Below are 56278 nucleotides of genomic sequence, written 5' to 3' on the forward strand. Positions count from 1 at the left end.
ATTGAGAAGGAAGACCTGGCGCCCGTCCCCAGGAACAAAACCAGACACCGGCGGGGGGAAGCAATGTTGCGTCCCCCACCCCGCCCGGTGCCCTTCCGCACGGTGGCTCCCCGGTCCGGGGAGGCGGTGGCCGACCGGGCGGCGCTCACCTCACGCGCGCGGGCCCGGTACGGGCCGGTGTCACCAACCGCGGGCGCGCCACTGCGGCAGCTGCGGACGCTCGTCGCCGAGCGTGGTGTCGTGGCCGTGGCCCGGGTAGACCCACGTCTCGTCGGGCAGCTGGTCGAAGAGCTTGGTCTCCACGTCGTGGAGCAGGCTCGCGAAGGCCTCGGGGTCCTTGTGCGTGTTGCCGACCCCGCCGGGGAAGAGGCAGTCCCCGGTGAACAGGTGCGGGGCACCGTGCGGGTCGTCGTAGACCAGCGCGATGGAGCCCGGGGTGTGACCGACGAGGTGACGGGCGGTCAGGGAGACCTCGCCCACCCGGACCGTGCCGCCGTCGTCGACGAGGACGTCGGTCGGGACCGGGATGCCCTCGGCGTCGTACCGCCCGGCGTAGGTGCGCGCTCCGGTGGCCGCCACCACCTCGGCCAGCGCCTGCCAGTGGTCGCCGTGCCGGTGGGTGGTGACGACGGACGCGATGCCGTCGTCACCGATCAGCCGCAGCAGCGTCCCGGCCTCGGCGGCCGCGTCGATCAGGAGCTGCTCGCCGGTGGCCCGGCAGCGCAGCAGATACGCGTTGTTGTTCATCGGGCCGACGGCGACCTTGGAGATCATCAGATCCGTCAGCTCGTGCACATCCGCGCGCCCGCCGACCTTGACCGCTCCGCTGTACGTCATGCGTCTCAGCCTATAGCGGGGGCAGTACGGGAAGCGGGCCGCCTTCGACGGTCAGCGCCGCCCCGTCGCGGCGCCCGCAGAGCCAGCCGAGGAGGTCGGGGGCCGCGCCGCGGACCGTGACGGGGCCGCCCTCCGCGCCGCCGCCGGTCGTTCTGATCGGTCCCCGGCCGTCGGCCAGCCTCGTGGACACGACATCGGGGTGCCCGTCGAACCGCTCGGCGAGGAACTCGATCTCCCGGGAGACGAACTCCTCCGGCAGGTCCTCCAGCTCGTAGCCGATCCCCAGGTCGACATGGTGCAGCTCGACCTCGACGCGGCGGCGGAAGGGGATCCGGGAGGCGGAGTCCGTCACGCCGTTGCGCAGGGTGACCGTGCGGGACCAGTCGGCCGGGGCGGAGGCGGCGGCCACGAAGCGGTCCGCGCTCCCGGTCAGGTCGGCCAGCTGCTCCGCCTGCGGCCGGGGGGCGTCGCGCTCGATGTCGCGGTCGCGGGTTTCGCTGTCTGCGTACATGGGCCGGCCCTGGAGAACATTTACGAGCGCGTCGGCGTTACGAGAGAGGTGCGCAAGGACATGGCCGCGGCTCCAGCCCGGCAGCCGCGACGGCTCGGCGAGTGCGGGGGCGTCCAATTTTCCGGTGGCGCTGAGCAGTCGGTCGGTTGCTTCACGTACGGCGTCCCGGTCGCGCGCATGATCAATCATGAGGCTGAGCCTAGCCTCGCCACTCATTCGGGTGAAGGAGTCCATGGCCGTCCGTAAATCGAATGTGCGTGCTATACGCTCGGAGTCGAAAGCTTCGTACATCGCTGTGGCGCCCCCCATACCCTGGGACAGGGGCTCAGTTCCCCCACTTCTCTCCAGAAAGGTGCGGACCGGCGTGGCCGACCGTCTCATCGTCCGTGGCGCTCGCGAGCACAACCTCAAGAACGTCTCGCTCGACCTCCCTCGCGACTCCCTGATCGTCTTCACCGGGCTCTCCGGGTCGGGCAAGTCGTCCCTTGCGTTCGACACAATTTTCGCCGAGGGCCAGCGGCGCTACGTGGAGTCCCTCTCCTCGTACGCCCGCCAGTTCCTCGGCCAGATGGACAAGCCGGACGTCGACTTCATCGAGGGACTCTCGCCCGCCGTCTCCATCGACCAGAAGTCGACCTCGCGCAACCCGCGCTCGACGGTCGGCACGATCACCGAGGTCTACGACTACCTCCGGCTGCTCTTCGCCCGGATCGGCAAGCCGCACTGCCCGGAGTGCCGCCGGCCCATCTCGCGCCAGTCGCCGCAGGCGATCGTCGACAAGGTGCTCGGCCTGCCCGAGGGCAGCCGTTTCCAGGTGCTCTCGCCGCTGGTGCGCGAGCGCAAGGGCGAGTTCGTCGACCTCTTCGCCGATCTGCAGACCAAGGGCTACAGCAGGGCCCGGGTCGACGGCGAGACCATCCAGCTCTCCGAGCCGCCCAAGCTGAAGAAGCAGGAGAAGCACACCATCGAGGTGGTCATCGACCGTCTCACGGTGAAGGACAGCGCCAAGCGCCGGCTGACCGACTCGGTCGAGACCGCGCTCGGGCTCTCCGGAGGCATGGTCGTGCTCGACTTCGTCGACCTCCCCGAGGACGACCCCGAGCGTGAGCGGATGTACTCCGAGCACCTCTACTGCCCGTACGACGACCTCTCCTTCGAGGAGCTCGAACCGCGCTCCTTCTCCTTCAACTCGCCCTTCGGCGCCTGCCCCGACTGCACGGGTATCGGTACGCGGATGGAGGTCGACCCGGAGCTGATCGTCCCCGACGAGGAGAAGTCGCTCGACGAGGGCGCGATCCACCCCTGGTCGCACGGCCACACCAAGGAGTACTTCGGCCGGCAGATCAACGCGCTCGCCGACGCCCTCGGATTCCGTACGGACATCCCCTGGGCCGGTCTGCCGCAGCGGGCCAAGAAGGCGCTGCTCCACGGCCACAAGATCCAGACCGAGGTCCGCTACCGCAACCGCTACGGGCGGGAGCGCGCGTACACCACCCCCGCCTTCGAGGGCGCGGTGCAGTTCGTCAAGCGGCGGCACTCCGACGCCGAGAGCGACTCCAGCCGGGAGCGTTTCGAGGGCTACATGCGCGAGGTGCCCTGCCCGACCTGTGAGGGCACCCGGCTCAAGCCGATCGTCCTCGCGGTGACGGTGATGGAGAAGTCCATCGCCCAGGTCGCCGCGATGTCGATCAGCGAGTGCGCCGAGTTCCTCGGCCGGATGAAGCTCAACGCCCGCGACAAGAAGATCGCCGAGCGGGTGCTGAAGGAGGTCAACGAGCGGCTGAAGTTCCTGGTCGACGTCGGCCTCGACTACCTCTCGCTCAACCGCGCGGCCGGCACCCTGTCCGGCGGCGAGGCCCAGCGCATCCGGCTCGCCACCCAGATCGGCTCCGGCCTGGTCGGTGTGCTGTACGTGCTGGACGAGCCGTCCATCGGCCTGCACCAGCGGGACAACCACCGGCTGATCGAGACCCTGGTCCGGCTCCGTGACATGGGCAACACGCTCATCGTCGTCGAGCACGACGAGGACACCATCAAGGTCGCCGACTGGGTCGTCGACATCGGCCCCGGCGCCGGTGAGCACGGCGGCAAGGTGGTCCACTCCGGATCGCTAAAGGAGCTGCTGGCCAACGGCGAGTCGATCACCGGCCAGTATCTGACCGGCGCGAAGTCGATCCCGATGCCCGACGTCCGGCGCCCCGGCGACCCGCAGCGCATGCTCACGGTGCACGGCGCCCGGGAGAACAACCTCCAGGACATCGACGTCTCCTTCCCGCTCGGCCTGCTCACGGCCGTCACGGGCGTCTCGGGTTCGGGGAAGTCGACGCTGGTCAACGACATCCTCTACACCCACCTGGCACGCGAGCTGAACGGCGCCAAGTCGGTCCCCGGCCGGCACACCCGGGTCGACGGCGACGATCTGGTCGACAAGGTGGTGCACGTCGACCAGTCGCCCATCGGCCGCACGCCTCGGTCCAACCCGGCGACGTACACCGGCGTCTTCGACCATGTCCGCAAGCTGTTCGCGGAGACGATGGAGGCGAAGGTGCGCGGCTATCTGCCGGGCCGCTTCTCCTTCAACGTCAAGGGCGGCCGCTGCGAGAACTGCTCCGGCGACGGCACCATCAAGATCGAGATGAACTTCCTGCCGGATGTGTACGTCCCGTGCGAGGTCTGCCACGGAGCGCGCTACAACCGGGAGACCCTGGAGGTCCACTACAAGGGCAAGTCCATCGCCGAGGTGCTGGACATGCCGATCGAGGAGGGCCTGGAGTTCTTCGAGGCCGTTCCGACGATCGCCCGCCACCTCCGTACGCTCAACGAGGTGGGCCTCGGATATGTGCGGCTCGGCCAGTCCGCGCCGACGCTCTCCGGCGGTGAGGCGCAGCGCGTGAAGCTCGCCAGCGAGCTGCAGAAGCGCTCCACCGGCCGCACGGTCTACGTCCTGGACGAGCCGACCACGGGTCTGCACTTCGAGGACATCAGCAAGCTCATCAAGGTGCTCTCCGGGCTGGTCGACAAGGGCAACTCGGTGATCGTCATCGAGCACAACCTCGATGTGATCAAGACCGCGGACTGGGTCATCGACATGGGCCCCGAAGGCGGCAGCGGCGGCGGTCTGGTCATCGCCGAGGGGACTCCGGAGGAGGTCGCCGGGGTTCCGGCCAGCCACACCGGCAAGTTCCTCCAGGGCATCCTGGACCCGGACCGGGTGAGCGAGGCCGCGGTGCCCGCGGCCCGCAAGCCGGTGCGGAAGGCGGCCGCGAAGAAGGCGGTCGCCGCGAAGTCCGCCCCGGCGAGGAAGACGGCCACGGCCAGGACAGGCGCGGGCAGGACCGCGAAGTCCACCACGGCCGAGACCGCCAGGACGGCCGCGGCGAAGAAGCCCGCGGCGAAGAAGCCCGCGGCGAAGAAGCCCGCGGCGAAGAAGGCGACCCGCGCGCGCAAGGCCTGACCTCCCTGCGTCGCGGCGGCGGCTCCCGGACCTCCGGGGGCCGCCGCTCGCGTTCTGCCGCCGCTGAGCCGCTGAGCCGCTGACCAGGAACAACCGGTCTCGGGTGGCCCGGCCGCAGGGCCGTCGGTCTCCGCCGGTATCGTCGGTTCTGTCACCGATGGCTCTGATGGCTCCGATGCCCGCGGTACTCCTGGTACTCGCGGCGCCCCGGTCGCGCCCGGTGCCCATCCGCCCCTCCGACCAGTGGAGACCGCATGTCCGGCCAGCCCGCCGCCCGCCGTACCGTGCTGAAGGGTGCCGCTCTCGCCGGTGCCGCCGGGCTGGGAGTGGCCGCCTGCTCGACCGAATCGAAGCTCGGCCACGCCGAGACGCCGACGCCGACCGCTCCCGTCGAGCTCGGTGCGCCGGACGAGATTCCGGTCGGCGGTTCCAAGCTCTACCGCAACGAGCGGGTCATCGTGAACTGCCCGGCCAAGGGCCAGTACAAGGCGTTCAGCGCCCAGTGCACCCACGCGGGCTGCCTGCTGGACAAGGTCGAGGACAACGTGGGGAAGTGCCCCTGCCACGGCAGCCACTTCGACACCACGACCGGCAAGGCCATGCGCGGCCCGGCGACCGCGCCGCTGCCCTCGGTCCCGGTCAGGGTCGAGGGCGGAAAGCTGATCGCGGGCCCCGACGCCTGACACCGGTCGCGGACCGGTCCACTCCCGGTCCCGGTCGAATTCACTCCCAGTCCCAGTCGATGCCGACCAGACCGGGCCGTACCCCCTGCTCCACCAGGTGAACGGTCCGGTGTCGGCCGGTCAGCGTGAGATCCCTACGGGCGCCGCGCGACGCCCCCGCCGAGACCTGTGCGAAGCGCCGGCACCGTACCGGCAGCGCGGCCTCGTCGAAGGCCACCTGCAGCACGTACTGCCCGCCGCCGAAGCTGAACCCCCGCACGTACTCGCCGCACGGACCTCCCGTGCCGTCGTCGAAGCCGTAGCCGAAGAGGTACGTGTCGCCCGCCCTCAACCGGGTGTCGAAGAGCAGCTCGGCGACGAGCACCCCCGTCCCGCGGTCCCAGCGGACCCGCCCCGTCCGGCAGTTCTCCCGTGCCGTCACTGTCACCCGCGCCGGATCGCAGCCCGGATCGCCCCGGTGGACGGCGAGGTAGCGGTCGATGTCGTCCCGGTGGGCACGCACCACATGCTGCGACTCGCGCTGCCGCAGCTCCCGGCCGGGACCGATCCGTACCCGCTCGTGATGCCCCACCGTGTGCAGTCCGCCGTCCACCGGTGACCCCATGGCCGCCAGCAGCCGCTCCACGGCGCCGGACGACTCCATCAGGGAACGGTACGAACGCGCGGCCGGACGGTCGGCTTCCGGTCGTGCGCTCCCGGTTCCCAGCAACCGGAGGAGCGAGTTCCCCGGCAGCTCCAGCACCTCCTCCAGCGCCTTCACGGCCCGCAGGGACTCGGCGCGCTGCGGGCGCCTGGCCCCCTGCTGCCAGTAACTCAGGCTCGTCACCCCGACCTTGACCCCGCGGTGCGCGAGATGGTGCTGCACCCGCTGGAGCGGCAGCCCCCGCACCGACAGCGCGGTGCGCAGTGCCAGATGGAACGGGCCGGTGTGCAGCACCTGCGCCAGTTCGGCCTCGGTGTGCTGCATGAGGTCCTCCAGGTGAACGTTCACGACGCGGCGTGGGAGACCGCGGTGGTGGGGGCGGTGCCGCAGGTGGCCGGGGGAGTGCCGTTCACGTATCCGCCACGCCGTTCACACCGCGATGTTCCCCCGCATTGAAGCGTGTTGACCCGTCCCCGACAACGGTTGATGCTCCTCGGACAGCGTCCGGACGCGCTCCTCCGATCCCACAGCCCCCGCCCCGGGAGGAACGTCATGCGTAACCGAAGAATCCGAACGGGACTGCTCCCGGCCATGGCCGCCCTGGCCGCCGCACTCCTCGCCGTACCGACGGCGACCGCCACGGCGGCGCAGCACCCCACCCCCGCCGCCGCGGCGCGAAGCGCCACCGCCGGCAGCTCCGTCGCCGCCACCCAGCGTCTGAACATCACCATGCAGGCCCAGGAGAAGACCAACTGGTGCTGGGCGGCCTCCGGCAACACCGTCGCCACCTGGTTCGGCCGGAACTACTCGCAGAACCAGTTCTGCAACGCCGCCTTCGGCCGAGCACAGGGCTACGAGTGCCCCAACTCGCAGGCCACGCTCGGCAATGTCCAGGACGGTCTCCACTGGGCCGGCATCAACCCTGGTTCGTACGTCACCGGCTGGCTGCGCTACCCCACCGTCCAGGCCGAGATCGCCGCGGGCCGCCCCGTCGAGACCCGCATCCAGTGGTCGGCGGGCGGCGGCCACATGCATGTCCTGTACGGGTACGACGACGCGAACAGCTGGGTCTACTGGGGCGATCCCTGGCCCTCCAGCAACCGCTACAACTGGGCCTCGCACGCCTGGTACGTGAACAACAACGAGTTCTCCTGGACCCACTCCCTCTACCGGATCGGAGCGTGACGGAATGATCCACGAGACCGCACGCGCCGCACACGGCATACGGTCCCCGCGGGCCGCCCGGTCCGCGGCCGCCGCCCTGGCAGCCACCGGCGTCCTGGCCGGCGCCGCCCTGCTCACCGTCGCGGCCCCCGGGACGGCCGCCGCCACCGGACCCACCGCCGGTCCGGCCGAACTGGCGGCGGCCCGACAGGTGGCCGGCGACGCCGCGACCCTGGACACCCTGGCCCGGTTCTTCGCCCGCGAGGGCACGATCACCAGGTCGGCGGCGGCCCCACGCATCGAGGGCGCCGCCGTTCCCGTACACACCCTCGATCCGGACTTCGTGGCCGGGCAGCCGGGAGCGCCCGTCGCGAGGCTGGACTACCTCGCCAGCACGGCCGTCTCCTCGGACGGCCAGAAGGCGTCGCTGTGGACCCTTCCGAAGGAAGGGAAGGACGGCGGCTGGCAGGTGGTGAACATCGCGACCGGCGACGACGAGACGAGGTACGCCGCCGCGGGCGCCCGCAAGCTGCCCGGCGGCACGGTCTTCCGTGAACCGCAGGTGGACGCCTGGTACGTCCAGAAGGGGACGAAGGTGCTCCCGCTGGACCAGGACGCGGTCCGCGCGGTCGGCGCCCGGGGCACCACGCTGGTCGCCTATCGCGCCCGGGTGCGCGCCGCCTACGGCGACAAGCTCCCCGGCTCCGGATACGCCCGCTCCGGCAAGGCGGGCGGCTACTCCCCGTCCACCACCCCCGCGCCCGGCAGCCGGGAATCCCGCACGGTCGCGGCGAGCACGGGCTCCGGCACGGTGCTGACCGCCACCTCGACCGCCGCCGGAGCGGGCGCCCTCGTCGTGCTCGCCCTCAGCGGCCTCACCGTCCTGCGCAACCGTCGCCGCCACCGGGAGACCCCGTGACCGGCAGCGGCACCCCCTGATCCCGTGCTCCGGGGCGCGCTCCCGCGATCCGCGCCCCGGAGCACGGCACCCCCTCCGGCCCGGCCGCACTGTCACTGCCCGCAAGTAGGGTGGGACACATGGCAGACCCCTCCAGCTACCGCCCCAAGCCGGGACAGATCCCCGACTCCCCGGGGGTCTACAAATTCCGCGACGAACACCGCCGGGTGATCTACGTCGGAAAGGCCAAGAACCTGCGCCAGCGCCTGGCCAATTACTTCCAGGACCTGGCCGCGCTCCACCCGCGTACGCGCACGATGGTCACCACGGCCGCCTCGGTGGAATGGACGGTCGTCGCCACGGAGGTCGAGGCCCTCCAGCTGGAGTACTCCTGGATCAAGGAGTTCGACCCGCGGTTCAACGTCAAGTACCGCGACGACAAGAGCTATCCGTATCTCGCGGTCACGCTCGACGAGGAGTTCCCGCGCGTCCAGGTCATGCGCGGAGCCAAGAAGAAGGGCGTGCGCTACTTCGGTCCCTACGGGCACGCCTGGGCCATCCGCGAGACGGTCGACCTGATGCTGAGGGTCTTTCCGGTGCGTACGTGCTCCGCCGGAGTCTTCAAGAACGCCGCCAGGACCGGCCGCCCGTGCCTCCTCGGCTACATCGGCAAGTGCTCGGCCCCCTGCGTCGGCCGCGTCACCCCCGAGGAACACCGCGAACTGGCCGACGACTTCTGCGACTTCATGGCCGGCCGGACCGGTACGTACATCCGCCGCCTGGAGAAGGACATGATGGCGGCGGCCGAGGAGATGGAGTACGAGCGCGCGGCCCGGCTCCGCGACGACGTGGAGGCCCTCAAGCGGGCCATGGAGAAGAGCGCCGTCGTCCTGGCCGACGCCACCGACGCCGACCTGATCGCGGTCGCCGAGGACGAGCTCGAAGCCGCCGTCCAGATCTTCCATGTGCGCGGCGGCCGGGTGCGCGGCCAGCGCGGCTGGGTCACCGACAAGGTCGAGAACGTCGACACCTCGGGTCTGGTCGAGCACGCGCTCCAGCAGCTGTACGGCGAGGAGACGGGCGACTCCGTCCCCAAGGAGGTCCTCGTCCCGGCCCTGCCCGAGGACCCGGACGCGGTCTCCCAGTGGCTCGCCGGCCGCCGGGGCTCCCAGGTCAGCCTGCGCATCCCGCAGCGCGGCGACAAGAAGGACCTGATGACGACGGTCCAGCGCAACGCCCAGCAGGCCCTGGGGCTGCACAAGACCAAGCGCGCCTCCGACCTGACCACCCGCTCCCGCGCCCTGGAGGAGATCGCCGAGGCGCTCGGCCTCGACACCGCCCCGCTGCGCATCGAGTGCTTCGACATCTCGCACCTCCAGGGCGACGATGTGGTCGCCTCCATGGTCGTCTTCGAGGACGGCCTCGCCCGCAAGAGCGAGTACCGCCGCTTCCAGATCAAGGGCTTCGAGGGCCAGGACGACGTCCGGTCGATGCACGAGGTGATCGGCCGCCGCTTCAAGCGGTATCTGCAGGACAAGGAACGGACGGGGGAGTGGGAGGAGACCCCCGCCCCGACCGGACCGGTCCCGGCACCGCAGACCGACCCGGCGGCCCCGACCGACCCGGCGGCCCCCACCGACCTGGCGGCCTCGACCGATCCGGCGGCCCCGACCGACCCGGACGTCGTCCCCGATACGGACGTCGTCCCCGATACGGACGCCGTCCCCGATCCGGATGCCGAGCCCCGTGAGGACGACGGGCGTCCCAAGCGGTTCGCCTATCCGCCGCAGCTCGTCGTGGTCGACGGCGGCCAGCCGCAGGTCGCCGCGGCCAAGCGGGCCCTCGACGAGCTGGGGATCGACGACATCGCCGTCTGCGGCCTCGCCAAGCGCCTCGAAGAGGTCTGGTTGCCCGATGACGACGACCCCGTCGTCCTGCCCCGTTCCAGCGAGGGCCTCTATCTCCTCCAGCGCGTCCGCGACGAGGCCCACCGCTTCGCGATCACCTATCAGCGCGCCAAGCGGGCCAAACGCATCCGTTCCAGCCCCCTGGACGCCGTCGCCGGTCTCGGCGAAACCCGGAAACAGGCGTTGATCAAGCATTTCGGCTCCGTGAAGAAGCTGAAGCAGGCGACAATCGACGAGATCTGCGAGGTTCCGGGGATAGGCCGCAGGACGGCGGAATCAGTGGCTGTCGCCCTCGCCTCGGCCGCCCCGGCCACGCCCGCCGTGAACACGGCGACAGGAGAGATCATTGAAGAGGACGACGGGGGCAGCACGACATGACCGAGCGTGAAAACGAACACGAAGCCGAGCGCGAGCAAGAAGTCGAGCACGACGGTACCGACCGAGCAGACGGAGCAGGACACGTGAGTACGGGCACCACGATCGAGACGAGCGACGGGAATGCGGCCATTCCCGAGCTGGTGATCATCTCGGGGATGTCGGGCGCCGGGCGCAGCACGGCGGCCAAGTGTCTGGAGGACCTCGGCTGGTTCGTCGTCGACAACCTGCCGCCCGCCCTGATTCCCACCATGGTCGAGCTCGGCGCCCGCTCGCAGGGCAACGTGGCGCGGATCGCCGTCGTCGTCGACGTCCGCGGGCGCCGCTTCTTCGACAACCTCCGCGAATCCCTCGCCGACCTGGAGGCCAAGCACGTCACCCGGCGGATCGTCTTCCTGGAGTCCTCCGACGACGCCCTCGTCCGCCGCTTCGAATCGGTCCGCCGCCCGCACCCCCTCCAGGGCGACGGCCGGATCGTCGACGGCATCGCCGCCGAGCGCGACCTGCTGCGCGAGCTCCGCGGCGACGCCGACCTGGTGATCGACACGTCCAGCCTCAACGTGCACGAACTGCGCGCCAAGATGGACGCCCAGTTCGCCGGCGACGAGGAGCCGGAGCTGCGCGCCACGGTGATGTCGTTCGGCTTCAAGTACGGCCTGCCGGTCGACGCCGACCTGGTGGTCGACTGCCGCTTCCTGCCCAACCCGCACTGGGTCCCCGAGCTGCGCCCGTTCACCGGGCTCAACGAGGAGGTCTCCGCCTACGTCTTCGACCAGCCCGGCGCCAAGGAGTTCCTCAACCAGTACACGGAGCTGCTCCAGCTCATCGCCGCCGGGTACCGCCGCGAGGGCAAGCGCTATGTGACGATCGCCGTCGGCTGCACGGGCGGCAAGCACCGTTCGGTCGCCATGTCCGAGAAGCTGGCGGCCCGGCTCGCGACCGAAGGCATCGAGACCGTCCTCGTCCACCGGGACATGGGGCGCGAGTGACCAGCCGCAATCTGCGCCTGCGGCGGTTGCGCAGGGCCACCTCTGCGCTGTCCGGCCGCAAGCGCGGCGCGCAGCCCAAGGTCGTCGCCCTCGGCGGCGGCATGGGCCTGTCCGCGTCGCTCGCGGCGCTCCGCCGGATCACCGGCGATCTCACCGCCGTGGTCACCGTCGCCGACGACGGCGGCTCCAGCGGCCGGCTCCGCGAGGAGCTCGGCGTCCTGCCGCCCGGCGACCTGCGCAAGGCGCTCGCCGCCCTGTGCGGTGACGACGACTGGGGCCAGACCTGGGCCCGGGTGATCCAGCACCGCTTCCAGTCCAAGGGCGATCTGCACGAGCACGCGGTCGGCAATCTGCTGATCGTCGCCCTCTGGGAGCAGCTCGGCGACCATGTACAGGCTCTCGACCTGGTCGGCAGGCTCCTCGGGGCGCACGGCCGGGTGCTGCCCATGTCCGCCGTGCCGCTGGAGCTCCAGGCGCTCGTCCGGGGACACGACCCGGCCCGCCCGGACGACGTGGACACCGTGCGCGGACAGGCCACCGTGGCGCTCACCCCCGGCGAGGTGCAGTCCGTCCACCTCGTCCCGCACGACCCGCCGGCCGTCCCCGAGGCCGTCGCCGCGGTCCTCGACGCCGACTGGGTGGTGCTCGGCCCGGGGTCCTGGTTCTCCTCCGTGATCCCGCACCTGCTCGTCCCCGAACTGCTCGACGCGCTCGTCGAAACCAAGGCCCGCAAGGTCCTCTCGCTCAACCTCGCACCGCAACCCGGTGAAACTGATGGCTTCTCCCCGCAGCGTCATTTGGAGGTTTTGGGACGACACGCCCCTAAACTCGCCCTGGACGTGGTGTTGGCCGACGAAGCCGCCGTGCCCGATCGTGAGTCCCTCGCCGATGCCGCCAAGCGGCTCGGCGCCGCGGTCGAGCTGGCGCCGGTGGCCTCACCCGACGGCGTTCCGATTCATGATCCGGAGCTGTTGGCCGCCGCGTACGACCGTATTTTTCGGATGCATGGAAGGATCGGCCCATGGCGATGACGCCGGCGGTGAAGGACGAAATTTCCCGGCTTCCCGTGACCCGGACCTGCTGCAGAAAAGCAGAGGTCTCGGCGATTCTTCGGTTCGCGGGTGGACTGCACCTGGTGAGCGGCCGGATCGTGATCGAGGCGGAGCTGGACACCTCGATGGCGGCGCGCCGGCTGAAGCGGGACATTCTCGAGATCTTCGGGCACAGCTCGGAGCTGATCGTGATGGCGCCCGGCGGGCTGCGGCGCGGCTCCCGCTACGTCGTGCGCGTCGTGGCGGGCGGCGACCAGCTGGCCCGCCAGACCGGTCTGGTGGACGGCCGCGGCCGTCCCATCCGGGGCCTGCCCCCGCAGGTGGTCTCGGGGGCCACCTGCGATGCCGAGGCCGCCTGGCGCGGTGCCTTCCTGGCCCATGGCTCGCTGACCGAACCGGGCAGGTCCTCCTCCCTGGAGGTGACCTGCCCCGGCCCGGAGGCGGCGCTCGCCCTGGTCGGCGCCGCCCGCCGGCTCTCCATCGCGGCCAAGGCCCGCGAGGTGCGCGGGGTGGACCGGGTCGTCGTCCGCGACGGCGACGCGATCGGCGCCCTGCTCACCCGGCTGGGCGCCCACGATTCGGTGCTGGCCTGGGAGGAGCGGCGGATGCGCCGCGAGGTCCGCGCCACCGCCAACCGCCTGGCCAACTTCGACGACGCCAATCTGCGCCGTTCCGCGCGGGCCGCGGTCGCCGCGGGCGCCCGGGTGGGGCGCGCGCTGGAGATCCTGGGCGAGGAGGTGCCCGAGCACCTCGCGGCCGCCGGCCGGCTGCGCATGGAGCACAAGCAGGCGTCCCTGGAGGAGCTGGGCGCGCTCGCCGACCCGCCGCTGACCAAGGACGCGGTCGCCGGCCGGATCCGCCGACTGCTGGCGATGGCCGACAAGCGGGCCCAGGACCTGGGGATCCCGGGCACCGAATCCACCCTCAGCGAGGAGCTCGCCGACGGCCTGGTGGGCTGACCCGCGACGGCGGTGAATCCGGCCGGATCCGGGACGCACGGCGCTCCACGGGATGTTGACGCTGCGTAATTTCCGCTGCGTATACGGCCGAGTGTTCGGAGGCCCGTACTCCTACCGAGGAGTACGGGCCTCGGCGGTTCTTACGGCCCCGCTCGATGTCACCCCGGGGCCGTCGGAGAGGTAGGGTCGTAGGCGGTCGGGGACATCTCATACAACTCGCCGGGGTGAAAGCCCCGCGTACCTAACGAGGAGATCGGTTCGTGACGATCCGCGTAGGCATCAACGGCTTTGGCCGCATCGGTCGTAACTACTTCCGCGCGCTGCTGGAGCAGGGTGCGGACATCGAGATCGTGGCTGTCAACGACCTGGGTGACACCGCGACCACGGCCCACCTGCTGAAGTACGACACCATCCTGGGTCGTCTCAAGGCAGAGGTCAGCCACACCGCCGATACCATCACCGTCGATGGTCACACGATCAAGGTGCTCTCCGAGCGCAACCCGGCCGACATCCCCTGGGGTGAGCTGGGCGTCGACATCGTCATCGAGTCGACCGGCATCTTCACGAAGAAGGCCGACGCCGAGAAGCACATCGCCGGCGGCGCCAAGAAGGTCCTCATCTCGGCTCCGGCCAAGGGCGAGGACATCACCATCGTGATGGGCGTCAACCAGGACAAGTACGACGCGGCCAACCACCACGTCATCTCCAACGCCTCCTGCACGACCAACTGTGTCGCGCCGATGGCCAAGGTTCTGGACGAGAACTTCGGCATCGTCAAGGGCCTCATGACGACGGTCCACGCGTACACGAACGACCAGCGCATCCTGGACTTCCCGCACTCGGACCTGCGTCGCGCCCGCGCCGCCGCCGAGAACATCATCCCGACCACCACCGGTGCCGCCAAGGCCACCGCCCTGGTGCTCCCGCAGCTGAAGGGCAAGCTGGACGGCATCGCCATGCGCGTCCCGGTCCCGACCGGCTCGGCCACCGACCTGGTCGTGGAGCTGCAGCGCGAGGTCACCAAGGACGAGGTCAACGCCGCGTTCAAGAAGGCCGCGGACGACGGCGACCTCAAGGGCATCCTGTACTACACCGAGGACCCGATCGTGTCCTCGGACATCGTCGGCGACCCGGCGTCCTGCACCTTCGACTCCTCGCTGACGATGGTTCAGGAGGGCAAGTCGGTGAAGATCCTCGGCTGGTACGACAACGAGTGGGGTTACTCCAACCGCCTCGTCGACCTGACTGTCTTCGTCGGCAACCAGCTCTGACCGTCGGACCGGCAGGCACCTCGATGTGAGCACGGGGCTCGAACAGCGCAACGCCGCGCCGTTCGAGCCCCGTCGCATGCTCTCCCGCCCTCCAAGGAGTTCAGCAAGATGAAGACGATCGACGAACTGATCGCCGAAGGGGTCACCGGCAAGCGCGTATTCGTCCGCGCCGACCTCAACGTGCCGCTGAGCGGCACCACCATCACCGACGACGGCCGCATCCGCGCCGTCCAGCCGACCGTGGAGAAGCTCGTCGCGGCCGGCGCGCGGGTCGTCGTCGCCTCGCACCTGGGCCGCCCCAAGGGCGCTCCGGACCCGGCCTTCTCCCTGGCGCCCGCCGCCGCCCGCCTCGGTGAACTCATCGGCACGGACATCGCCTTCGCGACCGACACGGTCGGCGAGTCCGCCCGCGCCACGGTCGCCGCGCTGGGGGACGGCGAGGTCGCCGTCATCGAGAACCTCCGCTTCAACCCCGGCGAGACGTCCAAGGACGACGTCGAGCGCGGCGCCTTCGCCGATCAGCTCGCCGAGCTCGCCGACCTGTACGTGGGCGACGGCTTCGGAGCCGTGCACCGCAAGCACGCCTCGGTCTTCGATCTCCCGGCCCGGCTGCCGCACGCCGCCGGTGACCTGATCGCCACCGAGGTCGGCGTCCTGAAGAAGCTCACCGAGAACGTCGAGCGTCCGTACGCCGTGGTGCTCGGCGGCTCCAAGGTCTCCGACAAGCTCGGCGTCATCGACCACCTCCTGGAGCGCGCCGACCGCATCCTGATCGGCGGCGGCATGGCGTACACCTTCCTCAAGGCCCAGGGCCACGAGGTCGGCAGCTCGCTCCTGCAGGAGGACCAGATCCCGGCGGTGCTGGAGTACCTCAAGCGCGCCGAGGACAAGGGCGTGGAGTTCGTGCTCCCCGTCGACGTCGTGGTCTCCGCGCAGTTCCCGGACCTCAAGGCCAAGGCCCCGACCGAGCACCGCACCGTGCCCGCGGACGCCATCCCGGCCGGGTTCATCGGCCTGGACAACGGCCCCGAGACCAACACGCTGTACGCATCGAAGCTCGCCGACGCCGCCACCGTCTTCTGGAACGGTCCCATGGGCGTCTTCGAGCACCCCGACTACGCCGAGGGAACCCGGGCCGTCGCCCAGGCCCTCGTCGACTCCTCGGGCTTCAGCGTCGTCGGCGGCGGCGACTCCGCCGCGGCCGTCCGCACCCTGGGCTTCGACGAGAACGCATTCGGACACATCTCGACCGGTGGCGGTGCCAGCCTCGAATACCTCGAGGGCAAGACGCTTCCCGGCCTCGCCGCACTGGAGGACTGACCTTTCATGACCACTCGTACCCCGCTGATGGCGGGCAACTGGAAGATGAACCTCAACCACCTCGAGGCCATCGCACACACCCAGAAGCTCGGCTTCGCGCTGACCGACAAGGACTACGACACCGTCGAGGTCGCCGTCCTGCCGCCCTTCACCGACCTGCGCTCCGTGCAGACCCTGGTCGAGGGCGACAAGCTGAAGATCAAGTACGGCGCCCAGGACATCTCGGCGCACGACTCCGGCGCGTACACCGGTGAGATCTCCGGCCCGATGCTCGCCAAGCTGCGGTGCACCTACGTCGCCGTCGGCCACAGCGAGCGCCGCCAGTACCACGGTGAGAACGACGAGATCTGCAACGCCAAGGTGAAGGCCGCGTACAAGCACGGCCTGACCCCGATCCTCTGCGTCGGCGAGGGCCTGGACATCCGCAAGGCCGGTGACCAGGTCTCCTACACCCTCGCGCAGCTCGACGGCGGTCTGAAGGACGTACCGGCCGAGCAGGCCGAGTCCATCGTGATCGCGTACGAGCCGGTCTGGGCCATCGGCACCGGCGAGGTCGCCACCCCCGAGGACGCCCAAGAGGTCTGCGGAGCGATCCGCCGCCGGCTGGCCGAGCTGTACTCGCAGGAGCTGGCCGACGCCGTCCGCATCCAGTACGGCGGCTCGGTGAAGTCCGGCAATGTCGCCGCGATCATGGCGCAGCCCGACGTGGACGGTGCGCTGATCGGCGGCGCCGCGCTGGACGCCGACGAGTTCGTCAAGATCGTCCGCTTCCGCGACCAGTGAGTATGCGGTAGCGCGGATCCGTCGTACCCTTGCGGGGGCCGTGGAGGGTGTAGCCTCCCGGCCCCCGTTGTTCGCACATGCAGTCCAGAGGATTTCCGGAAAGTAGGGACCAGCCGTGATTTTGGCGTTCGAGATCGCCCTGATCGTCTTCAGCCTGCTGCTGATGCTGCTGGTGCTGATGCACAAGGGAAAGGGCGGCGGCCTCTCCGACATGTTCGGTGGCGGCATGCAGTCGTCGGTCGGCGGCTCCTCGGTCGCGGAGCGGAACCTCGACCGGATCACGGTGGTCGTCGGTCTGGGATGGTTCGCGTGCATTGTTGTGCTTGGCCTGCTGATCAAGCTGGACAACTGACCCGTCGTACGCGATTCCCGGTGATGGTGTAACTCCTTTCACTGGACGCGCGTTGGGCCTTACGTAGACTGGGGCATCTTCGAGCACCATCACGCAGGGAGTTACGACCGTGGCAAGTGGCAACGCGATCCGGGGAAGCCGGGTCGGAGCGGGGCCGATGGGGGAGGCCGAGCGCGGCGAGTCCGCGCCGCGCCTCCGCATCTCCTTCTGGTGCTCGAACGGGCACGAGACGCAGCCGAGCTTCGCCAGTGACGCGCAGGTACCGGAGACTTGGGACTGCCCGCGCTGCGGCTTCCCGGCCGGCCAGGACCGGGACAGCCCGCCGGACCCGCCGCGCACCGAGCCGTACAAGACGCACCTCGCGTACGTACGAGAGCGGCGCAGCGATGCGGACGGCGAGGCCATCCTCGCCGAGGCCCTGGCGAAACTCCGGGGCGAAATCTAGAAGTTTACCGGCCGGGCACCCACAAGGTGCCCGGCCGGACTGCTTCAGGGCCTGTCCGGCGGATCAGGGCCGGACAGGCCCTGGCCGTGCCGCAGGTCTCCATTGCCGCGTCGGCCCTTCTGATCAATTAGGTTGGAGGTGCAGCGGGGCATCTGCAGGCACGAGAAGAATTGGGCTGATATCCGGGATGAATACACGTAGCCGAACCAGGCTCAACCAGACGCCCGAGTGGACCGCTCTGGGCAAGCACCGCGAGCAGCTCGGAACGACACATCTGCGACAGCTCTTCGCGGACGATCCGCGGCGCGGTACCGGATACACCCTCCGGGTCGGCGATCTGTACATCGACTACTCCAAGCACCTGGTCACCGACGAGACGCTGCGGCTGCTGCGCGAACTCGCCGCGGCCACCGGGGTGGCCGAGCTGCGGGACGCGATGTTCCGCGGCGAGAAGATCAACACCACCGAGGACCGCGCCGTCCTGCACACCGCGCTGCGTGCCCCGCGCGACGCGGTGATCGAGGTCGACGGCGAGAACGTGGTGCCGGGTGTGCACGCCGTGCTCGACAAGATGGCGGCGTTCTCCGACCGCGTCAGGTCGGGGGAGTGGACCGGTCACACCGGCAAGCGCATCAAGAACGTCGTCAACATCGGCATCGGCGGTTCCGACCTCGGCCCCGCCATGGCGTACGAGGTGCTGCGCTCCTTCACGGACCGCGAACTGACCGTCCGCTTCGTGTCGAACGTCGACGGCGCCGACCTCCACGAGGCGGTGCGCGATCTCGACCCGGCCGAGACGCTCTTCATCATCGCGTCGAAGACCTTCACCACGATCGAGACCATCACCAACGCCACCTCCGCCCGCAACTGGCTGCTGACCGGTCTGGGGGCCGGCCAGGACGCGGTCGCCAAGCACTTCGTGGCGCTGTCCACGAACGCCGAGAAGGTCGCGGACTTCGGCATCGACACCGCCAACATGTTCGAGTTCTGGGACTGGGTCGGCGGCCGCTACTCGTACGACTCCGCCATCGGTCTCTCGCTGATGATCGCCATCGGCCCGGACCGGTTCCGCGAGATGCTCGACGGCTTCCACCTGGTCGACGAGCACTTCCGCACCGCCCCCGCCGAGAACAACGTCCCCCTGCTGCTGGGCCTGTTGGGCGTCTGGTACGGCGCGTTCTTCGACGCCCAGTCGCATGCCGTGCTGCCGTACAGCCACTATCTGTCCAAGTTCACCGCGTACTTGCAGCAGCTGGACATGGAGTCCAACGGCAAGTCCGTGGACCGGGACGGAAATCCGGTCGACTGGCAGACCGGACCGGTCGTCTGGGGCACCCCCGGCACCAACGGGCAGCACGCCTATTACCAGCTGATCCACCAGGGCACCAAGGTCATCCCGGCCGACTTCATCGGCTTCGCCGAGCCGGTCGCCGACCTGCTGCCCGGCCTGGTCGCCCAGCACGATCTGCTGATGGCCAACTTCTTCGCCCAGACCCAGGCGCTGGCCTTCGGCAAGACGCCGGACGAGGTCCGTGCCGAGGGCGTCGCCGAGGAACTGGTGCCGCACAAGACCTTCCGGGGCAACCACCCGACGACGACTATCCTCGCCGACCGGCTGACCCCGTCCGTGCTCGGCCAGCTGATCGCGCTGTACGAGCACAAGGTCTTCGTCCAGGGCGCCGTCTGGAACATCGACTCCTTCGACCAGTGGGGCGTCGAACTCGGCAAGGTCCTCGCCAGGAAGATCGAGCCGGTGCTCACCGAGGGCAAGGGGGGCGAGCAGCTGGACAGCTCGACCGCCGCGCTCGTCGAGGCGTACCGCGCCCGCCGGGGGCGCTGAGCCGATGACCACGGGGGAGGGGACGGTGCGGCTGCGGCCGCCGAACAACACGCTGGACGCGAGGGCCGTGGGATGGTGGCGGGCCCAGTGGCTGCTGCTGACCGCGGCCCCCGTGGTCGTCCTGGCCGTGCTGGGCGTACTCATCGAGCCCGCCCGGTTCTGGCTGCTGCTGCCCGCCGCGATCCTCGCGGTCCTCGGCACCGGCTGCGCCGTCCTCCTCCCCGCCTGGTGGTTCCGCACCCATCGCTGGGAGGTCACCGACGAAGCGGTGTACGTCAGGACCGGGGTCTTCCGGCAGGAGTGGCGGATCGCCCCGATGTCCCGGATCCAGACCGTGGACACCGTGCGCGGACCGCTCGAACAGCTCTTCCGGCTCGCCACCGTCACCGTGACCACCGCGTCGGCCAAGGGCGAGGTGCGGATCGAGGGCCTCGACCACGAAACGGCGGCCGAACTGGCCGAGCGGCTGACCCGGATAACCCAGGACACCCCCGGGGACGCCACATGAGCTCCGAGGCGGCCGTCTCCCCCTCCCCGGACGCCGGGGGCGAGCAGAGCCGGGCCCAGGGCCCCGGCACGGCCACCGCCGCCGACTGGCGGCACCTGGACCGGCGCACGGTGCTCGTCAGCGCTCTCGTCACGGCCGGAGTGGCCGCCGGTGCGGCCGTGCCCACCACGCTCGGCCTGTCCGGACGGTTCGGCTTCGGGCCCGCGGTCGCCTGGGTCCTCGCCGGCTCGATCCTGCTGATCGGCTCCGCGGCGGCCGGCGACCACGTACGGTGGCGCCGCACCCGCTACCGCGTCGGCGCCGACCGGGTCGAGCTCCACACCGGGCTGCTCCTGGTCAAGAAGCGCTCACTGGCCCGGGAACGCATCCGCAGCGTCGACCTCACCGCCCATCTGCTGCAACGGGTGCTCGGCCTGGTCACCGTCCGCATCGGCACCGGCGAGCACTCCGGCAACGACTCCACCCTCGAACTCGACCCGGTCACCCGGCCCGAGGGCGAACGGCTCCGCCGCGAACTCCTGGAACGCACGGCCACCGGCGCCCCGGGCACCCATCGCGAGGGCGAGCTCGTCGCCCTCGACCCGCGCTGGATCCGCTACGCGCCGGTCTCGTTCGTCGCCCCCGCGCTCGGCGGTGCGGCGGCCGGCGCGGTGATGCAGGTCAGCGACTGGTTCGGGGCGCAGGGGCGGGTGATCGAGTGGGTCGGCGACCGGTTCCGGGACACCTCGCTGCTCGCCATGATCGTGACCCTCGCCCTCGCCGCGGTGCTCGCCGGTGTCGTCGGCGCGCTCGGCCTGTGGGTCGAGATGTGGTGGAACTACCGGCTGGAGCGCGAACCCGGCGGCACCCTGCGCATCCGCCGCGGACTGCTGACCTCCCGCTCCGTCTCCATCGAGGAGCGCCGGCTGCGCGGCGTCGGCCTCGTCGAACCGCTCGGCATCCGTACCTTCGGCGCGGCCCGGGTCGACGCGATCACCACCGGACTCGCCAAGGACGACGAGGAGCAGCACGGCGACCACAACACCCTGCTGCCCGCCGCGCCCAGGACCGTCGCCGACGCGGTGGCCGCCGACGTCCTGCGCGAGACCACGTCCCCGACCGGCGCCCCGCTGACCGGGCACCCCCTCGCGGCCCGTGGCCGCAGGCTGCGCCGGGCGTTCTGGGCCGTCGCGGCCCCGGCGCTGGTCCTGGCTCTCCTGGGCGTGCTGCTGACACCCGTCCTGCTCTGGATCGCGCTCGCCTGGACCGTCGTGGCGCTGCCCGCCGGGGTGTTCCTGGCCCGGGACGCGTACCGCGGCCTGGGGCACGCCATCAGCGGCGACTACCTGGTGGTGAGGTCCGGCAGCGTCAGGCGCTCGACCGCCGCGCTGGAGCGGGCCGGAGTCATCGGCTGGACGGTCCGGCAGACGTACTTCCAGCGGCGGGCCGGGGTGCTGAGCGTCACCGCGACGACGGCCGCCGGAGCGGGCGCGTACACGGCGTACGACACGGACGCGAGCGAGGGCCTCGACTTCGCCTCCGAGGCCGTGTCCGGCCTGCTGGAACCCTTCCTGGAGCGCATCCCGCCCACCGGCTGACCCCGGTCGGCCGTGCGTGGTGTCGATCACGCAGAACCGGTTTCCCTCGGGGTCCGCCAGCACCACGAAGTCCGGGTCGTCCGGGTACAGATCCCAGTCGACCCGCACCGCGCCGAGTGCGATCAGCCGGTCCACCTCGGCGTCCTGCTCCTCGGTGTACAGATCGAGGTGGACCCGGGGAACCTCCTGCACCGGCGTACCGCTGCGGCCCAGGGCCAGCCCGGCGCCGGGCCCCTCGGCCGGGACCAGCACCACCCAGTCGTCCTTCGACGGCTCACGCTCCACGTAGTCGAGCGCCGCCTTCCAGAACTCCGCCGCACGCCGTACGTCCGACGCACCCATCACCACGGTCCCGATACGCACCATGGCCCGAGTCCTTCACGCCCTCACACAGCAGGCCCGGCCGCTCCGAGGAGCGAACCGGGCCTGTGCGCAACGGAACTGACGGTCACTCAGGGAGAGGCCGGCGGATACAGCGCGCGCGGCAGCCGGGAGGCCGCCGCCGCGTCCAGCAGCCACAGGGTGCGGCTGCGTCCATACGCACCGGCCGCCGGGGCCTGGATCTCCCCGGCCCCCGAGAGCGCGATCTCCGCGGCCTCCGCCTTGTCCTCGCCCGCGGCGAGCAGCCACACCTCGCGCGCCGCCCGGATCGCGGGCAGCGTGAGCGAGACGCGGGTGGGCGGCGGCTTGGGGGCGCCGTGCACACCGACGACGGTGCGCTCGGTCTCCCGTACCGCGGGCAACTCCGGGAAGAGCGACGCGACATGCGTGTCCGGGCCGACGCCCAGCAACAGCACATCGAACGTCGGCACCGGGCCGTGGTCCTCGGGACCGGCCGCGGCGGCCAGTTCCTCGGCGTACGCGGCCGCCGCCGCGTCGGCGTCGTTGCCGAACGGGCCGTCCGAAGCGGGCATCGCGTGCACCCGGGACGGGTCCAGCTCCACCGAGTCCAGCAGGGCCTCGCGGGCCTGCGTGACATTGCGCTCCGGATCGCCCTCCGGCAGGAACCGCTCGTCGCCCCACCACAGATCGAGCCGCGACCAGTCGATCGCGTCCCTGGCGGGCGCGCCGGCGAGCGCGGCCAGCAGGCCGTTGCCGTTGCGCCCGCCGGTGAGGACCACCGAGGCGTAGCCGCGTGCGGCCTGGGCGTCCACGATCTTCGTGATCAGCCGGGCCGCGGCGGCCTGCGCCATCAGCTCCTTGTCGCGGTGCACCACGAGTTGAGGGGCACTCACTTCGACGCCGCCTTCTTGGCCGCGGTCTTCTTCGCGGCGGCCGGGGCGGCGGCCGGGGCGGGCTCGGCCGGCTGCGGACCGGCCGGTCCGCCGAGCTTCGCCACGCCGAACTTCACCGTCGCCTCGTAGGTGTTGTCCGGGTCCAGACGGCGCAGCTCCTCGGCGAGCAGCTCGGCGGTGTCCCGCCGCTTGAGCGCCACCGCGCGGTCCGGCTGGCCCTGCATCGAGAGCGTGGCCAGCGAACCGTCGGGACGGTCCAGGACGATGACGCCGTTCTTGGTCTCCATCCGCACGGCCGTCAGACCGGGGCCGGCGGAGACGGTGCGCTCCACCGGCACCTTGAGCCGGTCCGCGAGCCACATGGCGAGCAGCTCGCAGCTCGGGTTCTCCGACTCGCCCTCGACCGTCGCCGAGACGACCTCGACGTGCTGCTGGTCGAGCGCGGCCGCCAGCATCGAGCGCCACGGCGTGATGCGGGTCCAGGCCAGATCGGTGTCGCCCGGGTTGTACGAGTCGGCGCGCGCCGCCAGCTCCTTGCCCGGGTGCTCCGCCGAGTACGCGTCCGTGATCCGGCGCTGGGCGAGCGCGCCCAGCGGGTCCTTCGCCGGGTCGGCGGGCGCGTCCTCGGGCCACCAGACCACGACCGGGGCGTCCGGCAGCAGCAGCGGCAGGACCACCGACTGGGCGTGGTTGACCAGCTCGCCGTGGAGACGCAGGACGACCGTCTCGCCGGTGCCCGCGTCGGAACCGACCCGCACCTCGGCATCGAGCCGGGCGTCCCGGCGGCTGCGCGGCGAGCGGCTGACCCGCTTGATCACCGCGATGATCCGCGAGGGATGCTCGCGCGAGGCGTCACCGGCCGACTTGAGCGCGTCGTACGCGTTCTCCTCGTCGGTGACGATGACCAGGGTGAGCACCATGCCGATGGCCGGGGTGCCGATGGCCCGGCGGGCCGAGACCAGCGCCTGGTTGATCTTGCTGGAAGTGGTCTCCGTGAGATCGATCTTCATGGCCGGCGCCAGCTCCGTCCGTCTCGTGCGAGCATCTCGTCGGCCTCGGCCGGACCCCAGGTGCCCGCCGGGTACTGTGCGGGCTTGCCGTGCTTGTCCCAGTACTCCTCGATCGGGTCGAGGATGTTCCAGGAGAGCTCGACCTCCTGGTGCCGGGGGAAGAGGTTGGCGTCGCCGAGCAGCACATCGAGGATGAGCCGCTCGTAGGCCTCCGGGCTGGACTCCGTGAAGGACTCGCCGTAGGCGAAGTCCATCGTGACGTCCCGGACCTCCATCGAGGTGCCGGGCACCTTGGAGCCGAACCGCACGGTCACGCCCTCGTCCGGCTGGACCCGGATGACCAGGGCATTGCCGCCCAGCTCCTCGGTGGCGCCGGACTCGAAGGGCAGGTACGGGGCCCGCTTGAAGACGACCGCGATCTCCGTGACCCGGCGGCCGAGCCGCTTTCCGGTACGGAGGTAGAACGGCACGCCCGCCCAGCGGCGATTGTTGATCGTCAGCTTGATCGCGGCGTAGGTGTCGGTCTTCGACTTGGGGTCGATGCCGTCCTCGTCGAGGTACCCGGGGACCTCCTCGCCGCCCTGCCACGCGTGCACGTACTGGGCGCGCACCGTGTGCTTGCCCAGGTCCTCCGGCAGCTCCACCGCCGTGAGCACCTTGAGCTTCTCGGCGACCAGGGCCTTCGGGTGGAAGGAGCCGGGCTCCTCCATCGCGGTCAGCGCCAGCAGCTGGAGCAGGTGGTTCTGGATGACGTCACGGGCGGCGCCGATGCCGTCGTAGTAGCCGGCCCGGCCGCCGATGCCGATGTCCTCGGCCATCGTGATCTGGACGTGGTCGACGTACGACCTGTTCCAGATCGGCTCGAACATCGTGTTGGCGAACCGCAGCGCCAGGATGTTCTGGACGGTCTCCTTGCCCAGGTAGTGGTCGATCCGGAAGACCTCGTTGGGCGGGAACACGTCGTGCACGATCTGGTTGAGCTCCTGCGCGCTCTTCAGGTCGTGGCCGAAGGGCTTCTCGATGACGGCACGCCGCCAGGAGCCCTCCTTCTGGTCGGCGAGTCCGTGCTTCTTGAGCTGCTGGACGACCTTGGGGAAGAACTTCGGCGGCACGGAGAGGTAGAAGGCGAAGTTGCCGCCCGTGCCCTGCGCCTTGTCCAGCTCCTGGATCGTGGTCTTCAGCTGCTCGAAGGCCTCGTCGTCGTCGAAGTTGCCCTGGACGAAGCGCATCCCCTGGATGAGCTGCTGCCAGACCTCTTCGCGGAACGGCGTACGGGCGTGCTGCTTGACGGCGTCGTGGACCTCCTGTGCGAAGTCCTCGTCATGCCACTCGCGGCGTGCGAAACCGATGAGGGAGAAGCCCGGCGGCAACAGGCCGCGATTGGCCAGGTCATAGACGGCGGGCATCAGCTTTTTGCGGGACAAATCGCCCGTGACCCCGAAGATCACCAGGCCCGACGGTCCCGCGATGCGCGGGAGCCGTCGGTCCTGGGGGTCACGAAGCGGGTTGGCTCCGGGAACACCAGACAAGGTGGTCAGCCCTCCGAAGGGGCGAGGCGCTTGAGCTCCGCCTCGGTCGAGTTGAGCAGGTCGATCCAGGCCGCCTCGAACTTCTCGACGCCCTCGTCCTCAAGGAGCTGGACGACGTCGTCGTAGGAGATCCCGAGCTTCGCCACCGCGTCGAGCTCGGCGCGGGACTGCTCGTAGGTGCCGGTGATGGTGTCGCCCGTGACCTGACCGTGGTCGGCCGTGGCGTCCAGGGTGGCCTCGGGCATGGTGTTCACCGTGCCGGGGGCGACCAGGTCGACGACGTACAGGGTGTCCTTGTAGGCGGGGTCCTTGACGCCGGTCGAGGCCCACAGCGGACGCTGCTTGTTGGCCTGGGCCTTGTCGAGGGCGGCCCAGCGGTCCGAGGAGAAGACCTCCTCGTACGCCTGGTAGGCGAGCCGGGCGTTGGCGAGCGCCGCCTTGCCCTTGAGCGCCTTGGCCTCGTCGGTGCCGAGGGCGTCGAGGCGCTTGTCGATCTCGGTGTCCACGCGGGACACGAAGAACGAGGCCACCGAGTGGATCCTGGAGAGGTCCAGGCCCGCGGCCTTCGCCTTCTCCAGGCCCGCCAGGTAGGCGTCCATGACCTCGCGGTAGCGCTCCAGCGAGAAGATCAGCGTGACGTTGACGCTGATGCCCTTGCCGATGACCTCGGTGATCGCCGGGAGACCGGCCTTCGTCGCCGGGATCTTGATGAGCGTGTTGGGCCGGTCCACCAGCCAGGCCAGCTGCTTGGCCTCGGCGACGGTGGCGTCGGTGCGGTGGGCCAGACGCGGGTCGACCTCGATGGAGACCCGGCCGTCCTGGCCGTCCGTGGCGTCGAAGACCGGACGCAGGATGTCCGCCGCGTCCCGTACATCGGCCGTCGTGATCATGCGGATGGCCTCGTCGACCGTGACCTTGCGGGTGGCGAGGTCGGTGAGCTGCTGCTCGTAACCGTCCCCGTGCGAGATCGCCTTCTGGAAGATCGACGGGTTGGTGGTGACGCCCACGACGTGCTGCTGGTCGATCAGCTCGGCGAGGTTGCCCGAGGTGATCCGCTTGCGCGACAGGTCATCGAGCCAGATCGCCACGCCCTCGTCGGAGAGGCGCTTGAGTGCGTCTGTCATGAGAAATGCATCTCCTACTAGTCGTATAACGGCGTCAGCGCGTGGCTGCCGCGAGAGATTCCCGCGCGGCGGCGGCGACGTGCTCGCCGGTGAAGCCGAACTCGCGGAAGAGGACCTTGGCGTCGGCCGAGGCACCGAAGTGCTCCAGCGAGACGATCCGGCCGGCGTCACCGACGTAGCGGTACCAGGTCAGGCCGATGCCGGCCTCGACGGCGACGCGCGCCTTCACGGACGGCGGCAGGACGCTGTCCTTGTACGCCTGGTCCTGCTCCTCGAACCACTCGACCGACGGCATCGAGACCACCCGGGTCGGAATGCCGGCCGCCTGCAGCTCCTCACGCGCCTCGACGGCGAGGTGCACCTCGGAGCCCGTACCGATCAGCAGGACCTGCGGCTCGCCGCCCTCGGCCTCGAAGAGCACGTAGCCGCCCTTGGCCGCGTCCTCGTTCGCCTCGTACGTCGGAACGCCCTGGCGGGTCAGCGCCAGACCGTGCGGGGCGCCCTTGCCGAACACCTTGGTGTAGCGGCGCAGGATCTCGCGCCAGGCGATGGAGGTCTCGTTGGCGTCGGCCGGGCGGACGATGTTCAGGCCCGGGATGGCGCGCAGCGCGGCCAGGTGCTCCACCGGCTGGTGGGTCGGGCCGTCCTCGCCGAGACCGATCGAGTCGTGCGTCCACACGTAGGTCACCGGCAGGTGCATCAGCGCGGACAGGCGCACGGCGTTGCGCATGTAGTCGGAGAACACCAGGAAGGTGCCGCCGTAGATACGGGTGTTGCCGTGCAGCGCGATGCCGTTCATGGCCGCGGCCATGGCGTGCTCGCGGATACCGAAGTGGATCGTGCGGCCGTACGGGTCCGCGCCCGGCAGCGGGTTGCCCGCCGGGAGGAACGACGACGTCTTGTCGATCGTGGTGTTGTTCGAGCCCGCGAGGTCGGCGGAGCCGCCCCACAGCTCGGGGATGATCTCGCCGAGCGCCTGGAGCACCTTGCCGGAGGCGGCACGGGTGGCGACACCCTTGCCCGGCTCGAAGACCGGAAGCCGGTCCTCCCAGCCCGCGGGCAGCTCGCCGGCGGCGATCCGGTCGAACTCGGCGGCGCGCTCCGGGTTGGCGGTGCGCCACGCGGCGAAGGTCTTCTCCCACTCGCCCCGGGCCTCACGGCCGCGGTCCAGCGCCTCACGGGTGTGGGCGATGACCTCGTCGGCGACCTCGAAGGTCTTCTCCGGGTCGAAACCGAGGACCTTCTTCGTGGCGGCGACCTCTTCGTCACCGAGCGCCGAGCCGTGCGAGGCCTCGGTGTTCTGGGCGTGCGGCGCGGGCCAGGCGATGATCGAGCGGGCCGCGATGAACGACGGGCGCCCGGTCTCGGCCTTGGCGGCCTGCAGCGCGCGGTACAGACCCGCCGGGTCCAGGTCGCCGTTGGGCAGCTGCTCGACGCGCTGGACGTGCCAGCCGTACGCCTCGTACCGCTTCAGGGTGTCCTCGGAGACCGCGGTCTCCGTGTCGCCCTCGATGGAGATGTGGTTGTCGTCCCACAGCAGGACCAGGTTGCCCAGCTTCTGGTGCCCGGCCAGCGAGGACGCCTCCGCGGAGATGCCCTCCTGGAGGCAGCCGTCACCGGCGATGGCCCAGACCATGTGGTCGAACGGGGAGGTGCCGGGGGCCGCCTCCGGGTCGAACAGGCCGCGCTCGTAGCGGGCGGCCATCGCCATGCCCACAGCGTTGGCGACACCCTGGCCCAGCGGGCCGGTGGTCGTCTCGACGCCGGTGGTGTGGCCGTACTCCGGGTGGCCGGGGGTCTTCGAGCCCCAGGTGCGGAAGGCCTTGAGGTCATCGAGCTCCAGGCCGTACCCGGCCAGGTAGAGCTGGATGTAGAGGGTCAGGCTGGTGTGACCGGCCGAGAGCACGAACCGGTCGCGCCCGGCCCAGTCCGCGTCGGCGGGGTCGTGGCGCATCACCTTCTGGAAGAGGGTGTACGCGGCGGGAGCGAGGCTCATGGCCGTACCAGGGTGGCCGTTTCCGACCTTCTGTACGGCGTCCGCTGCAAGGACACGGACAGTGTCCACGGCCCGCTGGTCCAATTCGGTCCACTGGAGATCTGTGGTGGTCGGCTTGGTGCTCACCCTGAGTCAGGGCTCCTCTCCACTGTTGTAAACCGGTGACTGTGACCGCACCGGGCGTTGTCGAGCCTACCCCCGTCGGAACATGCATTTTCCGCTGCTTTCCAGGGTGCAGGCGGCCCGCGGAGTTCGCCTCCCGTATGAGCGCGACGGCTCACTTCTGCGCTACTCCGATGAGCGCTTCTCCTTACTTATGGGCCCTGTGGCGAGCGCGTCCCGATACTTCTGTTCCGCTCCGGTGAGCGGTACCCCAGCTCATGGGCCCCGCTTCCGCGCCGCTCCAACACGACCCACCCCCGCGAAGGGCGGCCTGTCCCCAACGTCTACAGTGGTCTGGTTCGCGCAAGTCTTTACCGGGCCTTCACGCCCGGAGCTTGCTGGGATTTCTCTGTCAGGGGTGTGCGTGACGGCCGTCGAGTCCCGACCCGCAGGGGTCGCCTTGACTCCCAGCCCAGGGGGCCATCGCCCGTTCGGGGCCCGTGTCAAGGCATTCGTGGCGCTGACCAAGCCGCGGATCATCGAGCTGTTGCTGATCACCACTGTTCCGGTGATGTTCCTCGCCGCTCAGGGTGTGCCAGACCTGTGGCTCGTTGTCACCACCACCATCGGCGGATACCTCTCCGCCGGCGGTGCCAACGCGCTGAACATGTACATCGACCGCGACATCGACGCGTTGATGGACCGTACGTCGCAGCGCCCGCTGGTCACCGGCATGGTGAGCCCGCGTGAGTGCCTGGTCTTCGGTTTCGCCCTCGCGGCGATCTCGACGGTCTGGTTCGGCCTGCTGGTGAACTGGCTCTCGGCGGCGCTGTCGCTCGGCGCGCTGCTGTTCTACGTCGTCGTCTACACGATGTTGCTCAAGCGCCGTACCTCGCAGAACATCGTCTGGGGCGGCATCGCGGGCTGCATGCCCGTTCTCATCGGCTGGTCGGCCGTGACGAACTCGATGTCCTGGGCCGCGGTGATCCTCTTCGCCGTCATCTTCTTCTGGACGCCGCCGCACTACTGGCCGCTCTCCATGAAGGTGAAGGAGGACTACGCCCGGGTCGGCGTCCCGATGCTTCCGGTCGTCGCGTCCAACCGGGTGGTGGCCCGCCAGATCGTCATCTACAGCTGGGTGATGGTGGCCGTCTCGCTGCTGCTCACCCCGCTGGGCTACACCGGCTGGTTCTACACGGCGGTGGCGCTGGCGACCGGCGGGTTCTGGCTCTGGGAGGCGCACGGCCTGCAGAGCCGGGCCAAGGCCGGAGTGACCGGAGGAAAGCTCAAGGAGATGCGGCTGTTCCACTGGTCCATCACCTATGTCTCGCTGCTCTTCGTCGCGGTGGCGGTCGACCCCTTCCTCAGGTAGTCCCGCTCCTCGATCCCTGCCGACGGGCGGGGTACGTGGCCCAGGCCACGTACCCCGCCCGTCGCACGTTGAGCTACCCGTCGGTAGCATCCTGGGCATGGCTGAGACGGCAGAGACCAAGGTGGAGAGCGGCAAGCAGGCGGCCCGCGCGGAGCGCAGGGCGGCGAAGCTCGCCAAGGAGATCGGCGCCTTCTCCAAGGCGCACGGCGGTGCGGAGGGACAGCTCGCCTACATCGGGCAGATGGGCACCCGCATCGTGCTCGTGGGCGAGGACGGCGGCTGGGGCGACCTGGTCGCCCCGTCGTACGAGGTCGCCGAGAGCGCCACGCGGAAGGCCGGGATCACGATGCACGAGTCCTTCGACGGGGAGTTCGCCGCGAAGGTCCGCACCGGCCCGTACGAGTGGACGCGGATGGCCGGCATCCAGGTCGGCGGCCCCTCCAACGAGGCCTGAGCGCGCGAGGTCTGGGCGCGCGAGGTCTGAGTGCGCGGTTCCCTTCATACGTCGATCGCCGGACGGTTCCTTCTCGGAACCGTCCGGCGATCGACGTACGGCGGAGGGGGGCCGCCCGCGGTCAGCCCGCCGCTGCGGGCTCCGGCTGCTCGGCGGCGGGGCCGGACACCGCGGCCGCGGTCACGGGACGCTCACGCAGCGACAGGAGCACCCGCACGACCGCGATCCACACCAGGCACGAGCCCAGCATGTGCAGGCCGACCAGGATCTCCGGCGTGTCGGTGAAATATTGCACGTACCCGATCACGCCCTGCGCCATCAGCACCAGGAAGAGGTCGCGGGCGCGGTGCAGCGGTCCGATCGGCGCGTCGACGGCCTTCAGCACGAACCAGAGCGCCACGGTCAGGGCCACCACGACCCAGGCCAGATCGGCGTGCAGCTGCGTGATCATCTTCCAGTCGATCGGAATGCGGTGCACGTCGCTGGAGTCGCCCGCGTGCCGTCCGGCGCCCGTGACCACCGTGCCGACCGCGATCAGCAGCCCCGCGGCGACCGCGAGCAGCCAGGTCAGCTGGGACACCGCCTTGCCGACCAGCGGCCGGGGTTCCTCGTCGCCCTCGCGGACCCGCTGCCAGGTCACCATCGCGACGGTGAGCAGTGCCGTGGAGAGCAGGAAGTGCGCCGCGACGGTGTACGGGTTGAGGCCGACCAGCACCACGATGCCGCCGAGCACGGCATTGCCCATGACCACCCAGAACTGCACCCAGCCGAGCCTGGTCAGGCTGTGTCGCCAGGGTTTGGCGGACCGGGCGGCGATGATCGCCCATCCGACGGCCGCGCACAGGACGTACGTCAGCATCCGGTTACCGAACTCGATGACGCCGTGGAAGCCCATCTCGCTCGTCGCCGTGAGGCTCTCGTCGGTGCACTTGGGCCAGGTCGGGCAGCCGAGGCCGGAGCCGGTCAGCCGTACCGCGCCACCGGTCACGACGATGAGTACGGCCATGACGACGGCCGACATGGCCGCACGGCGGACCGTGCGGGGGGTGGGGGTCCATCGCTCGGCGATGTACAGGAGCGGGTTCCGCGCGGCTTGAGCGACTTCGGCTCGGGTCAGCTTGGGCACGCGCACCATCGTAGGCGGCGGCTTGTGCAAGCTTTCACGAGGGGGACGAGTTACCCCGAAACGTCGACGGAGCGCGTTCGAGGCCTCACTCCCAGGGGCCCCACCTCCGGCGGCCCCACTTCCGGCGGCCTCACTCCCAGCGGAAGAACTTCGCCGCCGCGCCCAGCCCGAGAACCGCCCACACCGCCAGGATGCCGAGGTCGCCCCACGGCATCGACGCCCCGTGCTGGAGCACCTCGCGCAGACCGTCCGACAGGGCCGCGATCGGCAGCAGCCCGAGCACCGACTGCAACGCGTCCGGGAACTTGTCCAGCGGCACGATGACCCCGCCGCCGACCAGCAGCAGCAGGAAGACCAGGTTGGCCGCGGCGAGCGTCGCCTCCGCCTTGAGCGTCCCGGCCATCAGCAGCCCGAGCCCGGAGAAGGCCCCCGTGCCGAGCACGAGCAGCAGCAGGACGGCGAAGGGGTTGCCGTGCGGCGACCAGCCCAGCGCGAACGCGATCACCGTGAGCAGCACCACCTGCAGCACCTCGGTGACCAGCACCGCGAGGGTCTTGGCGGTCATCAGCGCCCAGCGCGGCAGCGGCGAGGCGCCGAGCCGCTTCAGCACCCCGTACCGCCGCTCGAAACCGGTGGCGATGGCCTGGCCCGTGAAGGCCGTGGACATCACGGCCAGCGCGAGGATGCCGGGGGTCAGGAAGTCGACGGACTCGCCCGCGCCGGTGTCCACGATGTCGACCGCGCTGAACAGCACCAGCAGCAGCGTCGGGATGATCACGGTCAGCAGCAGCTGCTCGCCGTTGCGCAGCAGCATCCGCGTCTCCAGGGCGGTCTGCGCGGTGATCATGCGGCCCAGCGGGGCGGCGCCCGACTGCGGGGTGTACGTACCGGCGCTCATGCGCGCAGCTCCTTGCCGGTCAGTTCCAGGAAGACGTCCTCCAGCGTGTGCCGCTCCACGGAGATGCCGGACGGCATCACTCCGTTCTGCGCGCACCAGGAGGTGACGGTGGCCAGCAGCTCCGGGTTGACGTCACCGCTGATGCGGTACGCGCCGGGGGTGAGCTCGGCCGCCTCGGTGCCGTCGGGCAGCGCCTTCAGCAGCGACCCGACGTCCAGACCGGGGTGACCGGTGAAGCGCAGGGTGTTCTCGGCACCGCCGCGGCAGAGCGTCTCGGGACTGCCCTGGGCGATGACCTTGCCCGCGTCGATGACGGCGACATCGTCGGCGAGCTCCTCGGCCTCGTCCATGAAGTGCGTGGTGAGGACGACCGACACCCCGTCGGTGCGCAGCTCGCGTACGAGCTCCCAGGTGGAGCGGCGGGCCTGCGGGTCGAGGCCGGCGGTCGGCTCGTCGAGGAAGACCAGTTCGGGGCGGCCGACGACGGCCATCGCCAGGGCGAGCCGCTGCTGCTGGCCGCCGGAGAGCCGCCGGTAGGTCGTACGGCCGCAGCTGTCGAGGCCGAGGCGCTCGATCAGGGTGTCGACGTCCAGCGGGTGGGCGTGGAGCTTCGCCATGTGGCGGAGCATCTCGTCGGCACGTGCTCCGGAGTAGACACCACCCGACTGGAGCATCACGCCGATCCGGGGGCGGAGCTTCGCGGCGTCGGCGACCGGGTCGAGGCCGAGGACCCGTACCGTCCCGGCGTCGGGGCGGCGGTATCCCTCGCAGGTCTCGATGGTGGTGGTCTTGCCGGCGCCGTTGGGGCCGAGGACGGCGGTGACCGCGCCGGTGCGTACACACAGGTCGAGGCCGTCCACAGCGGTCTTGCGGCCGTACCGCTTCACCAGGCCGCGGACCTCTACGGCCGACTCGCTCTTCATGGCCGGTAAGTCTAGGCAGGGGCGGAATGACCCCGTCTCCCGGGGCCGGATTAGGTAACCCTAAGTGATGAATGGCACCGTAGATCGTTTCGGACCGTGGTTGTCAGGGCCGGATGAATTACGCAACAATGGCGTTGTGAAATACGTCGGCGAGGCTCCGCAGGAGGAACTCGCGACCGGGGAGCGCTCCACGCGCAACCGGGTCGCGCGGTCCATCCTGGACCACGGCCCGTCCACCGTCGCCGAGCTGGCCAAGCGCCTCGGCCTCACCCAGGCCGCGGTCCGCCGCCATCTCGACGCCCTCGTCTCCGACGGCGTCGTCGAGGCCCGTGAGCAGCGGGTCTACGGGGCGCGGACCCGTGGCCGCCCGGCCAAGGTGTTCGCCCTCACCGACTGCGGCCGGGACGCCTTCGACCAGTCCTACGACAAGCTCGCGGCGGACGCCCTGCGCTGGATCGCCGAGACCGCGGGCGAGGAGGCGGTCACCGCTTTCGCCCGTGCCAGGATCGCGGCCCAGTCCGAGGCGTACCGCACGGCGGTCGAGGCCGCGGACCCCGAGGCCCGCACCGAGGCGCTGGCCAAGGCCTTGTCGGCCGACGGGTACGCTGCTACGGCGCGTGGCGCGCCCGGTCCTCAGCAGGGCGAGCAGTTGTGCCAGCACCACTGCCCGGTCGCCCATGTCGCCGAGCAGTACCCGCAGCTGTGCGAGGCGGAGACGGAGTTCTTCTCCAGCCTCCTCGGGACGCATGTGCAGCGTCTGGCCACCATCGCCCACGGCGACGGTGTGTGCACGACGTACATTCCGCGCAGCGGCCACTCAGCACCACAGACCACCAATTCAGCATCTGCAAGCACGGCCGGGAGGAACCCCGCATGACGCTCCCTACGGAGACTGCCCACCCTGAGCTCGAGGGTCTGGGCACGTACGAATTCGGCTGGGTCGACTCCGACGCGGCCGGTGCCGCAGCCAAGCGCGGGCTCTCCGAGGAGGTCGTCCGCGACATCTCGGCCAAGAAGAACGAGCCCGAGTGGATGCTGAAGCTGCGCCTCAAGGGCCTGCGGCTCTTCGACAAGAAGCCCATGCCGAACTGGGGCTCCGACCTCTCGGGCATCGACTTCGACAACATCAAGTACTTCGTGCGGTCCACCGAGAAGCAGGCGGAGTCCTGGGAGGACCTGCCCGAGGACATCAAGAACACCTACGACAAGCTCGGCATCCCGGAGGCGGAGAAGCAGCGCCTGGTCGCCGGTGTCGCCGCGCAGTACGAGTCCGAGGTCGTCTACCACCAGATCCGTGAGGACCTGGAGGAGCAGGGCGTCATCTTCCTCGACACCGACACCGCGCTGAAGGAGCACCCGGAGCTCTTCAAGGAGTACTTCGGCACCGTCATCCCGGTCGGCGACAACAAGTTCGCCTCGCTGAACTCGGCCGTGTGGTCCGGCGGCTCGTTCATCTACGTGCCCAAGGGTGTCCGCGTCGACATCCCGCTGCAGGCCTACTTCCGTATCAACACGGAGAACATGGGCCAGTTCGAGCGGACGCTGATCATCGTCGACGAGGACGCCTACGTCCACTACGTCGAGGGCTGCACCGCCCCGATCTACTCCTCCGACTCGCTGCACTCCGCGGTCGTCGAGATCATCGTGAAGAAGGGCGGCCGCTGCCGCTACACGACGATCCAGAACTGGTCGAACAACGTCTACAACCTGGTCACCAAGCGCGCCGTGGCCTACGAGGGCGCGACCATGGAGTGGGTCGACGGCAACATCGGCTCCAAGGTCACCATGAAGTACCCGGCCGTCTACCTGATGGGCGAGCACGCCAAGGGCGAGACCCTGTCCATCGCCTTCGCGGGCGAGGGCCAGCACCAGGACGCCGGCGCCAAGATGGTCCACATGGCGCCGAACACCTCCTCCAACATCGTCTCCAAGTCGGTGGCGCGAGGCGGCGGCCGCACCTCCTACCGCGGTCTGATCGAGATCGGCGAGGGCGCGCCGGGCGCGAAGTCCAACGTTCTCTGTGACGCGCTGCTGGTCGACACGATCTCCCGCTCCGACACCTACCCCTACGTCGACGTCCGCGAGGACGACGTGTCGATGGGGCACGAGGCGACTGTCTCCAAGGTCTCCGAGGACCAGCTCTTCTACCTGATGAGCCGTGGTCTGACGGAGTTCGAGGCGATGGCGATGATCGTGCGCGGCTTCGTCGAGCCGATCGCGAAGGAGCTGCCGATGGAGTACGCCCTCGAGCTCAACCGGCTGATCGAGCTGCAGATGGAGGGCTCGGTCGGCTAGCACGGCCCGACGACCGATTCCCCCGACTTTTGACAGAGAAAGCGAGCACTACGACAGCCATGGCTGAGGCTCAGAACATTCCGGCGGGTTCCACCACCACCGGGTCCATCGCGGTGGCCGCCGAGTCGACCGTCGCCACGCGCATGAGCGCGCCCCCGTCCTTCGACGTCGCGGACTTCCCGGTCCCGCACGGCCGTGAGGAGGAGTGGCGGTTCACGCCGCTGGAGCGGCTGCGCGGGCTGCACGACGGCACGGCCGTCGCCACCGGCGGCGGCGGTGTGAAGGTCGCGATCGAGGCCCCCGAGGGCGTCACGGTCGAGACCGTCGGCCGCGACGACGCCCGGCTCGGCAGGGCCGGAATCCCGGTGGACCGCGTCGCCGCCCAGGCGTACACGTCCTTCGAGCAGGCGTCCGTCGTCACGGTCGCCAAGGAGGCCGTGCTCACCGAGCCGATCCGCATCGCGGTGCACGGCGAGGGCGGCGTGGCCTACGGCCACCAGGTCATCGAGCTGGGTGCCTTCGCCGAGGCCGTCGTCGTCATCGACCACACCGGTGACGCGGTGCTCGCCGCCAACGTCGACTACGTCCTCGGCGACGGCGCCAAGCTCACCGTCGTCTCGGTGCAGGACTGGGACGAGACCGCGGTCCACGTCGGCCAGCACAACGCGCTGGTCGGCCGGGACGCCTCGTTCAAGTCGATCGTCGTCACCTTCGGCGGCGACCTCGTCCGGCTCCACCCGCGCGTCAGCTACGCGGGCACCGGCGGCGAGGCCGAGCTCTTCGGTCTGTACTTCACCGACAAGGGCCAGCACCAGGAGCACCGCCTCCTGGTCGACCACAACACCCCGCACTGCAAGTCCAACGCCGCCTACAAGGGTGCGCTCCAGGGCGAGGGCGCACACGCCGTGTGGATCGGTGACGTCCTCATCCGGGCCAAGGCCGAGGGCACCGACACCTACGAGATGAACCGCAACCTCGTCCTCACGGACGGCGCGCGGGTCGACTCCGTGCCCAACCTGGAGATCGAGACCGGCGAGATCGTCGGCGCCGGCCACGCCTCCGCGACCGGCCGGTTCGACGACGAGCAGCTCTTCTACCTGATGTCCCGGGGCATCGGGGCCGAGGAGGCCCGCCGGCTCGTCGTGCGCGGCTTCTTCGCCGAGCTCGTCCAGCAGATCGGTCTGCCGGACGTCGAGGCGCGGCTGCTGGAGAAGATCGAGGCCGAGCTGAAGGCATCCGTCTGATGGCCTTCGTCAAAGCCTGCGCGCTGAGTGAGCTGGAGGACGACACCCCCAAGCGGGTGGAGCTCGACGGCGTCCCGGTGTCCGTCGTCCGTACCGAGGGCGAGGTGTACGCGATCAACGACATCTGCTCGCACGCGAACGTCTCACTGTCCGAGGGAGAGGTCGAGGACTGCATGATCGAGTGCTGGCTGCACGGCTCCAGCTTCGACCTGCGCACCGGCAAGCCGTCCGGCCTTCCCGCGACGCGCCCCGTCCCCGTATACCCCGTCAAGATCGAAGGGGACGATGTGCTCGTCTCCGTCACCCAGGAGTCCTGAGTCACCCATGGCAACGCTTGAAATCCGCGACCTGCACGTTTCCGTCGAGGCCGACAACGCCACGAAGGAGATCCTCAAGGGCGTCGACCTGACCGTGAAGCAGGGCGAGACCCACGCCATCATGGGCCCCAACGGGTCCGGCAAGTCCACCCTCGCGTACTCCCTCGCGGGTCACCCCAAGTACACGATCACCAGCGGTTCGGTGACCCTGGACGGCGAGGACGTCCTGGAGATGTCCGTCGACGAGCGCGCCCGCGCCGGTCTGTTCCTCGCGATGCAGTACCCGGTCGAGATCCCCGGTGTCTCGGTCTCCAACTTCCTCCGCACCTCCGCCACCGCCGTCCGCGGCGAGGCGCCCAAGCTGCGTACCTGGGTGAAGGAGGTCAAGGAGACGATGGCCGGGCTCCAGATGGACCCGGCGTTCGCCGAGCGCAACGTCAACGAGGGCTTCTCCGGCGGTGAGAAGAAGCGCCACGAGATCCTTCAGCTGGAGCTCCTCAAGCCGAAGGTCGCGATCCTCGACGAGACCGACTCCGGCCTGGACGTCGACGCGCTGCGCATCGTCTCCGAGGGCGTCAACCGGGTCCGCGAGACCGGCGAGGTCGGCACCCTGCTGATCACGCACTACACGCGGATCCTCCGCTACATCAAGCCCGACTTCGTGCACGTCTTCGCCAACGGCCGCATTGCCGAGTCCGGCGGCGCCGAGCTCGCCGACAAGCTGGAGAACGAGGGCTACGAGGCATATGTGAAGGGTGGCGCTTCCGCGTGACACAGCTGCCGGGCCTCCTCGACACCGAGGCGATCCGCAAGGACTTCCCCCTGCTGGATCGTACGGTCCACGACGGGAAGAAGATCGTCTACCTGGACAGTGCCGCGACCTCGCAGAAGCCGCGCCAGGTGCTCGACGCCCTCAACGAGTACTACGAGCGGCACAACGCCAACGTGCATCGCGGTGTGTACACGATCGCGGAGGAGGCCACGGCGCTGTACGAAGGCGCCCGTGACAAGGTCGCCGCGTTCATCAACGCGCCCAGCCGCGACGAGGTGATCTTCACCAAGAACGCCTCCGAGTCGCTCAACCTCGTGGCCAACATGCTCGGCTGGGCCGATGAGCCCTACCGGGTGGACCACGACACCGAGATCGTCACCACGGAGATGGAGCACCACTCCAACATCGTGCCGTGGCAGCTGCTCTCGCAGCGCACGGGTGCGAAGCTGAAGTGGTTCGGCATCACCGACGACGGCCGCCTCGACCTGTCCAACATCGAAGAGATCATCACGGAGAAGACGAAGATCGTCTCCTTCACCCTGGTCTCCAACATCATGGGCACGATCAACCCGGTCGAGAAGATCATCCGCCGGGCCCAGCAGGTCGGCGCGCTGGTCTGCATCGACGCCTCGCAGGCCGCCCCGCACATGGTGCTCGACGTGCAGGCGCTGCAGGCCGACTTCGTGGCCTTCACCGGTCACAAGATGGTCGGCCCGACCGGCATCGGCGTGCTCTGGGGACGGCAGGAGCTCCTGGAGGACCTGCCGCCGTTCCTCGGTGGCGGCGAGATGATCGAGACCGTGTCGATGCACTCGTCGACCTACGCCCCCGCGCCGCACAAGTTCGAGGCCGGTACGCCCCCGATCGCCCAGGCCGTCGGCCTCGGCGCGGCCGTGGACTACCTCTCGGCGATCGGCATGGAGAAGATCTACCGGCACGAGCACGCGATCACCGAGTACGCGGTGAAGCGGCTCCTGGAGGTCCCGGATCTCAGGATCATCGGTCCGGCGACGGCCGAGGACCGCGGCGCCACGATCTCCTTCACGCTCGGTGACATCCACCCGCACGACGTGGGCCAGGTGCTCGACGAACAGGGCATCGCGGTCCGGGTCGGACACCACTGCGCACGGCCGGTCTGCCTGCGGTACGGAATTCCTGCGACGACGCGAGCGTCGTTCTATCTGTACTCCACGCCCGCCGAGGTCGACGCCCTGGTGGACGGACTGGAACACGTACGGAACTTTTTCGGTTAATTGGCAGAGCGGCTGAGGGTTGACTGGTGAAGCTTGATTCCATGTACCAGGAAGTGATCCTGGACCACTACAAGCACCCCCACGGGCGCGGCCTGCGGGACGGCGACGCCGAGGTGCACCACGTCAACCCGACGTGCGGCGACGAGATCACTCTCCGGGTGAAGTACGACGGCGAGACCATCGTCGACGTGTCGTACGAGGGGCAGGGCTGCTCCATCAGCCAGGCCAGCGCCTCCGTGCTGAACGACCTGCTGGTCGGCAAGGAACTGGGCCAGGCGCAGAAGATCCAGGAGACCTTCCTGGAGCTGATGCAGTCCAAGGGCCAGCTGGAGCCGGACGACGCGATGGAGGAGGTGCTGGAGGACGCGGTCGCGTTCGCCGGCGTCTCGAAGTACCCGGCCCGGGTGAAGTGCGCGCTGCTGAGCTGGATGGCGTGGAAGGACGCGACGGCGAAAGCGCTGTCCGAAGGGAAGACGGCATGAGCGACAACGAGACTCTCACCACCAAGCCGGCCTCCGAGGAGGAGGTCCGCGAGGCGCTGTACGACGTGGTCGACCCCGAGCTGGGCATCGACGTCGTCAACCTGGGCCTGATCTACGGCATCCACATCGACGACGCCAATATCGCCACCCTCGACATGACGCTGACGTCCGCGGCCTGCCCGCTGACCGACGTCATCGAGGACCAGGCGAAGTCCGCGACCGACGGCATCGTCAACGAGCTGCGGATCAACTGGGTCTGGATGCCGCCGTGGGGCCCCGACAAGATCACGGACGACGGGCGCGAGCAGCTGCGCGCCCTGGGCTTCAACGTCTGAGCCCACCGCCGACGACGAACGGCCCCCGGCTCGGTGCCGGGGGCCGTTTTTCGTCGTTGCTTCGTCTGTCGTACGCATGATGTGTGTCCCTCGTTGGCATGGGTACCGGAACGTACCCGCGACACCACGCCGACGAGAGGCATGCCGTGCTGCATCAGTTTTCGCTCCCCGACCGCAGGGCGGCCGCCGCCGCGAGCGGCGTTCTCCTGCTGGCCGCCCTGGGGATCAACACCCCCGCGCACGCCGCGAGTTACGGAACGCCGACGATCGGGCTCTCGGTCTCCTACCTCTCCGGCGCCGTCGGCGCGACCGGTGACCCCGTGGTGACCGTCACCGTCGCCCAGAGCGGGGCCGAGGCGACCGCGCTCGGCGTGGCGGCGTCCGCCAGCTCCAAGCCGTCCGTCGCCGGGACCGGTGATGTGACCGTGACGGGGACCGGGGACACCCGGAAACTCACCGTCGCCGCGCACGGGCGCGGCTACACCGACCTCACGATCAAGGTCACCGGACTCGGCGGCAAGACCGCCACCAGGACGCTGCACTACGCCGCCTCCGCCGCCGTGCAGAACGCCGCCGACACCCGCTACCTCACCGGTTCCTCGGACTCCTCGGCCGCCGTCGACGTCGGTGGCGGCTACGTGGTCGTGGCCGACGACGAGTCCAACACGCTGCGCCTGTACGACCGTTCCGCCTCCGGCGCGCCGGTGAAGACCTGGGACGTCGGCTCGAAGCTCGGGGTGTCGAAGGAGATCGACATCGAGGGCGCGGCACGGGCCGGCAACACCATCTACTGGACCGGTTCGCTCGGCAACAACAAGGACGGCGAGTACAAGTCCGGCCGCAACACCGTCTTCACCACGACGGTGACCGGGTCGGGCGCCGCCACCCAGCTGACGGTGGGCGGCTCGTACAAGAAGCTCCGTGACGACCTCGTCGCCTGGGACGAGTTGAACGGCGACCGGCTCGGCTTCGCCGCGGGGACGGCGGACGGTGAAGCGCCCAAGCAGATCGACGGGTTCAACATCGAGGGCCTGGAGTTCGCGCCCGGCTCGACGACCACCGCGTACCTCGGCTTCCGGGCGCCCCTGGTGCCGCCGAAGTCGGGAGGCAAGGCCCTGATCGTGCCCGTCACCAACTTCGACAAGGTGGCCGGCAGCGGGGCGAAGGCGGTCATGGGCGCGCCGATCGAGCTGGACCTCGGCGGGCTCAGCATCCGGGACATCCGGAAGAACGCCGCCGACCAGTATCTGATCGTGGCCGGTTCCTGGGCTGCCGACGACAACTCCGACCCGTACGCCCTCTACACCTGGGACGGTGTCGCCGCGCACGCGCCGGTCAAGCGGGCCGATCTGCCGACGGCGGACCCGGGCGGCTGGGAGGCCGTCGTGGAGGTGCCGGACCTGACGGTTCCGGGCACCCGGGCGCAGCTGATCACGGATGCCGGATCGGCCGATCTGTACGGGGACGGCACGGAGGCGAAGGACCTCGACCACGCCGAATGGAAGAAGTCCCGGGCCGTCTGGTTCACCGTCGGCGGCTGATAGATCGAACGCCCTTGCGATTCGATGTTGCGAACGGCCATGCCCGCCGGACAGACTGGCGGGCATGGCCGTTTCCTTTTACAGCATCGTCGTCGACACCCGCGATCTGCCGTCGCTCGCCCGCTTCTGGTGCCAAGTGCTCGACTGGCAGCTGCTCTTCGAGGCCGAGGACGAGATCGTCATCGGTGCCGACAAGTCCGCCTGTCCCGGTATCACCTTCGTTCCCGTACCGGAGGGGAAGACGGTCAAGAACCGGCTGCACATCGATCTCGCCCCCGACGACCTGCACGCCGAGGTCGAGCGCATCATCGGGCTCGGGGCGCGGCGGGCCGACATCGGGCAGCAGCCGGATGTGTCCTGGGTGGTGCTGGAGGACCCCGAGGGGAACGAGTTCTGTGTGCTGACGCCGAAGAACTCGCTCATCGACTGAGCGCGGAACCGGGCGGGCCTTCGCGGGCCCGTCCTAGGGGCCGTACTGCGGGGATACGGCCGCCGCCTCGGCGAGGGCCGGGCCCAGGTTCTCCGTACGCATGCGCCGGTCGACGTAGAGCAGCCCGGTCACCAGCTGCGGGAACGTCGCCGAGATGAACTGGCCGATCAGCTGCCCCAGCGCCATGATCACCAGGTAGCCGCTCATGGCGAAGATGATCGCGGCGGGGTTCGGGTCCTCGTCCAGGGTCGATCCGCCGATGATGCCGGAGAACATGCCGAGGAACGAGAACGGGATCTGGACGACGTAGTTCGCCACGGCAGCCAGGGCGAAGGCGAGCAGGGTGATCCCGAGGACCCGCCACCAGTCGCCGCGCACCAACTGCGAGGAGCGTCGCAGCGCGGCCACCGGGGACTGCCCCTCGAACACCGCGGCCGAGGGTGCCAGGCAGAACTTCACACAGAGCCAGATCGCGAGCGGGGCGGTGGCCAGGGCGCCCAGGAAGCCGAGCGCGGCCCACAACGCGACATCGCCCCCGTGTGCCAGGGTGATGGCGCCGATCATGAACGCGAAGAAGCCGACCACCACGAGCACCGTCGGGATCATCGCGATCAGGAAGGTCAGGACCACCGTTCCGAACACCGCCGGTACGCGGGACCAGGCCCGGCGCCAGATGACGGAGAAGGTGGTCGGCCTGCCCAGCACTGCCTCCTGCAGAATCGCGGGAACGGTCGCGTACATCATGGCCGTTCCGACCGCGAAGACGATCAGGGCGAGCAGCCAGACGACACCGAGACCGACCACGATCGGCACCACGTCGGACGACGCCGGGTCCTCGTCCGCGCTGAGCGCGATGATCCGGTGCAGATGACCGCTGACCGCCGAGTACCCGATCAGGACCACGGCAGCCATGAACACCAGTGCCCCGCCGTACACGGCCGCGCCGATGCCGAACAGCTGCTTCCAGTAGCGCCCCAGCGTGCTGAAGGCGCCGCTGAATATGTCCCCGAGCTTCAGGGGCACCAGCGGTATCACCCCGGGCTTCGGCGGTGGCATCCAGCCGCCCCATCCCGGGGGTCCCGGGGGCCCTCCGTACGGTGCTCCGCCGCCCCACCCTGCGTCCTGCGCCACTGCTGCTCCGTCGTATGTCGTTGTCCGGTGTGCTGGTCGGGACACCGTAGCGTCCCGGCCGGCGGGAAGCGCCCGTACCGTCGCGCGGACGGCGATGCGTACACTCGTACACATGGGATACGGACTGCTGGCCGCGGCGATCGCGGCGGAGGTGGCCGGCACGACGGCCATGAAGTACAGCGAGGGCTTCACCCGGCTCTGGCCCTCGCTGATCACCGTCGCGGGATACCTGGTGGCCTTCGGGCTGCTCGCCCAGACGCTGAAGACGCTGTCGGTGGGCACCGCCTATGCCATCTGGGCCGGGATCGGCACCGCGGCGGTCGCCGCCATCGGCATCCTCTTCATGGGGGAGTCCGGCAGCCCGGTCAAGCTGGCGGGCATAGCGCTGGTCATCGCCGGAGTGGTGGTGCTGAATCTGGGCGGGGCCCACTGATGGTGCGCCGCTACGACCCCGAGCGGCGCGACCGGATCATCGACGCCGCGATCAGGGTGGTCGGCGCCAGGGGCATCGCGGGGCTGAGCCACCGCTCCGTCGCGGCCGAGGCCGATGTGCCGCTCGGCTCGACGACGTATCACTTCGCCTCGCTGGACGAGCTGTTGATCGCCGCGCTGCGCCGGTCGAACGAGAACTTCGCCGAGGTCATGCGGGAGAGCGAGGCTCTGACCGACCCGGAGTCCGACCTCGCCGCGGAGCTGGCCGGGCTGCTGGGGGCGTACTTCTCCGGTGGGCGCGGACGGGCCGAGCTGGAGTACGAGCTGTATCTCGCCGCACTCCGCAGGCCCGCGCTGCGGCCCGTCGCCGCCGAGTGGACCGACGGCACCGCCGAGCTGCTGTCCCGGCGGACCGATCCGGCCACGGCGCGGGCGCTGATCGCGCTCATGGACGGGATCTGTCTGCAGGTGCTGCTCACCGGCGGCGAGTACGACGAGGCGTACGCGCGCGAGATGCTGGGGCGGATCGCCGGATGACGGCTCCGCCCGCGAGTGCGGACCCGATGCCCGGGGCCGCACCCCCGGGCGTCGGGGTGACCGCGACGCGCGGGCCGCTCCGCCCGCGGGCGTCCCTCAAACGCCGGACGGGTCCCCGCTCCGTACCGCCGTCAGGGCCGCCCGGACGCTCGCCTCGATGTCCGTGATCGGATACAGCGCCTCGCGAACCGTCCGGTCGCGGTCCACCACCAGCGTCAGCCGCTTCATCCGGCTGGTTCCCCCCGCGCGGAAGGTCGGCAGGCGCAGCGCCGCCGTCAGTTCCAGCTCCGCGTCGGACAGCAGCGGGAACCGCAGCCGCTCCGCGTCCGCGAAGGCCCGCTGCTCGTCCGGGCGTTGGGTGGAGACCCCGTGCACGGTCGCGCCGGCCGCCGTGAACTCGGCCAACTGGTCGCGGTACGTGCAGGATTCGAGCGTGCAGCCGCTCGCCCCCGGGATCTCGGCCCAGCCCGGCGGATAGGCGTCCCGGCGGGCATAGGCGCCGGGGAAGAAGTACAGGACGGTGTACGGGGTGTCGGCGACCGGGTCGCGCGGCGCGCCGTCGTGGTCCAGCAGTCGCAGTGCGGGCAGGCGGGTACCCACCAGGGCGTGCACCCGGGCCGCCTCCTTCGAACTCTCCGCGGCCGTCGCCATCGTTTCCCCTTCCCCCAGCACCCAGGTGTCGCCCCAGTCCTGGAGCGCGATCAGTACGGGCAGCAGTGCGCGGCCCCGCCGGGTGAGCCGGTACTCGTACCGGGGCGGCCGGTCCTGGTACGGCTCCCGGGAGAGCACCCCCGCGTCGACCAGCAGCCGCAGCCGCTCGGTCAGCACCTTGCGGGACACGCCCAGCTCTTCCTGGAGCGCGTCGAAGCGATGCACCCCGCGCGCCGTGTCCCGCACGATCAGCAGGGTCCACCAGTCGCCCACGACATCGAGCGCCTGGGCGATCGCGCAGTCGGCGTCGGCCAGGCTGGTGCGCTGGGGCATGGGCTCCTCCGTCGGTCTCCGAATCCGCCTCGTACCGGATTGACCAGCAGGAAAGCATGATGTCATAGTCCGTTCCCAAAGGAAACTTACTGGGGAGGGTGCTGGGGATGAGTTTCTTCGGGATCGTGCGGGACGTACCGCGCACGGTGCGGCTGTTGGCCTTCGGCTCCTTTCTCAACGGAGTCGTCAGCTTCACCTTCGTCTATCTCTTCGTCTATCTGACCGGCCCGCGCGGGCTGAGCGTCCTTCAGGCCGGAGTCGTCGCGGGCATCGGCGGCATCGGCCTCGTCGCGGGGAACTTCACCGGCGGCTGGTTCGGCGACCGCTACGGCCACCGCCGGATGCTCCTGACCGGCGCGCTGGTCAGCGGGGCGGCGCTCGCGGCCCTGCCGGTCCTTCCGGTCGCGGCGATGTACGGGGTGCTGCCGCTCGCGCAGTACGCGGCGGGCGTCGTGCGCGCGGCCAACTCCGCACTCGTCGCGGTCTCCGTCCCCGAGGGCGGACGGCGCCAGAGCTTCGCCCTCGTGCGGGCCGCGGGCAATGCCGCGTTCGCCGTGGGACCGCCGCTGGGCGCGCTGATCGCCGCCCGCTTCTCGTACGACTGGCTGTTCGTCGCCGACGGCCTCGGGACCCTGCTCTTCGCCGGGTACGCGGCGGCGGTGCTCCCGGCGCACGGCACCGCGCACAGCCGGCCGGCCCACGACCCCGGCGCGCCCGGCCTCTGGCGGGAGCTGCGGGCCAGGCCCGCCGTGCTGGTCCTGCTCGCCGCGATCCTCTGCGTCGACCTCGTCTACCGGCAGCAGTACTCGACCCTGCCCGTCTTCCTCACCGAGCACGGCCACGGCGCCCAGTTCTACGGCTGGCTGCTGTCGGTCAACGGCGGCGTCATCCTGCTGCTGGAACTCCCAGCGGCGCACGCGCTGCGCCGACGGGCGCCGCTGGGCATCGTGGGCACCGGGCTGCTGCTGGTGGGGCTTGGCTACGCGGTGCTGATCCCGGGCGCCGGGGCGCTGTTCGCCATCACCATGATGGCCTCGCTGACCGTGGGCGAGATCCTCTACAAGACCACTGCGACGGCGTACGTCGCCGATCAGGCTCCCGCCCATGCGCAGGGCCGCTTCCAGAGCCTGTACGCGGGCGCCTCCATCAGCGGCCAGGTGCTGGCGCCGCCGCTCGGCGGTGCGCTCTACGTCCACGCGCCCGGACTGCTCTGGCCCGCGTGCGCGGTACTGGCCTGCGGCGCGGGGGTGGCGGTGCTGGCGGCGCGGCGGCTGCGGGGGCCGGTGCGCGAGCAGGCTCCCGTGCGTACCCCCGAGCGGCAGGCGCAGCCCGGCTGACCGGGTGGCCGGGGGCTCCGGGTGCCACGTCGCGACCACCGGGCGGGCTCCTGGGCCCGCGCCGCGACCATCCGGCGAGACCGGTTGGCTCCCGCGGTGCCTCGCCGGTTAGGTTTCGTGTCATGACCGACACGACTCCTGCTCGCACCACCGGCGCCGTCGCCGCCGGCCTCGCCACCATCGCCGGCGACGGTTCCGTTCTCGACACCTGGTTCCCCGCCCCCGAGCTCACCGCCGAGCCCGGCCCGGCCGGAACCGAACGGCTCACCCCCGACCAGGCCGTCAACCTCCTCGGCGAGGGGGCCGCCAAGGCCATCGGCGTGGACGCCCGCCGCGGTGTCGAGATCGTCGCCGTACGTACGGTCATCGCCTCGCTCGACGACAAGCCGCTCGACGCCCACGACGCGTACCTGCGCCTGCACCTCCTCTCGCACCGCCTCGTCCAGCCGCACGGCCAGAACCTGGACGGACTCTTCGGCCTCCTCGCCAACGTCGCCTGGACCTCGCTCGGCCCGGTCGCCGTGGACGACGTGGAGAAGGTGCGGCTGAACGCCCGCGCCGAGGGCCTGCACCTCCAGGTCACCTCGGTCGACAAGTTCCCCCGGATGACGGACTACGTCGCGCCGAAGGGCGTCCGGATCGCCGACGCCGACCGGGTCCGCCTCGGCGCGCACCTCGCCGCCGGCACGACCGTCATGCACGAGGGCTTCGTCAACTTCAACGCGGGCACCCTCGGCACGTCCATGGTCGAGGGCCGCATCTCCGCGGGTGTCGTCGTCGGCAACGGCTCCGACATCGGCGGCGGCGCCTCCACCATGGGCACCCTCTCCGGCGGCGGCAAGGAGCGCATCGTCATCGGCGAGCGCTGCCTGATCGGCGCCGAGGCCGGCGTCGGGATCGCGCTCGGCGACGAGTGCGTCGTCGAGGCCGGGCTCTACATCACGGCCGGTACCCGCATCACGCTGCCGGACGGCCAGATCGTCAAGGCCCGCGAGCTCTCCGGCGCCTCGAACATCCTCTTCCGCCGCAACTCGGTCTCCGGCGCCGTCGAGGCCCGCCCGAACAACGCGGTCTGGGACGGCCTCAACGACGTCCTGCACAGCCACAACTAATCCATGGCGGCCAGCAGTTCCTCGTAGACCCTCCGCAGCCCGTCGGTCGCCTCGCGCCCGGCGGGCTGCAGCGGTTCGCGGACCGGTCCGGCGCCGAGCAGTGCCTTGGCCGTGACCGTGCCGGGCAGCCCGGACGCCATCATCGCCTCCGCGAGAGGGGCGTTCAGCAGGTTGAGCCGGGCGGCCCCGGCGGTGTCCCCGGCGTCGAACGCGTCCAGGACCGCCCTCAGCAGACGGGGCGCCACATTGGCGACCGTGCTGACATAGCCCGCCGCGCCCACCGCGTACAACGGCAGATTCAGCTCCTCGCAGCCCGAGTAGTACGCCAGCGAGGTCGCGCCGATCACCTTCGTGGAGCCGAGCAGGTCGTACGCGCAGTCCTTCACGGCCGCGACGCGGGGGTGCTCCGCGAGCCGCAGCAGGGTCTCCGGCTCGATGCGGGTGCCGGTGCGGCCGGGGATGTCGTACAGCATCAGCGGAAGGCCGGTCGCGTCGGCGACGCGCCTGAAGTGCGCCTCGACGGCGGCCTGCGGCGGCCGGCTGTAGTACGGCGCCACCACCAACAGGCCGTCCGCGCCCGCCCGTTCGGCCTGCCGGGCGAGGTCCACGGTGTGCCGGGTGTCCGCGCTGCCGACCCCGGCGACGATCGGCACGTCGTCGCCGACCGCCGCCCGGACCGCCCGCAGCAGCGCGGTCTTCTCGGCGTCGGTGGTGGTCGGCGACTCGCCGGTGGTACCGCTCAGCACCAGGCCGTCGCAACCATCGGCGACCAGGGCGGCGGCGTGCTTCCCGGCAGCGTCCGGGTCCAGCTCGCCGGAGGCGGTGAACGGCGTGATCATGGCGCAGAGCGCGCGGCCGAAGGGGGCTGTGGGTGCGGTCATACCCGAAGTCTCGGTCGACCGGACCGTGAAGGTCCACTTAGATCTGCTTGGGGTGAGGGGGAAGCAGCACTCAACAGTCGCCGGGGCCGGGCCGCGCGCTCTGGCATGATCGAACGCCTATGCGGCAGGCCGAGACCGGGGTGGGTGCGTGAGCGTGCGAGGACTGGCAGGGGCGGGGACCGGAACGGGGCACGGGAGACGAAGGCCGGTGACGGCGGTGCTCCTGGCCGGGGTGCTGGGGCTCTCGCTCTCCGGATGCGCCGGGTTCCTCGTACCGGCGGGCGAGGGCGAACCGGAACCGACACCGAGCGTGTCGCGGCTGCCCGGCGGGGTGCACGCCGACAAGCTGCCGACACCGTTCCCCAGCGTCTCCGCCGCGCATTCCGACCGGCCGCCGGGCGCGCAGGGACCCGGCCCCACAGCCACCGTCCGGGCGGGCTGCCCGTCCTCCGGCGTCGTCGTCGACATGGGCGAGGTGGAGGCGGCGCTCGGCCACCGGGCCGTCGGGCTCACCCTCACCAACTGCGGCAGCAAGCCGTACCGGGTCCACGGCTACCCGTCCGTCCGGGCCCTGGACGAGGCCGGCGATCCGCTGCCCGTCCCGGTGAACCCGGGCTCCTCCTACATGGGCAGCGACCGCGGGCCGCAGGAGGTCATGCTGAAGCCGGGGAAGACGATGCGATCACTGCTGGCCTGGGTCTCCACCCCGACCGGCGGCGACCTCATCGAGGGCGACGCCCTGGAGATCGCACCGGCCCCCGGCCTGGAGGCTGGCACCTTCCCGCTCAAGGGCAGCGACGTACGGCTGCTCGACGAACTCAACATGACCGCGTGGCGGACCGACCCCGCGTAGCAGCACCACGGCGGCGCGGGTTCAGAGGGCGAGCTTGAAGCCCTCGTGGCTGCGGGCGAAGCCCAGCGACTCGTAGAACCGGTGCGCGTCCGCGCGCGGCTTGCCGCTGGTCAGCTGCATCAGCCCGCACCCCCGCAGCCGGGCCCGGTCGACGGTCTGCCTCATCAGCTCCCGCCCCAGCCCGCCGCCCCGCCGGTCGGCCCTGACCCGTACCGCCTCGATCAGCACCCGCTCCTCGCCGTTCCTGCCGAGCCCCGGTATGTACGTCGCCTGGGCGCAGCCCAGCACGGTGTCACCGTCCACCAGCACCAGCATCTCGTTGCGCGGGTCGCCCTCTCGATGGCGGCGAAGGCCCTCTCGTACGCGTCGTCGACCGCGACCGAGGCCGGATCGACGACCCGCTCCTCGTCGGCGAGCAGGGCGAGGACGGCCGGCAGGTCGGCCCGGGTGGCGGTGCGAAGGATCATGTTCCCGAGTCTGCCACGGGCGCCGCGCCGCTCAGCGGCGAGCCATGTAGAGGGTGAAGGCCTTGTGGAGCACCTTGTTGATCGGGTAGTCCCACTCGCCGATGTACTCCGCGGCCCGGCCGCCCGTGCCGACCTTGAAGCGCAGCAGGCCCACCAGATGGTTGCTCTCGTCCAGGGTGTCGGTGATGCCGCGCAAGTCGTAGACGGCCGCGCCCCGTTCGTGCGCGTCGCTCATCATGCGCCACTGGATGGCGTTGCTGGGCTGGACCTCGCGCCTGCGGCCGGTCGAGGCGCCGTAGGAGTACCAGACGTGGTTCCCCACGGTCAGCATCGTCGCCGCGGAGAGCGTCTCGCCGTCGTGCTGGGCGAGGTAGAGCCGCATCCGGTCGGGGGCCTCGGCCCGCAGCACGGTCCACATGCGCTGGAAGTAGGCGAGCGGACGAGGGATGAAGCGGTCGCGTTCGGCCGTCTCGCGGTACAGCTCGTAGAAGGCCGGGAGGTCCTCGTAGTCGCCCTCGACGACCTTGACGCCCGCCTTCTCCGCCTTCTTGATGTTGCGGCGCCACTGCTGGTTCAGATTGCCCCGGATCTCCTCCAGCGACAGCCCGGCGAACGGCACCTGGAAGACGTACCGGGGCTGTCCCGCGCTGAAACCGTCCTCGCTCTCCTCCTCGCCCCGCCGCCAGCCCAGCCCGCGCAGCCGCTCCACGACCTCGGCGGCCCGCGGCTCCTCCGCGTCCGGCGGCACGTCGCGCAGGCGCCCCGAGGCCGGGTCGGCGATGGCGTCCTTGACGGTCCGGGCGTCCCAGCGCCGGGCGACCACCGGCGGGCCCATGCGCACCGAGAACGCGCCCTGTGCCTTCAGATGCGCCAGCATCGGCTCCAGCCACTGCCCCAGCTCCGTGCCGTGCCAGTCGATGACCGGGCCCTCCGGCAGATAGGCCAGATAGCGCTTCACCCGGGGGATCGGCCGGTACAGGACGAGCCCGGCCCCGACGATCCGTTCCCCGCCCGCACCGTCCCGGTCGAACCAGCCGATGCTCTCCGCGCGCCAGTCGGGCTTCACATCGCCCCATGACGGAACCTGCATATGGCTCGCGGCCGGACGGCTCGCGACGAACGCCAGATGCTCCTCGCGGCTGATCGTTCTGAGGTGCGGTGCCATGCGGTACTCCGTTCGTTGTGCTGCCGGTGGGCCTGACGGTGTCGACAGGGCGTGCTGTTGACCTCAAGCGCGCTTGACGTACCAGGGTGGCCGACAGCGGCGCACCACCCGGGCGCCCCGGTCAGGAGGACCCGTCATGAGCGTGCGATTCCAATCCCGTCCCGATCTTGCCCGAAACGACGTCGGACTCGTCAAGGCGAGCACCTGGGATCTCGGCACCCCGGAGCGCATGCGGCGGACGATCGAGGCCATTCGTGAGGCGTGGGCCAGCCGGGACTGGCCGCATCCGGGACTTCTTTCGTACACCGTCCATGCCGGTGAGGACGGGAAGACCCTGTTCCACTACAGCCAGTGGAGTGGTGAGCAGGCGTACCAGGACTTCTTCGGGCACGGCAGGGACGAGCGCAACGCGGACATCGACGCCGCGGTGCCGGGCATCCGGCGGCTCGGACTGCACACCCTGGAGCTCTACCGTTCCGTGTCGCTGGGCGAGGACGACGGGCGGGAGCCGGGCTGCGTCGTGATCGTCGACGTCGAGTTCGATGGGGCGGACAAGGCGCGGCAACGGGACTGGGTGGACACCGTGTTCGAGGCGCTGGGGACCGACCCGGCGCACGCCCCCGGCGGCATCTCCGGGCACTTCCATGTGAGCACCGACGGGACGCGCGTGCTCAACTACGCCGAATGGGAGAGCGCCGAGGCCCACATCGACGCTCTGGCCGCGCCCGGTGCCGGGATCGGGTCGGTCACGCCGCAGTGGGAACGGGTGCGGTCGTACCCGGGGGTGACCGGCGGCGGGGTGCACCGGTACACGCCCGCCCTCAGCATCCGGCCGGGGACGGGCGCGTAGGGCCGCCGCTACGGGCGGAAGCGGAGCACCTGCGGGTCGTGGTCGCTGTTCTGGTCGGCGAACTCGGCGTTGATGTGCACGCTGTCGTAGTGGTAGTCGTGGATCGACGGGCTGGTCAGGATCTGGTCGAGGACCTGGCTGTTGCCCTGGTAGACGTAGCTGTAACGCTCCGAGCGCGGCAGGGACTTGATCGCCGGGTACAGCACGCCCCCGGCCGTCAGCGCCTTGGCCGTGCCGGAGAACTCGAAGTCGTTGATGTCGCCGACGACCAGGACGTCCGCGTTCTTCTGGACGCTCAGCAGCTTCTTGACGAAGGTGTTGACCGCCTGGCCCTGCGCGTGCCGCTGGACCTCCGAGGAACGGGACGGCGGCTGGTGCTCCGAGAAGATGGACTCGTCGCCGCCCTTGGACGCGAAGTGGTTGGCGACGACGAAGACCGGACGGCCGCGGAAGCCGAACTCGCCGACGAGCGGCTTGCGGCTGTTCTCCCACGCCGCGTTCGCCGGGTCGATCCGGCCGGGGGAGAAGGTCAGGGCGGCGCGGCCCCGCTCCCGTACGACATCGGTCGCCGTCGTCGCGTCGCCGCCGGCCCGGTCGGTGAACGAGACCCGCTCCGGGTTGAAGAGGAACACCTGGCGGATGTTGCCGCCGGGCTCGCCGCCGTCCTTCTTGTCCTGCGGGTCGATGGAGCGCCACTCGTACGCCGGGCCGCCCGCCGCCACGATCGCGTCGGTGAACTTCTTCACCGTCAGGTCGGCGGCGACCGTGCCGTCGCTCTTCGCGCCGTTGTTGTCCTGGATCTCCTCCAGCGCCACGATGTCGGGCGAGGCGAGGTTGTCGACGACCGCGGCGGCGAGCGCGTCGAACTTCTCCTGCGGGTCGGTCGGGTCGAGGTTCTCGACGTTGTACGTCGCCACGGCCAGCTCGCCACCGCGCTGCTTGCGGGTGACCTCCCGCCGCAGGCCCTCGGCGGTGACCGTGCCCATGGTGCGGGCGGTCAGCGTGTAGCCGCCGTACTGGTTGAAGTCGAGCGGGCCCTCGGTCGTACCGGACAGCACGTCGCCCACGTCGGCCTTGGGGAAGGGCTGCTCGGCGAGCGGCACCAGGGACTGGATCTGCAGCCGTCCGGTGTTCTGCGAGTCGTACGAGCCGTAGACGGTGCCGCCGCGGCGGGCGTCGTTCTCGCGCGGCTTCACCGTCACCCACAGCTCGGCGTGCGCGTCGGTGGCGCCGACCACCCGCGAGGTGCCGACGCGGATGTTCATGCCTTCGATCGACTCGTAGTAGTCGAGGGCGTAGCGGGACGGCCGCAGGGTCAGCGCGTTGACGGAGCCGCCCGCGGCGGGATCACCCTCCGGGGCGTACCGGGAGGGGACCGAGCGCTCCGAGACCCGCACCGGCTCGGGCAGGGCATTGCCGGAGGAGACCACGGCGACGGTGGGCTTGCTGATCTGGGTGAGCGACTGGTTGCCGGAGCCGAGGCCGCCCGGGACGTACTCGGTGACCGTGCCGGAGACGGTGACCGCGTCACCGACCGCGACGGTGGGCGCGGAGCCGGTGTAGACGAAGACGCCCTCGCTGGTGGCGGGGTCGGCGTCGGGGTTCGGGTCCTGGAACCAGAAGCCCTTCGAGCCGTACGTCCGCACTCCGGTGACGATGCCCGGCACCTCGCCGACCTGCTGGCCGACGAGCGGGGATATCCGGGTGGAGCCCTGGATGTCGTGGATCCGGACCTGGCCGTCCACGGCCCGGTCGGGGGTGGTGGAGGCGGACGCGGAGGTGGTGGCGGCGCCGGTGAGCAGACCGGCGGCGAGCGCGGCGGTGACTACGGCGGAGACGGCGGTCGTTCTGGACGATGCGGAAGGCATCACGGGCTCCGGGGGTATCGAGGGTCTGAGTGGAGGTCTACGCGCGTCAATCTCTTGTGTGCGCAAGGCCGTTGTCAAGGTCTCCCGGGTGGACTGCTGTTGTCCGTTGCGTGAACCGGGCGGCATGGGGCGAAATACGTCTACGCTTGGGCCGCCCGATCCGTACGCCCAGTACGCCCGATCCGTACGCCCGGCACGCCCCGAGGAGAATCACCTGATGTCCGCAGAGCGCCCCACCCTGCCGCCCGTACGGCTGCACACCGAGGCCGAGCTGGCACGGGACGCGCTCGCCGCGCCGCTGCTTGCCCGCGCCGTCCGGCTCGCCCGCTGGGCGGGCGACGGGACCCGGGTCGGCGCCGGCGGCGAGCTCGTCGACGCCCAACTGCCCGCGGCGGCCGAACACCTCGGCCTGGCGGCCGACGAGGACGGTGCGGCGGAGGCGAGCGAGGCGTGGCGGCTCGCGGTCGACGCGGGGCTCATCGACGTCGAGGACCCCGACGAGGACGCCGGGCCGGACGCGGAGGGGACCGCGACCGCCGGTGAGAACCTGGCGCTCGTCACCGGAGGTTCACCGAAGGACGTCCTGTCGATCTGGCTCGACGGCCTGGAGGCCGTCCACGCCGACGCCACCGCGCCCGTCTTCGACGACCTCGCCGAACTCGTCGGCGAGGACGGCTCGATCGACTTCGAGTCCCTGGACTGGGACCCGGAGGTCGAGGCGGAATTCCTCGACGGGGTCCTCGGCAATCTGTATCTGCTCACCGTCGGCGACGGCCACGGTGGCACGGACCCCGCTCCCGTACCGCTGCCCGCCCTCGCCGCCTCGGTGATCGTGCCCGACGACATGGGCGAACCCACCGACGACGCCCTGGAGCAGGTGTCCGAGGCGATGATGCGCCTCGACGACCAGTTCCGGGTCCTCGAACCCATCGGGATCGTCGAATACCGCCCGGTGGACGAGGCGTTGCTGGTCGAGGAGGGCGAGGAGGCCACCCCGCCGGCCGACGACGAGGACATCACCCGGTACGGAATGGTGAAGCTCACCCCCCTCGGCCTGTACGGCCTGCGGACCCGGATGCTGGAGGCCGGGGTGGACGCCCCGGCCATCGGCGACCTGGCGGACAAGGGTGCCGACGCACTGCTCGGCGGCATCGCGTACTACCCCGAGGCGGCGGCCGGCAGCGAGGTCGAGCTGTGGCTCGCCCGGCGCGGCGGTGCGGACGGTGCGGCGGCCGAACTCCTCTCGGCGGCACGTGGAACGGACCAGCAGGCGCCGCTGCGCAGGCTGCACTGCCAGCAGGCGCTCGCCCTGGTCGGCGCGGAGGCGGAGCCGGCGGTGCGCGCGGTGCTGGACGACCCCGAGCTGGGCGGCCTCGCCCGGGTCTGGCTCGCGGAGCTGGGCGCGGCCGGGGTACCCGCCCCGCCGGAGTCGATGATCTTCTGGCTCGCCGTCGACACGATCGCGGCCCAGCTGGAGGCCGACGGCGATCTGGACGAACTCCAGGGCCTGGTCGAGGGCCTGGCGGGCCAGCACAGCGGCTTCTTCGACGAGGCCTGGCGGGTGGAGCACCCGGCGACCGCGGACGTCCTCGAAGCGATGGGCCGACTGCACAGCGACAAGAAGAAGGCCAAGGAGGCCCGCAAGGCGGCGTTCAAGGCCCGGTCGCGCAAGGGGTCCTGACTGCCCGGCCAGGCATGACGCGGGCGGCGCGAACGGGTCGGTCGACGGCGAACAGCGACTTCGAGGCATTCATTCCGGCCAAGTGCACAGGAAGGATGCCCCTCGGTGTCGCTCGCAGTTCAACTGGTGTTGGCACGGGGGCGCGACTGTGGGCGCGCCAACAACCCGCCCAGTAGCCCCAGGAGTACGTGATGCCCTTCACGCGCAGGGAATTCACCAGACAGTCCGCCCTCACCGGTGCCGGCATCGCGCTGACCGGTACCGTCGCGGCGCTCGCCACGGCACCGGGTGCCCTGGCCGCCGGGGACCCGAAGCACGGTCACGGTCACGACGGCCACGAGGGGCACGGGCACGACCACGGTCACGGACACGGCCGCGAGCCCGGCTACGGGCCGCTGATCGCCGACCCCGAAGGCATGCTCGCGCTCCCCGCCGGCTTCTCGTACAAGGTCATCACCCACAGCGGTGTCACCAAGCTGGAGTCCGGCGAGTACACCCCCTCCAACCACGACGGCACGGCCACTTTCGAGGGCCCGCGCGGCGTCACCCTGCTCGTCAACAACCACGAGCTCAGCGGCACCCGCGCCGACTGGGAGCACCCGGTGCCGCTCGCCGAGGGCCTCGTCTACGACCCGGTCGCGGCCGGCGGCTGCACCGTCGTGGAGACCCGCCGCGACGGCCGCACCGCCGAGTGGGTCGGCATCGCCGGTACGTCCACCAACTGCGCCGGTGGCGCCTCCCCGTGGGGCACCTGGCTCACCTGCGAGGAGACCGAGGACAAGGCCGGCAAGAACGGCCTGCTCAAGGACCACGGCTACGTCTTCGAGGTCGACCCGTACGACCGGCACGCCAACCGCGACCCGCACCCGATCAAGGCGTTCGGCCGGTACGCCCACGAGGCCGTCGTCATCGACCCCAAGCGCGGCCACGCGTACCTGACCGAGGACGCCTCCGGTCCCAACGGACTGCTCTAC

At 70.5% G+C, this 56278-nt stretch carries 54 protein-coding genes and 1 pseudogene (1 of these 55 cut by a window edge); 36 read left to right on the forward strand and 19 right to left on the reverse strand.

Going from position 1 to position 56278, the window contains the following annotated elements:
• Positions 1–180: 180 nt before the first annotated feature.
• Together ACFVX4_RS16580 and ACFVX4_RS16585 are read right to left on the reverse strand one after the other, a co-directional pair.
• Positions 181–837: an MBL fold metallo-hydrolase gene (locus tag ACFVX4_RS16580; RefSeq protein WP_389977189.1), complete on the reverse strand. Its 657-nt coding sequence runs from the start codon at positions 835–837 to the stop codon at positions 181–183.
• Between the two features lie 10 nt (positions 838–847).
• Positions 848–1537 (reverse strand): maleylpyruvate isomerase family mycothiol-dependent enzyme, encoded by a 690-nt coding sequence (locus tag ACFVX4_RS16585; protein ID WP_389977192.1) that lies wholly within the window; start codon positions 1535–1537, stop codon positions 848–850.
• A 175-nt stretch (positions 1538–1712) separates the two neighbouring features.
• On the opposite strand from ACFVX4_RS16585, the gene uvrA reads away from it, so the two are divergent.
• The gene (gene uvrA / locus ACFVX4_RS16590; RefSeq protein ID WP_389977195.1) at positions 1713–4802 is read left to right on the forward strand and encodes an excinuclease ABC subunit UvrA; all 3090 of its coding nucleotides are present in this window, start codon (positions 1713–1715) and stop codon (positions 4800–4802) included.
• A gap of 254 nt (positions 4803–5056) precedes the next feature.
• Positions 5057–5485, forward strand: a complete 429-nt coding sequence (locus ACFVX4_RS16595; RefSeq protein ID WP_389977198.1) for a Rieske (2Fe-2S) protein — start codon at positions 5057–5059, stop codon at positions 5483–5485.
• 40 nt (positions 5486–5525) lie between these two features.
• Here ACFVX4_RS16595 and ACFVX4_RS16600 read toward each other — a convergent pair whose 3' ends face one another.
• Complete coding sequence (locus ACFVX4_RS16600; protein WP_389977200.1) at positions 5526–6452, reverse strand: hypothetical protein; 927 nt, start codon at positions 6450–6452, stop codon at positions 5526–5528.
• A 228-nt stretch (positions 6453–6680) separates the two neighbouring features.
• On the opposite strand from ACFVX4_RS16600, the gene ACFVX4_RS16605 reads away from it, so the two are divergent.
• The 14 genes from ACFVX4_RS16605 to ACFVX4_RS16670 all read left to right on the forward strand — a co-directional run bounded on the left by ACFVX4_RS16605 (position 6681) and on the right by ACFVX4_RS16670 (position 21568).
• Positions 6681–7313, forward strand: a complete 633-nt coding sequence (locus ACFVX4_RS16605) for a papain-like cysteine protease family protein (RefSeq protein ID WP_389977203.1) — start codon at positions 6681–6683, stop codon at positions 7311–7313.
• Between the two features lie 4 nt (positions 7314–7317).
• The gene (locus ACFVX4_RS16610; protein WP_389977206.1) at positions 7318–8211 is read left to right on the forward strand and encodes a hypothetical protein; all 894 of its coding nucleotides are present in this window, start codon (positions 7318–7320) and stop codon (positions 8209–8211) included.
• A 119-nt stretch (positions 8212–8330) separates the two neighbouring features.
• Positions 8331–10475, forward strand: a complete 2145-nt coding sequence (uvrC, locus tag ACFVX4_RS16615; protein WP_389977209.1) for an excinuclease ABC subunit UvrC — start codon at positions 8331–8333, stop codon at positions 10473–10475.
• On the forward strand, positions 10472–11461 hold the full coding sequence (gene rapZ, locus ACFVX4_RS16620; RefSeq protein ID WP_266420903.1) for an RNase adapter RapZ: 990 nt from the start codon (positions 10472–10474) through the stop codon (positions 11459–11461). Before uvrC ends, rapZ begins: the two co-directional genes overlap by 4 nt.
• Positions 11458–12492, forward strand: coding sequence for a uridine diphosphate-N-acetylglucosamine-binding protein YvcK (yvcK, locus tag ACFVX4_RS16625; RefSeq protein ID WP_266420905.1), 1035 nt, complete (start codon positions 11458–11460; stop codon positions 12490–12492). Before rapZ ends, yvcK begins: the two co-directional genes overlap by 4 nt.
• A complete protein-coding gene (whiA, locus tag ACFVX4_RS16630; RefSeq protein WP_093539665.1) occupies positions 12483–13472 on the forward strand; it encodes a DNA-binding protein WhiA in 990 nt (329 codons plus the stop codon). Before yvcK ends, whiA begins: the two co-directional genes overlap by 10 nt.
• Before the next feature lie 260 nt (positions 13473–13732).
• Positions 13733–14743, forward strand: coding sequence for a type I glyceraldehyde-3-phosphate dehydrogenase (gap, locus tag ACFVX4_RS16635; RefSeq protein WP_124718312.1), 1011 nt, complete (start codon positions 13733–13735; stop codon positions 14741–14743).
• A 108-nt stretch (positions 14744–14851) separates the two neighbouring features.
• Complete coding sequence (locus ACFVX4_RS16640) at positions 14852–16063, forward strand: phosphoglycerate kinase (RefSeq protein ID WP_389977213.1); 1212 nt, start codon at positions 14852–14854, stop codon at positions 16061–16063.
• Positions 16064–16069: 6 nt separating this feature from the next.
• Complete coding sequence (tpiA, locus tag ACFVX4_RS16645) at positions 16070–16846, forward strand: triose-phosphate isomerase (protein ID WP_266420918.1); 777 nt, start codon at positions 16070–16072, stop codon at positions 16844–16846.
• A 115-nt stretch (positions 16847–16961) separates the two neighbouring features.
• Entirely contained in the window at positions 16962–17198 is a 237-nt protein-coding gene (secG, locus tag ACFVX4_RS16650) for a preprotein translocase subunit SecG (protein WP_072483071.1), read from the forward strand.
• A 109-nt stretch (positions 17199–17307) separates the two neighbouring features.
• Entirely contained in the window at positions 17308–17643 is a 336-nt protein-coding gene (locus ACFVX4_RS16655; protein ID WP_072483070.1) for an RNA polymerase-binding protein RbpA, read from the forward strand.
• Between the two features lie 187 nt (positions 17644–17830).
• Positions 17831–19483, forward strand: coding sequence for a glucose-6-phosphate isomerase (gene pgi / locus ACFVX4_RS16660; RefSeq protein WP_389977217.1), 1653 nt, complete (start codon positions 17831–17833; stop codon positions 19481–19483).
• Positions 19484–19487: 4 nt separating this feature from the next.
• Complete coding sequence (locus ACFVX4_RS16665; RefSeq protein ID WP_389977220.1) at positions 19488–19991, forward strand: PH domain-containing protein; 504 nt, start codon at positions 19488–19490, stop codon at positions 19989–19991.
• A complete protein-coding gene (locus ACFVX4_RS16670) occupies positions 19988–21568 on the forward strand; it encodes a PH domain-containing protein (protein ID WP_389977223.1) in 1581 nt (526 codons plus the stop codon). Before ACFVX4_RS16665 ends, ACFVX4_RS16670 begins: the two co-directional genes overlap by 4 nt.
• 9 nt (positions 21569–21577) lie before the next feature.
• Here ACFVX4_RS16670 and ACFVX4_RS16675 read toward each other — a convergent pair.
• From ACFVX4_RS16675 to tkt, 6 genes and pseudogenes are all read right to left on the reverse strand, one after another.
• Positions 21578–21934: pseudogene (locus ACFVX4_RS16675) on the reverse strand (VOC family protein); the annotation flags it as partial.
• An 86-nt stretch (positions 21935–22020) separates the two neighbouring features.
• Positions 22021–22803 (reverse strand): 6-phosphogluconolactonase, encoded by a 783-nt coding sequence (pgl, locus tag ACFVX4_RS16680; protein ID WP_389977226.1) that lies wholly within the window; start codon positions 22801–22803, stop codon positions 22021–22023.
• Positions 22800–23813 carry a glucose-6-phosphate dehydrogenase assembly protein OpcA gene (gene opcA / locus ACFVX4_RS16685; RefSeq protein ID WP_385331528.1) on the reverse strand — a complete coding sequence of 338 codons (1014 nt, stop codon included), beginning with the start codon at positions 23811–23813 and terminating at the stop codon, positions 22800–22802. The genes pgl and opcA overlap by 4 nt, the downstream gene beginning before the upstream one ends.
• Positions 23810–25342, reverse strand: a complete 1533-nt coding sequence (gene zwf / locus ACFVX4_RS16690; protein WP_389977229.1) for a glucose-6-phosphate dehydrogenase — start codon at positions 25340–25342, stop codon at positions 23810–23812. The genes opcA and zwf overlap by 4 nt, the downstream gene beginning before the upstream one ends.
• Positions 25343–25347: 5 nt before the next feature.
• Entirely contained in the window at positions 25348–26466 is a 1119-nt protein-coding gene (gene tal / locus ACFVX4_RS16695; RefSeq protein WP_389977232.1) for a transaldolase, read from the reverse strand.
• Positions 26467–26500: 34 nt separating this feature from the next.
• Complete coding sequence (gene tkt / locus ACFVX4_RS16700; protein WP_389977235.1) at positions 26501–28588, reverse strand: transketolase; 2088 nt, start codon at positions 28586–28588, stop codon at positions 26501–26503.
• 394 nt (positions 28589–28982) lie between these two features.
• Here tkt and ACFVX4_RS16705 point away from each other — a divergent pair, with 394 nt between their 5' ends.
• Both ACFVX4_RS16705 and ACFVX4_RS16710 read left to right on the forward strand, forming a co-directional pair.
• A complete protein-coding gene (locus tag ACFVX4_RS16705) occupies positions 28983–29936 on the forward strand; it encodes a heme o synthase (protein WP_389977238.1) in 954 nt (317 codons plus the stop codon).
• A gap of 97 nt (positions 29937–30033) precedes the next feature.
• Positions 30034–30390, forward strand: a complete 357-nt coding sequence (locus ACFVX4_RS16710; protein ID WP_389977241.1) for a hypothetical protein — start codon at positions 30034–30036, stop codon at positions 30388–30390.
• Positions 30391–30511: 121 nt separating this feature from the next.
• Here the strand turns inward: ACFVX4_RS16710 and ACFVX4_RS16715 are convergent, their stop codons facing one another.
• The 3 genes from ACFVX4_RS16715 to ACFVX4_RS16725 all read right to left on the reverse strand — a co-directional run bounded on the left by ACFVX4_RS16715 (position 30512) and on the right by ACFVX4_RS16725 (position 33337).
• On the reverse strand, positions 30512–31525 hold the full coding sequence (locus ACFVX4_RS16715) for a heme A synthase (RefSeq protein ID WP_389977244.1): 1014 nt from the start codon (positions 31523–31525) through the stop codon (positions 30512–30514).
• 121 nt (positions 31526–31646) lie between these two features.
• The gene (locus ACFVX4_RS16720; protein WP_389977247.1) at positions 31647–32414 is read right to left on the reverse strand and encodes an ABC transporter permease; all 768 of its coding nucleotides are present in this window, start codon (positions 32412–32414) and stop codon (positions 31647–31649) included.
• Positions 32411–33337: an ABC transporter ATP-binding protein gene (locus ACFVX4_RS16725; protein WP_389977250.1), complete on the reverse strand. Its 927-nt coding sequence runs from the start codon at positions 33335–33337 to the stop codon at positions 32411–32413. The genes ACFVX4_RS16720 and ACFVX4_RS16725 overlap by 4 nt, the downstream gene beginning before the upstream one ends.
• Positions 33338–33473: 136 nt before the next feature.
• Here ACFVX4_RS16725 and ACFVX4_RS16730 point away from each other — a divergent pair, with 136 nt between their 5' ends.
• The 10 genes from ACFVX4_RS16730 to ACFVX4_RS16775 all read left to right on the forward strand — a co-directional run bounded on the left by ACFVX4_RS16730 (position 33474) and on the right by ACFVX4_RS16775 (position 42006).
• Positions 33474–34214, forward strand: coding sequence for a helix-turn-helix transcriptional regulator (locus ACFVX4_RS16730; RefSeq protein ID WP_389977253.1), 741 nt, complete (start codon positions 33474–33476; stop codon positions 34212–34214).
• Positions 34211–35632 (forward strand): Fe-S cluster assembly protein SufB, encoded by a 1422-nt coding sequence (gene sufB / locus ACFVX4_RS16735; RefSeq protein WP_389977256.1) that lies wholly within the window; start codon positions 34211–34213, stop codon positions 35630–35632. The genes ACFVX4_RS16730 and sufB overlap by 4 nt, the downstream gene beginning before the upstream one ends.
• A 59-nt stretch (positions 35633–35691) precedes the next feature.
• Positions 35692–36876, forward strand: coding sequence for a Fe-S cluster assembly protein SufD (gene sufD, locus ACFVX4_RS16740; RefSeq protein ID WP_389977259.1), 1185 nt, complete (start codon positions 35692–35694; stop codon positions 36874–36876).
• A complete protein-coding gene (locus ACFVX4_RS16745) occupies positions 36876–37193 on the forward strand; it encodes a bifunctional 3-phenylpropionate/cinnamic acid dioxygenase ferredoxin subunit (RefSeq protein ID WP_072483053.1) in 318 nt (105 codons plus the stop codon). Before sufD ends, ACFVX4_RS16745 begins: the two co-directional genes overlap by 1 nt.
• A 7-nt stretch (positions 37194–37200) precedes the next feature.
• On the forward strand, positions 37201–37965 hold the full coding sequence (sufC, locus tag ACFVX4_RS16750) for a Fe-S cluster assembly ATPase SufC (RefSeq protein ID WP_385331558.1): 765 nt from the start codon (positions 37201–37203) through the stop codon (positions 37963–37965).
• A complete protein-coding gene (locus ACFVX4_RS16755) occupies positions 37962–39218 on the forward strand; it encodes a cysteine desulfurase (RefSeq protein ID WP_266420966.1) in 1257 nt (418 codons plus the stop codon). The genes sufC and ACFVX4_RS16755 overlap by 4 nt, the downstream gene beginning before the upstream one ends.
• A 26-nt stretch (positions 39219–39244) precedes the next feature.
• Positions 39245–39700, forward strand: a complete 456-nt coding sequence (gene sufU / locus ACFVX4_RS16760) for a Fe-S cluster assembly sulfur transfer protein SufU (RefSeq protein WP_189541171.1) — start codon at positions 39245–39247, stop codon at positions 39698–39700.
• Complete coding sequence (locus ACFVX4_RS16765) at positions 39697–40035, forward strand: metal-sulfur cluster assembly factor (protein WP_093539690.1); 339 nt, start codon at positions 39697–39699, stop codon at positions 40033–40035. Before sufU ends, ACFVX4_RS16765 begins: the two co-directional genes overlap by 4 nt.
• Before the next feature lie 146 nt (positions 40036–40181).
• Positions 40182–41576 carry a DUF3616 domain-containing protein gene (locus ACFVX4_RS16770; protein WP_389977264.1) on the forward strand — a complete coding sequence of 465 codons (1395 nt, stop codon included), beginning with the start codon at positions 40182–40184 and terminating at the stop codon, positions 41574–41576.
• Positions 41577–41640: 64 nt separating this feature from the next.
• Positions 41641–42006, forward strand: coding sequence for a VOC family protein (locus tag ACFVX4_RS16775; RefSeq protein ID WP_389977267.1), 366 nt, complete (start codon positions 41641–41643; stop codon positions 42004–42006).
• A 33-nt stretch (positions 42007–42039) separates the two neighbouring features.
• Here the strand turns inward: ACFVX4_RS16775 and ACFVX4_RS16780 are convergent, their stop codons facing one another.
• Positions 42040–43062 carry a hypothetical protein gene (locus ACFVX4_RS16780; RefSeq protein WP_389977270.1) on the reverse strand — a complete coding sequence of 341 codons (1023 nt, stop codon included), beginning with the start codon at positions 43060–43062 and terminating at the stop codon, positions 42040–42042.
• Between the two features lie 187 nt (positions 43063–43249).
• Between ACFVX4_RS16780 and ACFVX4_RS16785 the strand changes: the two genes are divergently transcribed.
• Together ACFVX4_RS16785 and ACFVX4_RS16790 are read left to right on the forward strand one after the other, a co-directional pair.
• Positions 43250–43570, forward strand: coding sequence for a multidrug efflux SMR transporter (locus ACFVX4_RS16785; RefSeq protein ID WP_124718537.1), 321 nt, complete (start codon positions 43250–43252; stop codon positions 43568–43570).
• Positions 43570–44106 (forward strand): TetR/AcrR family transcriptional regulator, encoded by a 537-nt coding sequence (locus ACFVX4_RS16790; RefSeq protein WP_389977273.1) that lies wholly within the window; start codon positions 43570–43572, stop codon positions 44104–44106. The genes ACFVX4_RS16785 and ACFVX4_RS16790 overlap by 1 nt, the downstream gene beginning before the upstream one ends.
• Before the next feature lie 96 nt (positions 44107–44202).
• On the opposite strand, the gene ACFVX4_RS16795 is transcribed toward ACFVX4_RS16790, so the two are convergent.
• Positions 44203–45090, reverse strand: coding sequence for a winged helix-turn-helix transcriptional regulator (locus ACFVX4_RS16795; RefSeq protein WP_389977276.1), 888 nt, complete (start codon positions 45088–45090; stop codon positions 44203–44205).
• A gap of 107 nt (positions 45091–45197) precedes the next feature.
• On the opposite strand from ACFVX4_RS16795, the gene ACFVX4_RS16800 reads away from it, so the two are divergent.
• Positions 45198–46427: an MFS transporter gene (locus ACFVX4_RS16800; protein WP_389977279.1), complete on the forward strand. Its 1230-nt coding sequence runs from the start codon at positions 45198–45200 to the stop codon at positions 46425–46427.
• 122 nt (positions 46428–46549) lie between these two features.
• The gene (gene dapD / locus ACFVX4_RS16805) at positions 46550–47539 is read left to right on the forward strand and encodes a 2,3,4,5-tetrahydropyridine-2,6-dicarboxylate N-succinyltransferase (protein WP_389977282.1); all 990 of its coding nucleotides are present in this window, start codon (positions 46550–46552) and stop codon (positions 47537–47539) included.
• Here the strand turns inward: dapD and dapA are convergent.
• Positions 47536–48420 carry a 4-hydroxy-tetrahydrodipicolinate synthase gene (gene dapA / locus ACFVX4_RS16810; protein ID WP_389977285.1) on the reverse strand — a complete coding sequence of 295 codons (885 nt, stop codon included), beginning with the start codon at positions 48418–48420 and terminating at the stop codon, positions 47536–47538. The two genes, dapD and dapA, sit on opposite strands and share 4 nt — an antisense overlap.
• A 217-nt stretch (positions 48421–48637) precedes the next feature.
• On the opposite strand from dapA, the gene ACFVX4_RS16815 reads away from it, so the two are divergent.
• Positions 48638–49273, forward strand: coding sequence for a DUF4232 domain-containing protein (locus ACFVX4_RS16815; RefSeq protein WP_389977581.1), 636 nt, complete (start codon positions 48638–48640; stop codon positions 49271–49273).
• Between the two features lie 21 nt (positions 49274–49294).
• On the opposite strand, the gene ACFVX4_RS16820 is transcribed toward ACFVX4_RS16815, so the two are convergent.
• Genes ACFVX4_RS16820 through ACFVX4_RS16830 form a run of 3 tightly spaced genes read right to left on the reverse strand, consistent with a single transcriptional unit; the run spans position 49295 to position 50905 of the window.
• Complete coding sequence (locus ACFVX4_RS16820; protein WP_389977288.1) at positions 49295–49576, reverse strand: GNAT family N-acetyltransferase; 282 nt, start codon at positions 49574–49576, stop codon at positions 49295–49297.
• The gene (locus ACFVX4_RS16825; protein ID WP_389977291.1) at positions 49495–49740 is read right to left on the reverse strand and encodes a hypothetical protein; all 246 of its coding nucleotides are present in this window, start codon (positions 49738–49740) and stop codon (positions 49495–49497) included. Before ACFVX4_RS16825 ends, ACFVX4_RS16820 begins: the two co-directional genes overlap by 82 nt.
• Positions 49741–49771: 31 nt before the next feature.
• Positions 49772–50905, reverse strand: a complete 1134-nt coding sequence (locus ACFVX4_RS16830; RefSeq protein ID WP_389977293.1) for a lipid II:glycine glycyltransferase FemX — start codon at positions 50903–50905, stop codon at positions 49772–49774.
• A gap of 136 nt (positions 50906–51041) precedes the next feature.
• Here ACFVX4_RS16830 and ACFVX4_RS16835 point away from each other — a divergent pair, with 136 nt between their 5' ends.
• A complete protein-coding gene (locus ACFVX4_RS16835) occupies positions 51042–51755 on the forward strand; it encodes an antibiotic biosynthesis monooxygenase (RefSeq protein WP_389977296.1) in 714 nt (237 codons plus the stop codon).
• Positions 51756–51763: 8 nt separating this feature from the next.
• Here ACFVX4_RS16835 and ACFVX4_RS16840 read toward each other — a convergent pair whose 3' ends face one another.
• Entirely contained in the window at positions 51764–53623 is a 1860-nt protein-coding gene (locus tag ACFVX4_RS16840; protein ID WP_389977299.1) for an endonuclease/exonuclease/phosphatase family protein, read from the reverse strand.
• 217 nt (positions 53624–53840) lie between these two features.
• Here ACFVX4_RS16840 and ACFVX4_RS16845 point away from each other — a divergent pair, with 217 nt between their 5' ends.
• Both ACFVX4_RS16845 and ACFVX4_RS16850 read left to right on the forward strand, forming a co-directional pair.
• Complete coding sequence (locus ACFVX4_RS16845) at positions 53841–55304, forward strand: hypothetical protein (protein ID WP_389977302.1); 1464 nt, start codon at positions 53841–53843, stop codon at positions 55302–55304.
• A gap of 191 nt (positions 55305–55495) precedes the next feature.
• On the forward strand, positions 55496–56278 hold the 5' portion of the coding sequence (locus ACFVX4_RS16850; RefSeq protein WP_389977305.1) for an alkaline phosphatase PhoX. The gene runs 696 nt beyond the window's last position; the window shows 783 of its 1479 coding nt (coding positions 1–783); its start codon is at positions 55496–55498; the stop codon falls past the right edge of the window.

Source organism: Streptomyces sp. NPDC058240 (assembly GCF_042882135.1).
GTDB lineage: Bacteria > Actinomycetota > Actinomycetes > Streptomycetales > Streptomycetaceae > Streptomyces.

Coding starts and splice junctions, on each gene's coding strand:
- uvrC (WP_389977209.1), top strand. CDS start 8,331: ATGGCAGACCCCTCCAGCTACCGCCCCAAGCCGGGACAGATCCCCGAC.
- dapA (WP_389977285.1), bottom strand. CDS start 48,420: ATGACCGCACCCACAGCCCCCTTCGGCCGCGCGCTCTGCGCCATGATC.
- ACFVX4_RS16835 (WP_389977296.1), top strand. CDS start 51,042: ATGAGCGTGCGATTCCAATCCCGTCCCGATCTTGCCCGAAACGACGTC.
- whiA (WP_093539665.1), top strand. CDS start 12,483: ATGGCGATGACGCCGGCGGTGAAGGACGAAATTTCCCGGCTTCCCGTG.
- ACFVX4_RS16665 (WP_389977220.1), top strand. CDS start 19,488: ATGACCACGGGGGAGGGGACGGTGCGGCTGCGGCCGCCGAACAACACG.
- ACFVX4_RS16580 (WP_389977189.1), bottom strand. CDS start 837: ATGACGTACAGCGGAGCGGTCAAGGTCGGCGGGCGCGCGGATGTGCAC.
- ACFVX4_RS16720 (WP_389977247.1), bottom strand. CDS start 32,414: ATGAGCGCCGGTACGTACACCCCGCAGTCGGGCGCCGCCCCGCTGGGC.
- sufC (WP_385331558.1), top strand. CDS start 37,201: ATGGCAACGCTTGAAATCCGCGACCTGCACGTTTCCGTCGAGGCCGAC.
- ACFVX4_RS16795 (WP_389977276.1), bottom strand. CDS start 45,090: ATGCCCCAGCGCACCAGCCTGGCCGACGCCGACTGCGCGATCGCCCAG.
- ACFVX4_RS16585 (WP_389977192.1), bottom strand. CDS start 1,537: ATGATTGATCATGCGCGCGACCGGGACGCCGTACGTGAAGCAACCGAC.
- ACFVX4_RS16800 (WP_389977279.1), top strand. CDS start 45,198: ATGAGTTTCTTCGGGATCGTGCGGGACGTACCGCGCACGGTGCGGCTG.
- ACFVX4_RS16600 (WP_389977200.1), bottom strand. CDS start 6,452: ATGCAGCACACCGAGGCCGAACTGGCGCAGGTGCTGCACACCGGCCCG.
- ACFVX4_RS16780 (WP_389977270.1), bottom strand. CDS start 43,062: ATGCCACCGCCGAAGCCCGGGGTGATACCGCTGGTGCCCCTGAAGCTC.
- sufB (WP_389977256.1), top strand. CDS start 34,211: ATGACGCTCCCTACGGAGACTGCCCACCCTGAGCTCGAGGGTCTGGGC.
- ACFVX4_RS16785 (WP_124718537.1), top strand. CDS start 43,250: ATGGGATACGGACTGCTGGCCGCGGCGATCGCGGCGGAGGTGGCCGGC.
- ACFVX4_RS16765 (WP_093539690.1), top strand. CDS start 39,697: ATGAGCGACAACGAGACTCTCACCACCAAGCCGGCCTCCGAGGAGGAG.
- dapD (WP_389977282.1), top strand. CDS start 46,550: ATGACCGACACGACTCCTGCTCGCACCACCGGCGCCGTCGCCGCCGGC.
- ACFVX4_RS16845 (WP_389977302.1), top strand. CDS start 53,841: ATGTCCGCAGAGCGCCCCACCCTGCCGCCCGTACGGCTGCACACCGAG.
- ACFVX4_RS16605 (WP_389977203.1), top strand. CDS start 6,681: ATGCGTAACCGAAGAATCCGAACGGGACTGCTCCCGGCCATGGCCGCC.
- ACFVX4_RS16830 (WP_389977293.1), bottom strand. CDS start 50,905: ATGGCACCGCACCTCAGAACGATCAGCCGCGAGGAGCATCTGGCGTTC.
- ACFVX4_RS16825 (WP_389977291.1), bottom strand. CDS start 49,740: ATGATCCTTCGCACCGCCACCCGGGCCGACCTGCCGGCCGTCCTCGCC.
- tpiA (WP_266420918.1), top strand. CDS start 16,070: ATGACCACTCGTACCCCGCTGATGGCGGGCAACTGGAAGATGAACCTC.
- rapZ (WP_266420903.1), top strand. CDS start 10,472: ATGACCGAGCGTGAAAACGAACACGAAGCCGAGCGCGAGCAAGAAGTC.
- ACFVX4_RS16715 (WP_389977244.1), bottom strand. CDS start 31,525: ATGGTGCGCGTGCCCAAGCTGACCCGAGCCGAAGTCGCTCAAGCCGCG.
- ACFVX4_RS16610 (WP_389977206.1), top strand. CDS start 7,318: ATGATCCACGAGACCGCACGCGCCGCACACGGCATACGGTCCCCGCGG.
- ACFVX4_RS16790 (WP_389977273.1), top strand. CDS start 43,570: ATGGTGCGCCGCTACGACCCCGAGCGGCGCGACCGGATCATCGACGCC.
- ACFVX4_RS16775 (WP_389977267.1), top strand. CDS start 41,641: ATGGCCGTTTCCTTTTACAGCATCGTCGTCGACACCCGCGATCTGCCG.
- ACFVX4_RS16710 (WP_389977241.1), top strand. CDS start 30,034: ATGGCTGAGACGGCAGAGACCAAGGTGGAGAGCGGCAAGCAGGCGGCC.
- ACFVX4_RS16595 (WP_389977198.1), top strand. CDS start 5,057: ATGTCCGGCCAGCCCGCCGCCCGCCGTACCGTGCTGAAGGGTGCCGCT.
- tal (WP_389977232.1), bottom strand. CDS start 26,466: ATGACAGACGCACTCAAGCGCCTCTCCGACGAGGGCGTGGCGATCTGG.
- ACFVX4_RS16840 (WP_389977299.1), bottom strand. CDS start 53,623: ATGCCTTCCGCATCGTCCAGAACGACCGCCGTCTCCGCCGTAGTCACC.
- ACFVX4_RS16725 (WP_389977250.1), bottom strand. CDS start 33,337: ATGAAGAGCGAGTCGGCCGTAGAGGTCCGCGGCCTGGTGAAGCGGTAC.
- ACFVX4_RS16745 (WP_072483053.1), top strand. CDS start 36,876: ATGGCCTTCGTCAAAGCCTGCGCGCTGAGTGAGCTGGAGGACGACACC.
- sufD (WP_389977259.1), top strand. CDS start 35,692: ATGGCTGAGGCTCAGAACATTCCGGCGGGTTCCACCACCACCGGGTCC.
- pgi (WP_389977217.1), top strand. CDS start 17,831: ATGAATACACGTAGCCGAACCAGGCTCAACCAGACGCCCGAGTGGACC.
- opcA (WP_385331528.1), bottom strand. CDS start 23,813: ATGAAGATCGATCTCACGGAGACCACTTCCAGCAAGATCAACCAGGCG.
- ACFVX4_RS16640 (WP_389977213.1), top strand. CDS start 14,852: ATGAAGACGATCGACGAACTGATCGCCGAAGGGGTCACCGGCAAGCGC.
- ACFVX4_RS16670 (WP_389977223.1), top strand. CDS start 19,988: ATGAGCTCCGAGGCGGCCGTCTCCCCCTCCCCGGACGCCGGGGGCGAG.